The organism is Rhodopila sp., from assembly GCF_965277825.1.
Taxonomy (GTDB): Bacteria; Pseudomonadota; Alphaproteobacteria; order Acetobacterales; family Acetobacteraceae; genus Rhodopila.
Map to the genome: position 1 here is coordinate 4,797,326 of NZ_OZ255846.1, position 55,931 is coordinate 4,853,256.

Sequence of the window (55,931 nt, forward strand, 5' to 3'; positions counted from 1 at the left end):
GCTCCCGCTGGACGAATTTCAGCCTGACCAAGCTTGCTGAAATTGGTCCAGCCATCTGTTGGTTGCGCGATTAGGCGCGCAGGAGACGTTTCACCCAGCGCGATCTAGTCGATACCGCGGGCGGTCAGGACCGACCCGATGGCGTTATCCAGTCGAGCAGTGTCGGGCGCCGATCCCGTCAGCCGGGTGACCACCGTGGCGGCGGTCTCCGTTGCCACCTGTCGCAGCGCGCGCATCGCCGAAGCACGCGCCGCGGCGATCTGGGTCTCCGACTCCTTCAGCCGGTCTTCCAGTCGGGCATTCAACGTCTCGGACTGCACCGCGGCGGCTTTCTGGGCGTCTTCCAGAGCCGCGTTGATTGCTGCCTGAGCTTCGGCGCGTGCTTTCGCGGTTGCCTCATCGGCTTCCGTCATACCTGCGTCTGCGCCGGCCTTGGCGGCGCGCGCCTCGTCCAGATCCTTGGCGATTTTCGTCGCCCGCTCCTCCAACACCGTCGCCACCCAGGGCAGGCCGGTGCGGGACAGCAGGTAATACAGCAACGCGAAGATGATTGCGCCCCAGACCACCTGACTGAGCGTCAGCTTGGTGGAGAAGTCGAGCTGAGGCATGCCCTCTGCCCACGCGCCGGTGGGCAGCATCAACAAGCCGGCTGCGGCAATCAGAACGCTTCCGCGATACCGCTGCACAGCCTTCATCGGCCGCATGCGCATGCGTCCGTCTGCCTCAGACGAAGAGGATGATGAAGGCGATGACCAAGGCGTACAACGCCACGGCCTCGGTCAGTGCGAAGCCCAGGATGGCGAGGCCGAACACCCGATCGCGCGAGGCGGGATTGCGGGCGACACTGGTCACCAGCGAGCCAAAGATCGTGCCGATGCCGATGCCCACCCCCGAGAGTGCGATCACGGCAAGTCCGGCACCAATCATCTTGGCGGAAGCGACATCCATAGTCTGAATTCCTTTCAATTATCCGGTCGCGCGGGCGGAGAGCTCCGTCCGGTTGTTCAGGGTTGCTAGAGGGGTTTCAGTGCAGGTGAACCGCGTCGTGCAGGTAGATGCAGGTCAGGATCGCAAACACATACGCCTGCAACGTCGCCACCAATATCTCGAACCCGATCAGGATGGTGTTGAGCCCGAAGGCCAGAAGCGCCGGCAAGTAGCCCAACCAGCCAAGCCCACCCAACATGACGATGAAAGCACCGAATACTTCCAGCATCACATGGCCGGCCATCATGTTGGCGAACAGGCGAACCGACAACGAGATGATGCGCGAGAAGTAAGAGATCACCTCGATCACCACCAGCAGCGGCGCCAGTGCCACAGGGATTCCCTGCGGCAGGAAATAGCTGAAGAAGTGCAGCCCGTGCTCCCTGAGCGCAACCACTGTGACCAGGATGAACACCAGGAGCGTCAGTCCCAGCGTCACCATGATGTGGCTGGTAAAGGTAAAGAAGTATGGGAAGACGCCGAGCAGGTTGCCGAACAGGATGAAAAAGAACAGGGTGAACACCAGCGGGAAGAACCGACGGCCCTCCGGACCGATGGTCTCGGTGCACATCGACATGATGCTTTCGTAGCCCAGTTCCGCGGCCGCCTGCATCCGGCCCGGCACCATCGCCCTGGGCTTCATGCCAATCCACAACAGCCCCAGGATCAGCACTCCGGCTACCACCATCATCAGGTTCGACTGGGTGAAGTTCACCGAGGCACCGATCGGGCCCAGAGACGGATGAAGCTGGAACTGCCCCAGCGCGTCGATTTTGCTTGAACCCTCGGCCGCCACGCGGTTCTGCTCCTACTTTCGACCCGATCCAGAGTCCTTCGGCACGAAGACGCGCCAAAGGTTGATAATACCCGCCGCACCGCCCAGGGGAACGAACACCACCGTCAGGATCGGCGTGGTGTGGAACAGCCGATCCAGCCCGTACCCGATGGCGACTGCCACCACAAGGGCCGAAACCAGCTCGATCCCCACCCGCATGCCGATCGACCACGGTGAACCGCCGAGCCCGCCCTGGACCGCCGGGTCTGGCTTCGGCGGGGCGTCGAGGCCCTGCTTGCTTCGGGCGGCTTGCAGACGCGTCTCGAAAGAGTTGTCCGGGCCGCCGGTTTCCTGACTCATGCTCGTCCCTGGCAACATTACGTGCCGGAAAGCGGGGGCTTGCTACCCACGGGGGGTGCGGGTGTCAAGAACGCCTGCCGATTTAGCCGTCAGAACAAAACCTCATGTCGCTGATGCGCCGTCGTCGGATGAAGTTGCGATGAACGTGCGACCTGACGTCCGTTTCGCCGTTTGGCTCCGATGTTCGCTGCCGTCGCCCCGTCTTCGCCAACCGCTTTCGCGGTCCTGATCTTCTGCTTCGTGCTGGTGCTGGCCTTCGAATTTTCGAACGGCTTCCACGATACCGCGAATGCCGTCGCCACAGTGATCTACACTCACAGCTTGAAGCCTGTGCCGGCGGTGCTGTTGTCCGGAAGCATGAATTTCCTGGGAGTTCTGCTGGGTGGTGTCGCCGTGGCGTTCACCCTGGTGGAGCTACTGCCGCCAGACGTGCTGACGCCGCCGAACGGCAATCCGGCGATCGCCATGCTGCTGGCGCTGTTCCTCGCCGCGCTGATCTGGAATGTCACCACCTGGTGGCTGGGTATTCCGTGCTCGAGTTCGCACGCCATCATCGGTTCCCTGCTGGGAGTGGCGATCGTCAACTCGGTCACCGCCTCTCGGGGCCTTGGTCACGGCGTGGACTGGTCACAGGTCTGGTCGGTCCTGCGGGCCTTGCTGGTGTCTCCGCTATTGGGCTTCTTCCTGGCCGGGGCGCTGTTTCGGGTGCTGCAGGCGGTGATCCGGGACGACACGCTGTTCGAACCAACCGAGGGCAAGCCGCCGCCGTGGTGGGTGCGTGGATTGCTGATCCTGACCTGCTCGGGCGTCAGCTTCGCGCACGGGTCGAACGATGGGCAGAAGAGCATCGGTCTGATCATGCTGACGATCATTGGCATCATGCCGGCGGCGTTTTCCTTGAATCCCAGGGTCGCTCCCGCCGATCTGCCCGCCATCGTCGGGGCGGCGGATCAGGCCGGTCCGCTGATCCGGAAGTACGGCGACGATGAACGGGCCATGGCGGCCTCCGATGCCGGGCGCATCAGCCAAACCCTGCGGGGGGTAAAGGCGATGTCCGAGGTGCCCGACGCCGACCGTTCCGGATTGCGGGACGCAGTGTATCATGTAAACGCGCAATTAAAGACCGCGTCGGAGAGCAAGGCTGCCAGTGCCGCGGACAAGAAGTTGGCGAAGCAACTGCACGACACGCTGCATGGAGCGGTCGAGTATGCGCCGATCTGGGTGCGGATGCTCAGCGCGGTCTGTCTCGGGGTCGGCACGATGGTCGGCTACAAGCGCATCGTGACCACCATCGGCGAGCGGATCGGCAAACGTCATCTCTCCCCGGCTCAGGGCGCCTCGGCCGAACTGGTCGGCGGCGTGCTGATCGGAACGGCGGGGTTTTCGGGGCTGCCGGTGAGCACGACGCACATCATCTCGTCGGGGGTGGCGGGGACGATGGCGGGGTCCGGCGCGGGCATCCAGAGCCAGGTGGTCTGGCAGATCATCATCGCCTGGGTCGCGACGTTGCCGGCAACGATCGTGCTGTCCGGAGCGCTGTTTTGGTTGTTCTCCGGCGGCTAGCCCAGCCGCACGAAAAGCCCGATTGCGAGCGTTCATCGCGCGGCCAAGCAAGGTAGCTCAAACTCACTCCTCGTTACTGGCCTCCGCGGCGACCACGTGCGGCGCTGACGCCGGGGGGGCGGGGCGATCGGGTAACGCGGGCGGCAATTTGGGTGCCGCGGGCTTTCGCGGCTGCGGAGGCGGCGGGACCCAGGGGCGATCGCCACGCTCCCACCGGTCGGTCAGGATACGGGCACCGTTTGGGTCCAGCCAGATCGCCGCGCTGCCGAAACGCCAGACGGTGAAGCGATCCACTAGCTTGGGCCAAGGTTTTGGACACAGACCTCGTGCCGGTTCAGCCGACACGATAACCGAGGCCTGGTCGCAGGATGCCGGATGCAGCGCACCATGCACCAGCAGTGCGCCGCGGCGGTCGGGATAGGGTCGCAGCAGGCAGGCGTCCGGCTCACAATGATCCGCCGCCGCGAGTGTATCCGTTATCGGCTGAAACGACCCGATCCCCCAATATTGCTCCCAGGCATCGCGGGTGAACTTGGATCCGCCCTGGGTCTGTTGCAGGAAGGCGCCTTGTGGCGTGCGTACCGCGATCAGGCGGGCGTCGCTGGAAACCAGTAGGTCGGGTGGCCGGTCCAGCAGCGGCGAGGCCAATCCCGCCGCCATCACCACGACCCCGGCCAAACGACGGCGGGTTTGCCACAGCCCCAGCCAGGCCAGCCCGATCGAGAACAGGCCCAGTCCCCAGGCCGGGATGTGGGGCACCTGAATGGTTGCCGCCGGCAGTGCCGCGGTCGCCCGAGCGACCCACAGCACGGCTTGGGCACCCCAGCCCATGGGCAGCAGGGCGATGGCTTCCAGATGCAGCGGCATCAGCAGCAGCGCGATCAGCCCGGCCGGCATCACCCACATCGCGGTCAGCGGCACGGCGATCATGTTCGCCAGCACGAAATACACCTGAACGTGGCCGAAATGATACGCGCCATAGGGCGCCGAGGCGGTGCCGGCCAGCGCGCTGGTCAGGGCCAGGGCGACCAGATGGGAACCGAGGCGCCGTCGCCAGCCATGCCCGTGCAGGCGCCGCAGCCAGGGGCGCAGCGCCTCGTAGCCGGCGATCAGCGCCAGGACGGCGGAAAAGCTCATTTGAAACGAAACATCCGGCACTTGCTGCGGTGAAATCAGCATCAGCACCGCCGCCGCCAAGCCCAGCCCGCGCAGCGAGAACGGGCGGCGGTTGGCCATCAGCGCGACGGTGAACAGGCAGGCCATGACGAAGCTGCGGATGATCGGCAGGTGCATGCCGGTCAGCACCATGTAGGCTCCGCCGGCGGCCAAGGCGCACAAGGCTGCCAGTTGCTTGGTCGGCCAGAACAGGCTCGCCCGCTCGCTCAGCGCCAGGCCGAGACGGGACAGCGCCAGGGCGAACCCCATGACGATGCCGATATGCAGTCCCGCGACGGCGAGCAGATGGGCCAGCCCGGAATCGCGGAACGCGGCGTGGTCGGCCTCGGGGATGGCCATCGAGGCGCCGGTCAGCAAGGTGACCGAGACCGCCCCGGGGGCGCCGGGAATGACCGCGACCACGCGCGCGCGGATGATCTCGCGCAGGCGCTGGACGTAGCGCATCGGTCCGGAGGGAACCGCTTGCGCGGTGCGCTCCGCCTTGCCCAGCGCGTAACCCGAGCCGCCCAATCCGGCGTAGAACGCGTCGCGCTGCAGGTCCCAGCCGCCCGGATAGGACGGCGGCGAGGGCGGTCGGACCAGCGCGCGGATGCGCAAGGTGTCCCCGGTGGCGAGGTCGCCGTCGTCTTTCTTTTGCAGCCGCAACCGCACCGATCGCCGCAACGGTTCGGCGGCGCCGTCCAGCCAGGCCGGCTGGATGGTGATCCGGCGCCCCAGCGGCAGCGCCTCCACGGCCTGGATCGTGCCGGTGACGATGGTTGCATGGGTCGGCAGGTCGGCCTCGATCGGCGGCGCGCGGGCGGTGGCGACCTGGCCGGCGGTGAAGCCGATCGCGACCGCGGCGATCGGCCCGAAGGCCCAGCGCAAACCCGGCAGCGAGACCGCGACAGCCAGCGCCGGCGCGGCAAACGCCGCACCCAGCCAAGGCGCCGGCTCGAACCGCAGGGCGTAATAGGCCAGCACGCCGACGCCCATGAACACCGGCAGCCATACCGCCAGGCGCTCCCGCTCGGCGTCGAGCCAGGAGTCCAGCGCGGCTTTGGCGGCGGCGATCGGAGTCATGCGAGGCAGCCTACAAGGGCAACCGTCTACAAAGAGTGAACGGGTGTGCTGTCGTAGTCACAGCGCGGCTTGAACGTTGCGTTCGCCACGCTCATAGATCGTGCCGATGACCGTGCGCACTCGCTTCGCCCCCAGTCCGACCGGCCCGCTGCATATCGGCGGGGTGCGCACCGCGCTGTTCAACTACCTCTATAGCCGCCATCACGGCGGCGAATTCTTGCTGCGGATCGAGGACACCGACCGCGAGCGCAGCACCGAGGCGGCGACCCAGGGCATCATCGAGAGCCTCGACTGGCTGGACCTGGCGCGGGACGGACAGACCGTGTTCCAGTCCACCCGCACCGCCCGCCATGCCGAGGTGGCGCGCCAGCTTCTGGCCGCGGGCAACGCCTATTACTGCTACTGCACGCCGGAAGAACTGAACCGGGAGCGTGAACAGGCGCGCGCCGAGAAGCGGGTGTGGCGCTACGATGGACGTTGGCGCGACCGTGACCCCGCGGAGGCGCCGGCCGGTGTTGCTCCGGTGATCCGGCTGAAAAGCCAGCGCGACGGCGAGACCGTGCTGGACGACCTGGTGCAGGGTCCGGTTCGCGTCGCCAACGTCGAACTGGACGACATGATCATCCTGCGCAGCGACGGATCGCCGATGTACAACCACTCCGTGGTGGTGGACGACCACGACATGGCGATCACCCACGTGATCCGCGGCGACGACCACCTGACGAACACATTCCGCCAGATCCAGGTGTATCGGGCGATGGGCTGGGAGCTGCCCCGGTTCGCCCATATTCCGCTGATCCATGGCGCCGACGGGACCAAACTGTCGAAGCGGCATGGCGCGCAGTTCGCGCTGGAGTTTCGCGACCAGGGGTTCCTGCCGGAGGCACTGTGCAACTATCTGCTACGGCTGGGCTGGTCGCATGGCGACCTGGAGGTGCTGAGCCGCGACGAGGCCATCCGACTGTTCGACATCGTCGATGTCAACCGCGGTCCGTCGCGCATGGACTACGCCAAGCTGACCAACCTGAACGGCATCTACATCCGCCAGGCCGACGACGACCGGTTGACCGAAGATGTGCTGCGGCGGCTGGGCCGGCGTCCCGATGTTGCCCTGGTCAGCGACGCGGCGGCGCGGATCCGGGCGCTGATGCCGGCGCTGAAGGAACGCGCGAAGACGCTGGTGGAGCTTGCGGATGCCGCGGCATTCCTGGCCCGCGCCGTGCCACTGCCGATGCAGCCGAAGGCGGTTGCCGTGCTGAACGCCGAGGCACGGCGGATGCTGGGTGCGCTGGGTGCTGCGCTGGGGCAGACGGATTTCTCGGCTGGCGCGCTGGATGTGGCGTTGCGCGGGTTCGCCGAACGCAGCGGGCTGAAGCTTGGCGAGGTGGCACAGCCGCTGCGCGCGGCGCTGACCGGAAGCACAGTCAGCCCTGGCATCGACGCGACGCTGGCCGCGCTGGGTCGGGCGGAATCGCTGGCCAGGATTGATGCGGTGTCGCGCTAGGGTACTGCCGGGTCGCGCGGCGTTAATGGTTTAGCAGGACATTTGCGATACGGGCAGACTGTTCAGAAGGAGCAGCACATGCCCAGGCACGATCAAAACGCCATCCGCGCGATGCAGCCGGCGCTCGCCGCGACCGGTTGCCTGCTGGCGGTCGCGGTGGCGGTAAACGCGGTGGTGGCGCTTGCGTGCGCGGCGCCGCGGGTCGGTGACATCGTGGCGTTCGTGCCGTCGGCGACGATGGCGTCGGGCGACGGCACCCGCCTCGTTGCACACCGGTCGGGCCGTGCCGACTGTATTCTGGACCTCGGCGTGCTGCGCCGTTCCGGCGGCAGCCTGGTAGTCGACACGCAGCTTTTTGGCGATGCCGGTGATTTTCGGGTGCACTGGGCCGGGCCACGTACAAGCGATGACCCGCGCAACTGCGGCGGTGACGTGGACCTGATCGTCGGCCAGCGGGAGCTGAATATCCTGGCGCTTGCCGCCGGTGGCTGGGGCGTCGGCGAGGCGCAGATGCCGACGATCGCCGGCCCACTGAGCGCGATCGGCAGTTAGTCTGCGTGCTTGATCGCGGCTTGGACCGGCGGCATGGCACGAAATCAAGCACACCTCATGGTCTCGCGGCCCGATTCTTGAACTCCGTGATGATCGAGCACCCGGTCTGAGGGCTTGGCCGACGTCTCGCCGCTATGGCACGCGCGTTGCTTGCATCCCATCGGCCATGCAGACAGCGAGGATGCTCCATGTTCAGACGATCCGTCCTGACCGGCGCCGGCGCCGCGACCCTTTTTGGTCTGGCCGGTTCGCGAGCGGCGCGCGCCGATACGCTGGACGAGGTCAAGCAGCGCGGAACCCTGACCATCGGCACCGAAGCCGCCTACGTCCCCTACGAGTTCTTCAAGGACGGCAAGATCGTCGGCTACGACCCCGCCATCGCTGACCTGATGGCGTCGAAGATCGGCGCCAAGGCGCAGTTCATCGACACCGCCTGGAGCGGCATCATCCCCGCGCTGTATGCAAAGAAATTCGACTGCATCATCTCCGCCATGACGATCACCAAGGAGCGTGCAGAGAAGGTATTGTTCTCGATGCCTTACGCGGACGCCAGCAACATGATCCTGTTGCGCGCCAACGAGGACCGCATCAAGACCGCCGATGACCTGTCCGGCAAGATCATCGGCGTGCAGCTTGGCAGCGCGGCGGCGGGCATCATCAAGGTATTCGAAACCAAGCTGAAGGCGACGGGGAAGCCCGGGTATGCCGATGTGAAGCAATACGAGCACTATCCCGAGGCCTATCAGGATTTATTGAACAAGCGGACCGATGCGGTGGTGAATTCACGCTCCACGATGATGGTGGTGATGCGTGACGCCCCGAACAAGTTCAAGATGATCTCCGGCATTTCCGATATCACCGCGTATTTCGGCATGGCGTTCCGCAAGGACGACACCGCATTGCGTGATTTCGTCAACATTCAACTGGCGGCGATGAAGCAGGACGGGACGCTCGGCAAACTGCAGGAAAAATGGTTCGGCGGCACGATGCAGACGCCGAACACGGTACCCGAAGTCTTGCCCTGAGAGCGCGCCGCCATGGGCGCGTTCGATTGGGGTGCGATCTGGTACGCCGTCCCGTACATGCTGCGGGGCACCGTTGTCACCCTGGAGATTTCGGTCTGTGCGATGGTGCTGGCGTGCCTGGTCGGGCTGATCATGGGGCTGGTCAGCGCGTCGAACATGCGGCTGCCGAAGGCGCTGATCCGAGCGTACGTTTATTTCGTGCGGGGAACGCCTGCGCTGGTGCAGATCTTCCTGGTCTACTTCGCTCTGCCACGCATCGGTTTCGAGCTTTCGTCGTTCTGGAGCGGGGTTGTGGCGTTGGCGTTCAACTCGGCTGGCTTCATCGCCGAAATCATGCGGGCGGGGCTGCAGTCGATCGATTCCGGGCAGACCGAGGCGGCGCTGTCGATCGGCATGACCGACCGGCAATCGATCCTGTTCATCCTGTTGCCGCAGTCACTGCGCCGGGTCACGCCACCGCTGACCAACGAACTGATCACGCTGGTCAAAAGCTCGTCGCTGCTGTCGGTAATCTCGGTCACCGAACTGACCCGTTCGGCGCAGTTGATCATCGCCGAACGGTTCGTGCCGTTCGAGTTATACGCCGCGCTGGCGGTGTACTACCTGGCGATCATTTCGGTGTTGTCGTGGGGCTCCGAATACGTCGAGAGACGACTGGCTTGACCGCGCTGCTGCAGATCCACGGGCTGTCGAAGCTGTTCGGCGATATCCCGGTGGTCGATCGGGTCGATCTGCGGATGGCGCAGGGCGAGATCGTGATGGTGGTCGGCCCGAGCGGGGCGGGAAAATCGACGCTGTTACGGTGCATCAACAGGATCGAAGTCCCGACCGAGGGTCGGGTGCTGCTGGATGGCATCGACATGGCGGCGGAGATGCGCGGCGGCAAAGCGGTGCCAGACCCGCCCGCGATCACCGCGCGCAAGCGTCAGCGCATCGGCATGGTGTTTCAACGGTTCAATCTGTTCGCGCATCTGACCGCGCTCGACAACGTTGCCATCGGACCGCGCCGTGTGCAGGGCATGACGGCGGCCGATGCGCGCGGCCTGGCGGCGCAGCAGCTTGTCCGTGTCCGGCTATCCGATCACATGCTGAAACGACCGGCCCAGTTGTCGGGCGGCCAGCAACAGCGGGTGGCGATCGCCAGGGCGATGGCGATGCGCCCGGTGCTGATGCTGTTCGACGAGCCGACCTCGGCACTGGACCCCGAGTTGGTGGGCGAGGTGCTGGAGGTAATCCGATCGCTGGCAGAGCAGGGCATGACTATGCTGGTTGTAACACATGAAATGCAGTTCGCGCGCGAGGTCGGCACGCGCGTGCTGTTCATGGATGGCGGGCGGGTGCTGGAAGACGCCTCGCCGCATCTGTTCTTCAGCGATCCGCAACACCAGCGGGCGCGCGAGTTCCTGCGCCGGATCCACGTCATGACGGCGGCCTGAGGCAGAAAGGAGAGCGGCTATGCAACGACGGGGTTTCCTTGCCGGAGCGGCGACCGCCGCGGCGATGACTGAGCACGACGCTTGGGGGCAGACCAAAGCGGCGCGCGTGTTGCGATATGTGCCGCAGGCCGATCTGACGGTAATCGACCCGGTGCTGACCACCGCCTACATCACCCGCTACCACGCCACGATGGTGTGGGATCAGTTGTATGGCATCGACAGCAAGCTGCAGCCGCAGCCGCAGATGGTGGACGGCCATAGCCTTTCGGATGACGGCCGGACTTGGACGTTTACCTTGCGGGACGGGCTGCGTTTCCATGATGGCGAGCCGGTGCGCGGACGCGACTGCGTTGCCTCGATCAAGCGTTGGGCGGCGCGCGACCCGATGGGCCAGGCGCTGCTGGCGCGCGTCGCCGAAATGACCGCCCCGGACGATCGGCGGTTCACCATCCGGCTGACGCGACCGTTCAGCCTGGTGCTGGCCTGCCTGTCCAAGATCGGGCCACCGGCGTTGGTGGTGATGCCGGAGCGTTTGGCGGCCACCGACCCGTTCGTGTCGATAAAGGAAGTGATCGGCAGCGGCCCGTTCCGGTTCCTGGCCAATGAGCGCGTCGTCGGCAGCAAGGTGGTTTACGCGCGCAATCAGGATTACCAGCCGCGACAGGGCGGCAAGCCGGATTGGCTGGCTGGACCGAAGATCGTGAATTTCGACCGCGTCGAGTGGGTGGTGATGCCGGATCCGGCCACCGCCGCGGCGGCGCTGGAAAACGCCGAGGTGGACTGGTGGGAAAACCCGCCCAACGACCTGCTGCCGATGCTGGAACGAGACCACACCGTGCGGACCGAGGACAACGGCCCGCTCGGTACCATCGGAACAGCGGTGTTCAACCAGTTGCACCCGCCATTCGACAAGCCCGAGGTGCGGCGTATCGTGCTGGAGGCAATGTCACAAACCGACTTCATGACCGCCGCGGCCGGCACCAATCGCGAACTGTGGCGCGACGGCATCGGTATCTTCACACCCGACACGCCGATGGCGAACAGCGTGGGTCTGCAAGCCATCAACGGCCCCAAGCGGGACCACGAGACCCTGAAGAAGGCCCTGCCGGCTGCGGGATATCGCAATGAACGCATCGTCTTCATGGCGTCCAGCGACCAGGCCGTGCAGAACGCCGAGGATGCCGTGGCGCTGGATGCGCTGCAGAAGCTCGGCATCAATGTCGATTATCAGGTCATGGACTGGGGCACATTGGTGCAGCGGCGCGCCAGCAAGGAACCGCCGGACAAACGCGGCTGGAACATGTTCATTACCGGCTGGTCCGGGCTGGACATGACCACGCCGATCACCAACCAGACGCTGCGATCGAACGGCGCCAAAGCCTGGTTCGGCTGGCCCGATTTGCCGCCGGTGCAGTCCTTGATCGAGGCCTGGCTGGAGGCGCCCGATCTGCCCACGCAACAACACATCGCGGCGCAAATCCAAGACAAGGCGCTGGACCTGGTGCCGTATATTCCGACCGGACAATACTTTTCCCGGACCGCCTGCCGGCACGACATCACCGGCATCATCCCCGGGCAATTCGTGTTCTGGAACGTTCGCCGGACCTGATCACGACGCGCGTCCGAGGGAGGAACGTCCGTGCACCGTCAGACCGGACCGGCAAAGCCCGGCCCGTCGTTGACCCCAAGCCACGGAAGGGTTCGTTATGATTACGATCCGGATCGTGTCAAAGCATTGTTGCGAGACGCCAGGTATGGTCCGACCAAGCCCGCCACGGCAAAGATCATGATCTCGACCCCGGGTTCAGGGCAGATGGTCCCGATTCAGATCAATGAGTTCCTGCAGCAGAATTTTGCCGCCGCCGGCATCGAGGTGGATTTTGACGTAGTAGAATGGGGCATGATGATCCTCGCCCGGCGCAGCGCCCCAAGCCCTGCGACTTCGCACGGTGACGATGGCATCAACAACAGTCTTGGGTATACCGATCCTTCGGTGATGTACCGGCTGTTCGCCTCGGCGAGTTTTCCTCTCGCCAGCACCAACTGGGGTCATTTCAGCAATCCGCGTTTCGATGACCTGGCAACTCGCGCGCAGACCAGTTTCGATAAAGCCGAGCAGACGCGGTTGCTGGGGGAGGCGCACGCGGTGCTGGTGGATGATGCGGCATGGCTATACATTTGTCATGACCTCAACCCGCGCGAAATGAGCAAGCGGGTGCAGAACTTTCGGCCGGCGCAGAGCTGGTCGCAGGATTTCACCCAGATTACGATGCGCCCGTGATGCGGTCGGAAAGCGAGGCCGCCTTGCGCACGAAGTCCAGCGGGCCAGAGAAGTCAAACGCGTTATAGACCGCGGCGAGATGATTAAAATGCGGCGCCTGGGCGAACTGCACGAAGGTCAGGCGATGCCCGGCATAGTCGGAGTTCAGCAGATCGCGGGCGAACGCCAGAAGCTTGCGGCGATCCTCGGCCTGCCATTGGTCGTTCAGGCTGTAGAATTTCGCCAGCCAGTCCTTGGTGCCGTCGGCTTGGAAAGCGGCGGCGCTCGGCGTGACGCAGATCTGCCCGCCGCACAGTTCGCGGGCGATATGCATCATCTGCGGCAGGTTCGAGCAGGCGAAGACACGCCCGGCATACAGCATCGACTGGTGCGGCATCAGCAACCCGGCCGGGCTGCGCTGCGCTAGGGCAATTGCACTGGTCAGATGGGCGTTGATGCCTTCCCGGTAACAGACCAGGTCGGCGAGTTTCTCCCGCACCGCCTGCAGCTTGTCGAGGCCGGTCTGCCTGGCATTCCACATCGCCGCGCCGATCATCATGTCGGCCATGTATTGGATGCGCAGCACATAGGGGAACGCTGAATAGCGATGCAGCGTGGCGCGGACGTGCTGGGCGGCGCGGGTGTGGCGATAGAAGAACACATCCTCCCACGGGATCAGCACATCATCCAGCACCATCAGCACGTCGACTTCGTCGAACCGATGGGCCAACGGATAATCCGCCACGCTGCCCTTGCCCGCGAACCCCGTTCGGCAGATGTGCTTCACGCCGGGCGCACCCATCTTGACGATGCAACCCACCGCGTAGTCGGACAGCTTTTCGTTGCTCCAGGCACCGACCGTGGGTTTCAGGAAGGCCTGATCGGCATAGGCGGCGGCGGTTTCGTATTTGGCGCCGCGGATGATGATACCGGCATCGGTTTCGCGCACGACATGGACCATCATGTCGGGGTCCTGCTCTTGCGGCGGCAGCGACCGGTCGCCCTTCGGATCGGTATTGGCGGAGACGTGGAACACGTCGTGCTCGACCACGGCTTGGATATGACGGTCGATGTTCTCGGCGAAGCGCGGATCGATCTCGGCCAGCACGTCGCGGCCATCGAGCAGCGACCACATCTCGCCCACGGTCTCATCGCCGACCCGGGTGACGACGCCGCCGATGTCGTTGAATACCATATCCAGCGCGGTGGTCTTGTCGGTCCAGTGCGCGGTCTCACGCGGCGGCCGCTGAAACGTCGAGTGCCGGACGCCATCCTCCTGGTAGGTCAGGGCATCCTGATAGGCTGGCTCGCGGGCCATTTCATACATGCGAGCCTTGACGTCGATGATCGGCTTGAACGCCGGGTGGGTGGTGACGTCGGCGACGCGTTCGTTGTCGATCCAGACCTCGCGGCCGTCACGCAAGGCGTCGCGGTAGGCTTCGGCGGTTCTTATCATCGGCGGTGCTCCATGATCGGGACTTGTTAGAATTCCCGAAGCGTGTCGCGCAACATCGTCTTGGTGTAGGCCTTGCGAGCCAGGCCGCGTCGTTGCAAGGCGGGCACGAGGCCTTCGCAGACTTCGCTGACGAAACGCCTGCTGGTGCGCTGGAACGGCGTGCTGATCAGGAAGCCATCACCGCCGATCGCGTCCATCGCTTCGCCCATCCGCTCCGCCACGGTATCGGGCGAGCCGATCATCGGAATGCCGGCGTCGAACCGTTCCTGCGCGAGCTGGCGCAGGGTTTTGCCCGATCCCCATTGCGCGAACTTGTCGAGCGAACCTTGTTCCCCGTTCGTGGTCAGCCGGGGCAGCGGCTGGTCGAGGTCAAAGCCGGAAAAATCAATGTCGGTGACGGTGCCGACGGCGGCCAGCGCGGCCTCGACGAAGCCGGGCGAGTTGACCATTCGCTGGTGACGTGCTTCGGCCTCGGCGTCGGTCTCGCCCAGGATCGGATAGACCAGGAACAGCACCTTCACGTCGTCCGGGTTGCGGCCGGCAGCAACGGCGTGACGGCGGACGTCATCGCGGTAGGCCTTCATCCCTTCCACGCCATTGCCGACCGCGATGATCGAATCGGCGTGGCGCGCGGCGAAGGCGCGTCCGCGCGGAGATCCGCCGGCTTGCACGAAGACCGGCTGGCCCTGTGGCGAGCGCACCGTGTTCAACGGTCCGCGGCATTTGAAGAACTGGCCCTCGAAATGGATTGGCGCGACCTTGGTATGGTCCGCATAGGTCCCGGTGGCGACGTCCTTGACCACAGCGTCGGGTTGCCACGAGCCGAACAGCTTTTGGACCAGATCGACATATTCATCCGCCATCGCATAGCGCGTCTCGCGCGGCGGCAGTTTCTCCAGACCGAAATTCTGCGCCGCGATGTCTTCGCCGCTGGTAACGATGTTCCAGCCGAAACGACCGCCACAGATGTGGTCCAATGTCGAGGCCAGGCGTGCCAGCATGAACGGCGGGTAGGCCAAGGTCGACATGGTGGCGACGACGCCGAGCCGGGAGGTTGCGGCACCGATCATCGAGACCAGCGGCAGCGGATCGTGCTTGGGCACCTGCAGTGCGTATTTCAGCGTCGCGGCGGCCGATCCACCGTAGGCCTCGGACACCATGAGGGTGTCTTCCAGCATGATGTAGTCGAAGCAGGCGCGCTCCATCGCCTGCGCCATCTCGACGAAGAACTTGCCGTCCCAGTTGCCGGTGCCTTGCGATACCGGATTGATCCAGTCGCCCGGCGTGAAGTTGGTGAACCAGCCGAGATGTAGCGGTTTTTGCATCGGTTATTCCTCACGCGACCTACGCTCCGGCGGGCATGCAAATGCCGTACCCTTCGACCAGGTGGACGCGATGTCGCCGACCACGCAGACCCTTGCCCGGCGCGCATCGCCGCGCAGATAGGACAGCGGGATGTGTTCCATTTCAACCACCTTCAGGCTGTCGGTCGCCGCGCCAATCGCCGTCGCGCGGGTTTCCGCCTGCAGTCGAACGGTGGTAATAGCCTGATCGCGGGTGAGGTTGGAAAAGATCTGGGCGACTTCGACGCTGGCTTGGGCGACCGCGGCCCCACCGCGTTGGCGCAGCGTGCTGCTCGACATTACGGCAAGTTATCGGCGGATTGCGGTGACGGCTCCGATCCGGCCGAGCCTTCCACTATCCGTGATCGGTGGCGATCCAGGCTCGGATAATGCTCAGCGTGGTATCCGGGTGGCGGTCCACCAACTGGGTGACCTTGCGTATCGAGGACGCCCGCATCTGGCCGTGGATATTGCTCATTATCACGGTGTCATCCTCCTCGACGGCTTGCGCAGCCTGGGCAGCCAGCACAACCTGCGACCCGGCGTGACCGATGCCCAGCGCGGCCGCCGCGGGCGGCAGGATGATGCCGGCCGGAGCACCGGCCGCAAACTCCCCGGCGGACGGACCGGCAAGCGCCAGGCCGGTGGCCGGTTTGTTCAGCGCGGCGAAGATCGACCGCGCGGTCAGGATGATGATCCCGAAGCCGACGACCCCGAAGGCGATCATCTGCACGAAGGTGATCAGGTCGGCGTTGTTCTTGACAATCTTGGGCGGCGGCGTCGCCTCGGCCACGTCCTGCGTGGCGACGAACGGCATGCTGACAACGTCCAGACGGTCGCCGCGCTTCGCATCGAAGCCGATCGCGCTTTTCACCAGCTTGTCGATCTGATCCAGATCGGCCTGATCGCGCGGCTTACAGGTGTGCTTGCCGTCGGCGCCGACGCTGTCGATGCCATCCACCATCACCGCCAGGCTGATGCGCTCGACCTGAGGCTGATCGTGCACGATCGCCCGCACCGTCTTGCCGATCTCGTAGTTCGTGGTCTCTTCCTGGCGGCCTTCCTGGGTGCCGGTAACCGGGGCGCCGGCGTCCGCGTTCGGCAAATTGTTCTGCACTGACACCGGGCCGGTTTTGTCGGTGGTCTTGTTGTTCGATGTCACGTTCTGCGTGCTGCGGACCACCGATCCGTCGGGATCGTATTTCTCCTGTGTCTCGTTAACCTTGTCGAAGTTCATCTGGATGGTGGCTTCAGCGTGTACGTGGCCCGGCCCCAGAGTGCGCTCCAGCATCAACTCGACCGCCTGGGACACCCTGGCCTCGGTGCGCTGGCGGATCTGCTCCTCGCTGGCGGTCTTTGAGCGCTGATCATTGCCGTCGCCGGCCTGGACCAGCAAATGCAGGTTGGAATCCACCACCGTCACGTCCTGCGGGCGCAATCCAGGCACGCCGGCGGCGACCAGGTCGACCACCGACTGCACCGCTTCGTTCGACAACGACTGGCGTCCGGGAATGGTCAGCATGACGCTGGCCTGGGCATGCTGACGGTCATGCGCGAACGGTTCGCGTCGCGGCAGCACGATGTGCACGCGGGCGTGCAGGATGCCGTGCACCGACACGATGGTGCGCGCCAGTTCGCCTTCCAGCGCGCGGGTTAGCTTCACTTGCTGGTCGAAGTCGGTCACCGCGAGATCGTTGCCGCGATCGAAGATCTCGTATCCGGTGACGCCGGCCGCGGTATCGCCGCTGGCGGCCAGCAGGGTCCGAGCGGCGGCGAGATCACTGTCGGGCACGAAGATCTGGCCGCCGTCGAGCCGGAAGGGGATCTTGCGTGCGGTCAATTCGGCGCTGATCTGCTGCGCGGCTTGCGCATCGAGGTCAGACGCCAGCACCGTCATCCGGCCCCGGGTCGGCCCCTGCAGTTCCAACCAGACGAACGCACCCATGATTCCCAGGGTAACGCCGGCGAGCATGGCGACGCGCACCATGCCAAGCTTCCGGATGCTGTCGATCAGGCCCTTCATACCGGTGCTCGGATTTCCATCGCCAACCAAAGGGTTAGCGGAAAAAACTTACTGCATGGTTAACATCGGGGTTGCGTTCCACCCGGCGGTCGGGCTTGCTTGCGATCGGGGAGGAATGGGGCGTGGATGGACCGCGATTTGAGGCTGCCGACAGCGCGATGATCGCGGTCAGGCACCTGACCAAGCGGTTCGGCACCGCCGAGTCATCGGTTGTCGCGCTGAGCGACATCGGGTTTTCCATCAGCGAGGGCGAACTGGTCGTCGTCGTTGGGCCCTCGGGCTGCGGCAAATCGACCCTGCTCCGCATCCTGGCCGGACTGCTGCCGGGGTCGCAGGGCGAGGTACTGTTGCACGGCACTTCGGTCACCGGGCCGCGCCGCGATATCGGCGTGGTGTTCCAGGCGCCGGTGCTGTTCCCCTGGCGCAGCGTGCTGGGGAACGCGCTGCTGCCGGTGGATGTGCAGCGGCTGGGTCGCGACAGGTTGCGCGGCCGGGCCATGGAACTGCTGAAATTGGTGGGATTGCAGGGGTTCGAGCACCGCTATCCGTGGGAACTGTCCGGCGGGATGCAGCAGCGTGTGGCCCTGGTGCGCGCGCTGATCCACGATCCGGCGCTATTGCTGATGGATGAACCGTTCGGCGCGCTGGACGCAATGACCCGCGAACAGATGAACCAGGAACTGCAGCGGATCTGGATGGAGCGACGCAAGACAGTGCTGTTCATTACCCACTCGATCGGCGAAGCGGTGTACCTGGCCGACCGGGTGCTGGTGATGACGCCGAGGCCCGGGCGGATCGCCGATGAATTGAAGATCGACCTGCCGCGACCACGCGGGCTGGACGTGATGACGACGCCTGGGTTCGGCGCTTACGTGAAGCGCATCCGCAATGGACTGCACGCTTCAGGAGGTATCGAGTGAACACCGCTGGCAATTTCCTGTTGCGGCTGTTGTTCATCGCCGGACTGCTGGCGCTGTGGGAGGCAGCAGTGCGGCTGCTGGCGATTCCGGCTTTCCTGCTGCCGGCGCCCTCGGCCGTCGGCATGGCGCTGTACCGCGGCACTGTCTCCGGGCTGTATCAGGAACATATCGGGGTGACGCTGACCGAGACCGCGCTGGGCTTCATCGTTGGGTCGGTGGGCGGTCTGCTGCTGGGCACCTGCGTGGCGTTGTCGCGCCGATTCGACTACTTCGTCTATCCGATCATCGTGATGTTCCAGGCGATGCCAAAGGTCGCCTTGGCGCCACTGATCATCATCTGGTTCGGGCTCGGCATCACCTCCAAGGTGGTCAACGCGGCCCTGGTCTGCTTCTTCCCGCTGATGATCAACACCATTGTCGGGTTGCGTTCGGCCGACGAGGACCGCATCAGCCTGATGCGTTCGCTGGCCGCCTCGCCGTTGCAGATCTTTGCCATGCTGCGAGTGCCGAACGCGCTGCCCTACATCTTCGCAGGCCTTGAGATCGCCATGATCTTCGCCCTGATCGGTGCCATTGTCGGCGAGTTCGTCGGGGCGCAGGCCGGTCTGGGGATGCTGATCCAGAGCATGAACTTTACCCTGGACGTGGCCGGTCAGTTCTCCATCCTGCTGATCCTGTCGGTGATCGGGCTGCTGCTGAACATGTCGGTGGCACTGGTCCGCAAGCGGGTGCTGTTCTAGGACCCGGCCAGCAGGCAGGCGGGAATCAAGCCCGACAAGGTATAAGAAACGGGGAAGGTGATGTGGAAAACCGCGATTTGCGGAGTGGCACTGGCAACAGCCACGGCGACCGCGTTGGCCGATCCGATTCCGGCCGTGCAGTCGTCGAGCAATATGCAGATCATCGGGCACAGTGACCTGAACGGTGCCGGCCATGGCGGCGAGGGCATGGCGCTGCGGCAATATCCCGACGGGCGGCGGGTGCTTTTCCTGGCGCATGAATCGGCACCGATGTGCGTCAGCGTGATCGACGTGACCAAGCCCCAAAACCCGCAAGTGATCGCGCAAATCCCGGTTCCCGCGCCGCAACTCCGCTGCAACAGCCTGGGCCTGTCGGGCACCACCATGACGGTGGCGCACCAGACCGACAAGCCCGGCCAGCCGGGCGCCGGCATGGAGGTGTGGGATGGCGCCGACCCGGCGCATCCGGCCAAGATCGGGTTCCTGGATACCTCGGGTCCGCATTCGCGCGGCGTGCACTATCTGTGGTTCGCCGACGGCCACTACGCCTATCTTTCCACCGGTGCCAAGGACTTCGTGCCGAAGGATCAGCTTGACGACCAGATGTTCATGATCGTCGACATGAACGACCCCAGCCACCCGAAGGAGGCCGGACGCTGGTGGCTGCCCGGGACAAGGGTGGGCGATACGGCGCCCTCGCCGCCGCGTGTGTCGATCAATTCCGGCATCCGGATGCACACACCCGTCGTTTCACCCGACCGGCCGGATCGCGCCTATGTCGGCTGGATCGACGGCGGCTGGGTGATCCTGGACATCTCGGACAAGGCGCATCCGAAATTGGTGGCGCACCGGTCGTGGCAGTCGCAGGATGTCGGCTTCGCTCACACCGTGCTGCCAATCGTCTCGCGCGGCCTGGCGATCCAGACCGAGGAGGCTGTCGAGACCAACTGCAAGGATTGGCCGAAGCGCGACTGGCTCTGGGACATTTCAAAAGAGCAGGCGCCGTTGGTGCTTTCCGCATTGCCCCCGCCGGCGGATTTTGATGCGTTGTGCAAACAGGGCGGTCGTTTCGGATCACATAATATCGCGCAAAATCGTCCCGACCCGACGGCACGCAAACTGACCAAGACTGTCGTCGGCAGCTTCTTCAACGGCGGCGTCCGAGCATACTCGATCGCCGATGAGCACGCCCCGAAGGAGATCGGCTTCGTGGTCGATGCGCCGCCGCAAGGGAATGCCTCGCATAGCATCCAGATCAATGACGTCTATGTTGACGAGAACGGATTGATCTACGCCGACGACCGTTTCAGCGGCGGTCTGGATATCATCCGCTACACCGGGTCCGTCCCTTTGGAGTGAAGTCATGCGCGTTGTTTTCATCGCGGTGCTGTCGTTGATCCTGGCTTCGGCGGCGCGGGCCGAAACCACCATCCGGGTCGGCTGGTGCGCCAACACCATCAGCGCCGCCGCGTCACCCTATGCTGTCGCGCAGAAGATGGGCTGGTACGGTGAGCGTGGCGCCAAGGTCGTGGTCACCCCGCTGCCGGGATCCACCGACTGCGTAAAAGAGGTCGCGACCGGGGACCTGCCGTTCAGCGTGCCGTCGATCGAGCCGGTGCTGATCATTCATCCGCAAGGCGTCAAGGCGAAGATTTTCTATACCGCCTATCAGAGTTTTGGTTACGGCATCGCCGTGCCGGCGGACAGCCCGATCAAGGATTTCGCCGATCTGAAGGGCAAGACTATCGGCGTCACCTCGATGGCATCGGCCGGTGTGGTGGTTGCGCGGGCGCAGCTCTCGGTCGCCGGCATCAACCCAACGACGCAGGCCCGCATCGTGGTCGCCGGCGAGGGAGCGCAGACAGCGTCCCTGCTGCGCGCCAAGCAGTTGGACGCGTTGTCGCAGTTCGACACCCAGTATGCGCTGGTGGAGATCGCCGGACAGAAACTGCGGCAACTGCCGCTAGGGCCGATGTCGGCCTATCCCGGCAACGGTTTCTTCGCGCTGGAGAAGACGCTGAAGGACCGGCGCGAGGATGCGATCACGGTCGCTCGGGGCTTCGCGATGGGCGAGATCTTCGCCATGGCGAACCCCGAGGCCGCGATCCGCATCTTGTATGAGGTCTATCCACAGACCAAGCCGATCGGCAAGGACGAGGACACCGCCGTTCGTGACGACGTCAAGGTGCTGCGGGCGCGCATTGCGCATTGGAGCCTGGCATCGGGCGGGGTAACGAAGTGGGGCGAGAGCAACATGGCGAACTTCAACAACTACATCGATTTCCTGGTGAAATGGAAGCTCGCCCCGGTCAAGGTTCCGGCCGATGAGGTGGTGACCAACGAACTGATCGATGCGATCAACGCCAGCTTCGATCAGGCGAAAATCGAGGCTCAGGCGAGGGCGTGGAAGCCGTGAACTCGCCCCTCGGCTGAGCGGCTAATCCCAGTCGAGCGATTGGCGGCGAACCTCGACCACACCGTCCGCGCGGAGCCGGACCAGGTTGACCGTCTTGGCCAGATCCGGCGATCCCGAGTAGTACGCCGGCACAGTGGTTCCGGTGCCGACGGCCGCGGCTCGGTTCCAGTGTCCCAGGGCCAGATAGTCGGCGCGCGTCGCCTCGATCTCGGCGTTGCTGATCAGCCAGGACGGCCGCAGTGGGGGAACACCGTCGTCCTCGTAATGTCCGTGCGCCAGGGTCACGTGCCAGCGCGCGCTGCGCGGCAGCGGATCGCGCAGCGGCACCATGTTGCTGTAATCGACGTGCGGATGTCCCCAGATTTCCAGATCGTGGGCGCGAAACCGCACCGTCAGGTCATCCGTCACGCCGATGATATGGACATGGGCAAGCTGGTTCAGGCCGCCACGTCGCCACACCGAGTCCGGTGTCAGCGGATCATGGTTTCCCGGCAACACGATCACCGGCCTGGCGACGTCGTTCAGCAGCGCGACGCATTGCTCGATGATGGCGGCGGACTGGCGGTTGCTGTCGAAGATATCGCCCACCAGGAGGACGTAATCGGCGTGGTGCGCCTTGGCGGCGTTCAGCACCAGGCGCAGACCGGTCGTGCCATCCTGTCCATAGGGACCCTGGTGCGGATCGTCGTCGACATGAAGATCGGAACTGTGCAGCAAAACGATGTCAGTCGAGCAGGACGCCACGGTCAGGACCCAGCCGGTTACCAGCTGCCATCAGACCGGCCCGTGCCACGCCCGTCAACCGTTATTGGCCCAAACCGGCGGCACGCGCTATCGTGGACCCCAAGCATAAGCGAGAGGAACCAACGCCATGATCGACCTGCACTACTGGCCCACGCCGAACGGCAAGAAGGTCACCATCCTGCTGGAAGAGGCAGCGATTCCCTACAACATCGTCCCGGTCAACATCGGCCGCGGCGACCAGTTCACTCCCGACTTCCTGAAGATGAACCCGAATCATCGCATGCCGGTGATGGTGGACACCGCCCCGGCCGGCGGCGGCGAGCCGATCGCGATTTTCGAATCCGGCGCCATCATGCTGTACCTGGCCGAGAAGGTCGGACGCTTCTACCCGCAAGACCTGCGCGGCAAATACAAGGTGACCGAGTGGCTGATCTGGCAGATGGCCAACCAGGGCCCCAAGCTGGGCGAATGCGGACATTTCCGCAGACTTGGCGACAAACAGGGTGACCAGTCCTACGCCGTGCGCCGGTTCACCGATGAAGCCAACCGACTGTATGGGGTGCTGAACAACCGTCTATACGAATGCAAATACCTCGGCGGCGATGAATACAGCATCGCCGACATGATTTCCTACCCGTGGACGGTGAATTGGAAAATCCAAGGCCAGGACATCGAGGAATTCAAATACGTGAAGCGCTGGCGGGAAGAACTCGCGGCCCGTCCGGCGGTCCAGCGCGGCATGGCGGTTGGGGCTGACCTTTCCCAGGACACATCGAAACTGCCGCCCGAGGAACAGCAACGCCGCGCCAAAATCATGTACAACCAGCGCGCTCGGCCTGTCCCTGTTGCGTAACGATTGCACGGCCGCGACCACTCAAACGGGGACTTAACCATGGCGGAACTTGAATGCTTCTTCGACTGCTCCAGCCCCTGGACGTATTTTGCATTCGAATCATTGCTGCGGATGCAGCAGGAAATCGACGTGACGATCCAGTGGCGTCCGTTCCTGGTCGGCGGCGTGTTCAACGCGGTCAACCAGAGTGTCTATAACTCCCGCGACAAGCCGGTGGCGGCGAAAACCGCTTACAGCAAGAAGGACCAGCAGGATTGGGCCCGCTATCTCGGCCTGACGATCCATTATCGGCCGTCGGTGTTTCCGGTGAACAGCGTCAAGGCCATGCGCGCCTGCATCGTGCTGGAAGCTGAAGGCAAACTTGTCGCGTTCGCCCGCGAGGCGTTCAAGTCGTATTGGACCGACGACCAGGACATCTCCCAGACACCGGTCCTTAGCGAGATCTGCGGCCGACTGGCGATCGATCCGGGTAAGCTTCTCACCGCCATCGACCAGCAACCGGTCAAGGATACACTTCGCGCCAACACGCAGGAGGCGATCGATCGCGGCAGCTTCGGCTCGCCCACCATCTTCGTCGGCGGCGACGACATGTATTTTGGCAACGACCGCATGCCGCTGATCAAGGATGCGGTGCTGCGTCGCCGCCGATGATCAAGACCGCGACCGACGGCCGGCTGGTTGCGACGGTCACCGTCGACAACCAGGAGCAGCGCAACGCCCTAGGCAACAGCGGCAAGCGCGAACTGGCCGAGGCGATCGAACGGGTTTCCCGGATCGATGGCCTGCGCGTCGTGATCCTGACCGGCGCCGGCGGCAAATCCTTCATCGGCGGCGCCAACCTGAAGGAAATGTCGACGTTCGTGCGTCATGATGCGTCCGAGGGCCCCGCGCTCACCCATCGCGTCTGCGAGGCGATCCGCCGCACCCCAGTGCCGGTGATCGCTCGGATCAACGGCTGGTGCCTGGGTGCCGGGCTGGAGATCGCCGCCTCTTGCGATATGCGCGCTGCCGCCGACAGCGCGAGGTTTGGCATGCCCGAGGTGCTGTTCGGGCTGCCTTCCGGCATGGAGGCCTGCCTGCTGCCGCAACTGATCGGCTGGGGCAAGACGCGCGAGCTGGTCTTCACCGGCCGCCACATCGACTGCGACGAAGCCAGGGCGTGCCATCTGGTCGAGCGTGTTGCGGCGCCGGACAAGCTTGACGATGCGGTCGAGGACTGGGTCGCCGCCATCCTGAACGCCGGCCCCGATGCCATCCGGGCGCAGAAGGAACTCATCCGCGACTGGGAACGAATGTCGATCGCCGACGCCGTTCAGCAAGGCATCCGCGCGGTTGCCGCCGCCCACGGTTCGGCCGAGGCGAAAAGTTCGATGAATGCGTTTCTAATGCGAAAAAAGCCGGCCTGATCGGGCGGCCCGTGCAGATCACTACCGTTCCAGTGGCGTCGGGATCGTCGGGCGGCGTCCGCCGCCGGGTTGGAAGCGACTGAGAAATCCAGGAACGACCAGTTCCACCGGGGTCGGCGTGATGCCCAGATCGGCAAGTCCGAGCGCTCCGGGCGAGACGATGTTGTCGCTTGAAAGCATCAGCAATTGATCCGGCGTCAGCGGCTTGCCGGGCACGTGTTGCAGGATCGATGCCTGCAGCCGTGCGAGGCCCATCGGAATATCCACCAACCTCCGCTCGCGCCGGGTTGCCTTGAGGATATAGGCCAGGATTTCGCGGAACGTCCAAACCCGCGGGCCGCCGAGTTCGAAAACCTTGCCCTGGGCGGCGGATGAGGCCCGCGCTGCCATCACCGCATCGGCCACGTCGCAGACGTAGACCGGCTGCATTTTAGTGTCGCCCGAAATCACCGGCATGATCGGCGCAAGTCTGGCGATCTCGGCGAAGCGGTTGAAGAACTTGTCCTCGATGCCGAACACCAGCGACGGCCGCATGACCGTGGCTTGCGGGAACGCCGCCAGCACCGCCTGTTCGGCCCGCCCCTTGCTAGAGGCGTAGCGGCTGGCGCTGTTCGGATCCGCACCGATGGCGGAGATCTGGATCAGTTGGCTGACCCCGCTTGCGGCGGCCAGACGGGCGATGCGTTCCGACCCTTCGGTGTGGACCGCCTGGAACGAGGCAGCGCCGCTTTCGGTCAGCGCGCCGACCAGGTTGACCACGACCTCGGCGCCCTCGACCGCGCGATGCACCGTGGCCTCGTTGCCGATCGAGGCGAACAGCGGCACGATCTGCCCGACCGCGCCCATCGGCTTGAGGAACAGCGCGGCTTCCGGCTGCCGCGACGGCACGCGCACGATGAAGCCTTGCTGGGCCAGGCGTTTGACCACATAGCGGCCGATGAACCCCGAACCGCCGAAAATCGTCGCCACGCGCCGCGTCGCCATTGCACAGCCTCCTTTCCGCGCGGTCTGATACGACGCGGGTGGTGTCGGCCTCAATATGGGACCGGTCCGGGCCCGGTGCGGTAAATTCGTCCGCCGCTGGGACCGGATGGACATCTAGCGTACGGAACTGGTTGACGCGGCGCCTTCCCGGGGCTACATCGCGCGCCCTATCGCTGTGCGCGTCCGACGCGGGCAGGCGGTTGCCCTGGTGGCGGAATTGGTAGACGCGCAGGTTTCAGGTACCTGTGGCCGCAAGGTCGTGGAAGTTCGAGTCTTCTCCTGGGCACCAACCTAACTCATGAGCATTACCCAGTTCATGCCGAACGGCACCCTTCATCTGTATCGCGACGATCTGCCGGAAGGCCTGACGCTCGGCCCGGTGGTGGCGGTCGATACCGAGACCATGGGGCTGCACCCGCACCGCGACCGGCTCTGCCTGGTGCAGATGTCGGGCGGTGACGGCCATGCCCATATGGTGCAGCTCATCCCTGCCGAACGCGGCGGGCGCGGCTTTGATTGCCCGAACCTGAAGCGGTTGATGAGCGATCAGGGGGTGATCAAGCTGATGCACTTCGCCCGCTTCGACGTGGCCGCGCTGCAGTACTCCCTGGGCATCTCGGTCAGCCCGGTGAAATGCACCAAGATCGCTTCGAAGCTGATCCGGACCTTCACCGACCGCCATGGGTTGAAGGACCTGTGCAAGGAATTGCTGGGCATCGAACTGTCGAAGCAGCAGCAGTCGTCCGATTGGGGTGCGATGGAGCTGAGCTCTGACCAGCTTGGCTACGCCGCGTCCGACGTGCTGCACCTGCACGCGCTTTGGGCGAAGCTCGAGGCGATCCTGACCCGCGAGGATCGGCTGGCGCTGGCGGAGGCCTGCTTCGGTTTCCTGCCGACCCGAGCGCGGCTCGACCTGCTGGGCTACGAGGATCCCGATCTATTCGCGCACTGACCGCGGCCCCGGCCCGTCGGAGCGATCGGCGCTCGGGTCAGTAGGGAATCCCCTGACCGGTCCGGACCAACCTAAGCCGCGACCGCCACCGTCAGGGGCGATGTCGGATTGTTGCCACGAACCGCTGCTAACCATCCTCCCAGGTAGATCTTTTTGGCCGTGAATAATTTTTGGACGTAACGCTTTGATAACACTGCGCGGTTGACCCGGCGCGCCGCGCCGGCCCATAGAAATGCCACGAAGCACACGGAAGACGACGTATCTTGGACCATTCCATCATCCAGCCAGAACGCCTCAATTCGGACCTAGAGGTCGCGCGCGAGGTGTTGAACACCGAAGCAGCCGGCCTGCTGTCGCTCGCCGCCGGGCTGGGGGATCGGTTCGGCCAGGCGATCGAACGGTTGGCCTCCGCCAGTGGACGGGTGGTCGTTTCCGGCATGGGGAAATCCGGCCATGTCGGCCGCAAGATCGCGGCCACCCTGGCCTCGACCGGCACCCCTGCCTTGTTCGTGCATCCGGCCGAGGCCTCGCACGGTGACTTGGGCATGATCGTCGCGGGCGACGCGCTGCTGGCGCTGTCGAACTCCGGCGAGACCGCCGAACTCGCCGACCTGGTGGCTCACAGCCGCCGTTTCGCCCTGCCTTTGGTCGCGATCACCGCGCGGCCGGATTCGACGTTGGCGAGGTCGGCTGACGTCGCTTTAATCCTGCCGAAAGCCGCCGAGGCCTGTCCAATGGGCCTCGCCCCCACCACCTCAACGACCATGCAAGTAGCGCTGGGGGATGCGATCGCCGTCGCGTTGTTGACGCGGCGTGGATTTACGGCCGCGGATTTCCGCCAGATCCATCCCGGCGGTCGGCTCGGTGCCAGGCTGCGCCGAGTGCGCGATGTGATGCATGCCGGCGAGGCGATGCCGCTTGGTTCCCCGGAGACGACCATGGCGACCGCGTTGGTGCGGATGACGGAAAAACGTTTCGGCTGTCTAGGCATCGTCGGCTCGGACGGTGTGTTGAGCGGCATCATCACCGACGGGGATCTGCGGCGATCCATGGGGCCGGACTTGCTGATGCGTGCCGCCGGCGACGTCATGACGCTGTCGCCGCGGACCATCGGCCCGGATGCCCTGGCGGTCGAGGCGCTGCACGCGATGAACTCTCATGAACGGCCGGTCACCACGCTGTTCGTGGTGGACGCGGGGGGTCGGCCAGCGGGCATCCTGCATGTGCACGACCTGCTGCGAGCGGGGCTGGCATAAGCATGGTGAAACCATCATGAGCGCGCGGCCAGCGCCCTTGACCGGGCCAAGCGGACCCCTCCCGGGACAAAGCGAAGGACATCTCGACGGGCCCACCGCGGGGCGCACCGGAGGCTACCTGCTGGGTGGTTCGGGGCCGCGGGATCGTTTACCGCCGGCGCCGCGCCGGATTGCTCGGCGGCGCCTCCTGATCACACTGACCAAATGGGCGTTGCCGATCGCGGCAATGGGGCTGCTCGGGTCGATCGCGTTGTATCCCGAAATCCGCGACGCGACCACGCGCGCACGGTTGTCGATGAACCACATATCCGGCGAGGTCGATGGCGGCAGGCTGCTCGGTGCCCGCTATAACGGCGTGGATGAGAAAGGCCGGCCTTACACCATCACCGCCGACACCGCCCGCCAGATCGACCCCGATCGGGTAGGCCTGACGATGCCTAAAGGGGACATCACGCTGCAGAACGGAACCTGGTTGATGCTGAATTCGAAACGAGGTATCTATATGCAGCACCTCAATCAGCTCGATCTGGCCCAGGACGTGACGCTGTATCGCGATGACGGCACCATCATGCGCACCGAAAGTGCGTCGATCGACATGAAGGCCGGCGCCGCGGCGGGGTCGCAGCCGGTGCATGCCGAAGGTCCGTTCGGGGTTCTGGACGCACAGGGCTTTACCTTGATGGACAAGGGCGCGGCGATCGATTTTCCAGGTCCCGCGCATCTTGTGCTGAACGGTGCCGACAATTGAAACTGGTTCCGGCCGCCGCCGCGCTGCTCTGCCTGAACGGGCTGGCATCAATGCTGCCCGCCGCGGCGCAGCAGCTTGATCTGACGCATGGCGGTCCGATCGATATAACCGCCACCGACGGGCTGGAATGGCGACAGAACGAACAGGAAGTCATCGCCCGCGGTGATGCCCGCGCGGTGCGCGGCGCGGTGACCGTGACCGCCGATACGCTGACCGCGTGGTATCGAAAAAAAGGTGCAACGCCAGCAGCGCAGACCGCTCCGGCGTCGGGGTTGACCGGCGACCCGTCGACCGAGGGCAACGAGATCTATCGCCTACAGGCAGCGGGCCATGTCCGCATCTTCACCGCCACCGACCGGGGCCAAGGCGACAAGGCGGTCTACGACCTCGATCAGTCGGTCCTGGTGATGACCGGGCAAGACCTCAAGCTGAGCACTCCGAACAACGTCATAACCGCGCGCGATGACCTGGAGTATTGGCCGCAGCGGCACATGGCGGTGGCGAGGGGCGATGCGGTGGTGGTGACCAGTGACGCAAAACGGGTGGCTGCCGACACGCTGGTGGCCTACACCACCGACAATCCGGCTTCGGCCACCGGCACGGCGACGGCCAGGCCCGCAGCGGCTGCCACCGCGACCAGGGTTGCCGCCAATGACCCGCTGGCGGCGTCCGGCAAACTGCAGCGGGTCGAGGCTTTCGGCCACGTATCGATCCGCACGCCAACCGATACCGTGACCGGCGACCGTGGCGTCTACGTGCCCGATACCGGCATGGCTCGGCTCGGTGGCAATGTGCGGATTACCCGCGGGCAGAGCCAATTGAACGGTGCCGAGGCGGACGTCAACATGAAGACCGGAATCGCGACGCTGGTGTCGCAGAAAAGCGGCCGCGTGCACGGTCTGGTGGTGCCGAACGACGACAGCAACAAGTCCTTGAGCAATGATCCAGCGGCTGCGGCCGGCGGCAAGGCGCCGAACCAGCCGCCGCAGCGGCGGACACCATGAACATGATCGACGGCACGCGGCCGCTTCGCGAGGTTTCGACTCGCGGCCTGAAGGTGGTGACCGGCGACGGCGGCCTGACCGCTCGCGCCGTGGGCAAGACCTACAAGGGCCGCCCGGTGGTGCGCAACGTCACGGTGACCTTGCGCCGCGGCGAGGCGGTTGGACTGTTGGGGCCGAACGGCGCCGGCAAGACCACCACCTTCTACATGATCGTCGGCCTGGTCAGGCCCGACACCGGGACGATCAGCCTGGATGGCGCCGATATCACCCGGTTGCCGATGTATCGCCGCGCCCGTCTGGGCATCGGCTATCTGCCGCAGGAGGCCAGCGTGTTCCGCGGCCTGAACGTCGAGCAGAACGTCATGGCGGCGCTGGAGGTGATCGAACCCGACGCTGCCACCCGCGACATGATGCTGGACGAACTGCTGGCCGAATTCGGCATCAGCCATCTGCGCCGCACGCCCGCCCTGGCGCTGTCCGGCGGTGAGCGCCGGCGGGTCGAGATCGCCCGAGCCCTGGCCACGCAGCCGTCCTACATCCTGCTCGATGAACCGCTGGCCGGCATCGATCCGATCGCGGTCGGCGAAATTCGCGACCTGGTCAAGCACCTGAAGGACCGCGGCATCGGCGTGCTGATCACCGACCACAACGTGCGGGAGACCCTGGATATCATCGACCGCGCCTACATCATGCACGACGGACAGGTGCTGATGGAGGGAAAGCCTGGTGAAGTGGTGGCTCACCAAGATGTGAGGCGGGTGTATCTGGGAGAAAAGTTCAGCTTGTAAGATTTTACCGGCTTTGGCACGAATTTGCGCATACGGTTGCACGCTTTTTGCATAGATTTTGCTGAAACCGATTGACCGCGCGCGGAATGACTAGATAATCGCCGACCATGGCGATTGCCCCCCGTCTCGACCTGCGCCAAAGCCAGACCCTGGTCATGACGCCGCAATTGCGTCAGGCAATCAAATTGCTGCAATTCTCCAATATCGAGGTCAATTCCTTCGTCGAGGAGGAACTAGAACGCAACCCGCTGCTGGAGAGGGACGGCGCTGCCGACCCGCCGGTGGGGGAACGGGCAGCGCCGGATCAGATCGCGCTGCGTGCCCCGGCGGAGGTGGATTCCGCCGACGCTGCCCGGTCGGACACCTTGCCGGCGGATGCCGGCTCACCGCTGGATGCCGAACATGCCGAGGTATTTGATCCCGGCGGGGCGGGCGATGGTGCGCCGCTGGTGGGACGCATGGACGGCGGCGGCGGCAGCCATGGCTTCGAGCACGACGATCGCGGCATCGACGATTTCGCCGGTGACGATCGTTCGCTGCGCGATCACCTGGGTGAGCAATTGCGGCTTAACTTCACCGATCCGGTGGAACGGATGGTCGGGGCGCATCTGATCGCCCTGCTCTGCCCCGCCGGCCGTCTGACCGCCGATCCGGTGGCGATCGCGCGGGCGATGGGGCTGCCGCTGGACCGGGTAGAGCAGGTCCGCGCGCGGATGATGCGGTTCGATCCGGTGGGTCTGTTCGCGCGCGACCTGCGGGAGTGCCTGGCGGCGCAGTTGGCCGAGCGCAACCGGCTCGACCCTGCGATGCAGGCGCTGCTGGACAACCTCGATCTGCTGGCCAGGCGGGAGAACCGGCGCCTGATGGCACTCTGCGGCGTCGATGCCGAGGACCTGGCCGACATGGTCTGCGAGATCAAGGCGCTGGATCCGAAACCGGCGGCGACCTGGGACATGACGCCGCCGCAACTGGTGGTGCCCGACCTGCTGATGCGCCACTTGCCTGACGATAGTTGGATCATCGAACTGAACCCGGAAACCATGCCCCGCGTGCTGGTGAACGAGCGATTCTACGCCAAGGTCGCGCCGCGGGCGAAGAAGGACGAGAAGATTTTCCTAACAGAGCGGCTGGCGAATGCCAACTGGCTGGTGCGGTCGCTGCAGCAGCGCGCGCAGACCATCCTGAAGGTGGCGGCGGAGATCATCCGCCAGCAGGATGGCTTCCTGCGCCTGGGCGTGGCGTTCCTGCGGCCGCTGATCCTGCGCGACATCGCCGAGGCGGTCGAACTGCACGAAAGCACCGTCAGCCGGGTGACGGCAAACAAGTACATCGCCACACCGCGCGGCACGTTCGAGCTGAAGTATTTCTTCACCACGGCGATCCACGGCACCAATGGCGGCGATTCGCACAGCGCCGAGGCGGTGCGTCACCGCATCCGCGGCTTGATCGAGGCGGAGCCGCCGGCCGATATCCTGTCCGACGATGCAATCGTCACCATGCTGCGCGACGAAGGCGTCGAAATCGCGCGTCGGACGGTGGCGAAGTACCGCGAGGCGTTGCGAATTCCGAACTCGGTCCAGCGGCGGCGGGAAAAAGTCGTTCCCGCGTAGCCAGCCCCAGACCCGTCAAGCTACCGCGACGCGGCGACGTAGGGCTTGAAGCCGTATCGTTCGAAGATCGCCAGGGCGGCGGGCGAGCGTATGAAAGCAAGCCAGCGCTGCGCCGCTTCGGGGTGCATAGCGCCCTTCACCTCGGCGCCGGCATAGATCGCGGTGGTGTTCTGGGCTGCGGGAATGGTCACCTGTTCGATCGGGTGGCCCGCCTGTTGCTGGAACACCACCTCGGATTGCCAGGTCACTCCGGCGTCGGCGACACCCTGCATAAGGAAAAGCGGCGTCTGGCGATGATGGATGTGGGTAAGGACGGTGCTGCCATCCGCGACCTTGGTCCGATAGACCATATCAGCCAGCGCCTGGCCTCCGGCTTTCGCCAGCGAGGCCTGTATTTGACGGGCAATGCCCTCGAAAGCGGGGTTCGGCATCGACAGCCGGATCGCGGGCTTGCCGAGATCGGCGAGGCCAGTGACGTGCGCCGGGTTGCCCTTCGCCACCATGATGGCGAGCGTGTTGGTCGCATAAGGAATAGCCGGACCGGTGAGCACCCCCTGGCCGATCATTTGGCGCACCTTGACCAGCCCGGCAAAGTAGGCATCCGCTCGTACCGTCCAAGTCATATTGCCCGAGGTGACAGTGCCGCCAGCCTGCATCTGCTTTTCGAGGAAGCCCGGCGGCAGCGTCTCCCAGAACACGTGGCCCTTGTATTCGGCATCCGCCGTCTCGAACGCGGCGACCAGCGGTGCCATAGCGAAGAAATAGTTGCCGCCGACATAAAGCACCAGCTTCGGGTCGGTGAGGTCGCCGTGGAAGTCGGCAAGACTGTCCGCCTCGGGGACCGTGATGTCGAAACCGCGCTTTACGGCGTCGTTGTTGGCACCGTGCTGCCAGGGCGGGAACACCGCGCCCTGGTAGCGCGGCGCCTCGGCGTGGCCCTGCCAGCCGTGATCCGGTGTCTGTGCGCCAGCAGGCGCGGCCAGTGCCGTGGCGACCGCGAGGGCGCCCGCAAACGCGAGCTTCATGCGCCTACGCTGCATAGACGTAGTGGAACCCGGCCTGTTGCAGTTCCGGCAAGGTACCGACCGCCCCCGGGGTCAGCACGACACCTTGGATCAGATGGTTGGTCAGTTCGGCGGCCAAAGCTTCTTGGGACAGTTTGTCGGGGTTGACCCCGGTTGCGATCAGACGGCCGGCCTGTTCCCAGATGGCATTGTGGCAAGACAGGAACATGACGCCTCGGCGCTGCAGCGCGGGGATGTCGTTATCCTCCGCCGAGAACGCGCCGGCGGCGTTCTCGTAGGCCGAGGAATCGGCCGAACCAGCCGCTTCCGGCAGCATCAGGGTGTTGGTCTTGAAACCGCCACCGGCGAGCTTGGCGAGCTGATATTTGTCCCACATCGGCTGATCGTAGAGCGCGACCTGGGCGGTGCCGTGCACCGTGGTCACCGCCAGGAAGTCCGGATGACGGAACGACCAGACCTGCGCGTTCACCGCGTTGCGGATCAGGTTGAGCCAGGGTCCCTTGATGTCGGTGCAGTCCCACGCCTGCTTGGTCTTCGGCTGGTAGGCGATTATCTCGGACAGGGCTTCGTGATCCCACTGGTCCGGGGCGTTGAGGATCATCGGCACCGTCTTGAAGTCGCGTCGCCGCGGCGCCGCGGCGACCTTGTGTATCAGCTCCGTCAAGGCGGTGGACCCGTGTGGCACCAAGGATGCAGCCGGCTCGCCAGCCTTGGCCGGTTCGCCAGCCTTGCCCGATTCGGCAGCCTTGGCCGGTTGGCGTCGCAAGGCCGCTACCCCGGCGGCGATCCCCAGACCCTTCAGTGCGGCGCGGCGGTCGGATACGACTGGCATGGTCTCTTCTCCTCCGTGCTATCGCATGCGCTCGCGGCAGGATGGCGGCCGCTCCGGATAGCATCCATTCATTAGAGCGTGGCGGACGGAACGTCCAAGGCGCTGGCAATGCGCGGCCTCAGGTGACGGGTAGGCGACTTCGCGCTATCGTCGCCACGGAGGTTATCGAATGTGGGGGAGGCATTCCCGCCCTGCCTTGGTTGGGCGACCGGTCGCGCGCCGTTGTTTGCTTGCGGTCATTGGCCTTGTCGCCACGATGGCCGGCGGGGCGCGTGCGGAAGCCGCTGCCGCGCCGGACGCAGGCGCGACGATCGCACAAAAAGGCAACGATCGTCTCGCGCCATGCGCGACCTGCCATGGTGCCCAGGGCGAAGGCAACGCCGCTATCGGCGGCCCTCGGCTGGCTGGTCTCGGAGCATCGTATATCGTCGAGCAGCTCGATGCCTTCGCCGACAAAAGCCGCGGTAACCCGATCATGCTGTCGATCGCACAATCGCTGCCGGTTGCCGAGCGGGCAGCCGTCGCGGCCTATTTCAGCAGCTTGCCCTCGCCTGGAGTGGGGGCGCCGGACGCGGCGGCAGGCAGCCTTGGTGCGCGGCTGGCGCTGCGCGGCCGCTGGTCGGAGCAATTGCCAGGCTGCGAGCAATGCCACGGACCCGGCGGGGCCGGTATCAGCCCGGCGTTTCCCCCGCTCGCCGGGCTGCCGGCGCGCTACATCGAAGCGCAGCTACAGGCCTGGAAAACCGCCACCCGGCCGCCCGGTCCGCTTGGCCTGATGGCGGCCGTGGCGGGGCGATTGTCGAATGAGGATATTGCCGCGGTGGCTGGATATTTTGCGTCCATGAAGGTCACGCCCCAAAGCACCTCCATCAAGAGCGGCGCCATCGGGGGGGCAACACCATGAGGGGTGCCGGGACATGAGGAACGCCGGATCATGAGCCGTTGGCCGTCGCTTCCGGCAATTGCCCTGGCGTTCGTAGCGCTCGGCCTGTTGCTGTCCCGTCCGCCGCCGGTGCTGGGCAGCGAAGCAGGCGAGGCAATGGCGGCCGCGTCGCCGGCGCCCCCGGTTGCCATGGCCGACGCAGCGTCCCTGACTAGAGCGCCCGTGGCCGGTTCAGCGAATGGCGCCCCCGCACCGGGTCAACAGGACGGTTCGGTGCGGTCCTCCGCGTTCCGGCCGCCGCCGGAGGATTCGATTCCGCGGACGCAGCTTGGCCAGATGATCAGCCTTGGCGAAGAGATCTTCCGCCATCCGGCACAGGCGGCGCCACAATTCGTCGGCAACCGTTTGGCTTGCAGCAACTGCCACATCGATGCCGGACGGCTGGCCAACGCGTCACCGCTCTGGGCGGCCTGGGTCGCATTTCCCGCGTATCGTGCGAAGAACGGTCATGTGAATACGTTCGCCGAGCGCATACAGGGGTGTTTTCGGTACAGCATGAACGGCAAGGCGCCGCCGTTGGGCGACAAGGTCCTGGTCGCGCTCGAAAGCTACTCGGCCTGGCTGGCGCGCGGCGCTCCGGTCGGCGAGACCTTGCAAGGACGCGGCTATCCCAAGCTGTCGAAGCCCGCCTCGGCACCTGACTATACCCGCGGCGAACAGGTTTACCAGCAGCGTTGCGTGCTCTGTCACGGCGCTGACGGTGCTGGCCAGTCGGCGGCGGGACAAATGGTTTTTCCGGCGCTGTGGGGCGCGCAATCGTATAATTGGGGCGCCGGCATGGAGTCGGTCACCAACGCCGCCGGGTTCGTCAAGGCCAACATGCCACTGGGTCTCGGCGGTAGCCTCAGCGATCAGGATGCGTGGGACGTGGCCATGTTCATGGACAGTCATGAACGCCCGCAGGATCCGAGGTTCATCGGGTCGGTGCAGGAGACCCGCGAACGGTTTCACAATTCCGCTTCGTCGATGTATGGGCGGACCGTGGGTGGACGCCTCGTCGGCGTGGGAACCGGTCCATGATGTGCGACGACGAGCGGATGGTCTGCCGCCAGCCGCGCTCATGCTTCGGACGTGACGCTGCCTTGCGTTCGCCGCAGGGTTCCAAGTCCTGCCTACTCATCGCCGGCGATCGGATGAGAATAGAGGGGCGCCCCGACGGTGGGGGGCCGGACGCTCGTTAAATCAGCGGTTTATTCGTCGTCTGGCGACGATTATGTCTGGAATTTCCGGGCCGAGCGTCAGGCCTGCCGGTTGCCACGGGAGCGCCCCCCGTCATCAGTTTCGGCGAGAAGATTATCCCTGGTGGACACCACCGCCCGCAGCGTGCCCAAATACCGCTGGCCGCCGGGACCCCGGTCAATCGTCCTGGTCGGCCTGAACCGGTCGGGAGAAAATGATGCAGATCACGGTCTCCGGCAAACAAGTCGATTTGTCGGATGCGTTGCGGATCAGGGTGTCCACCCAGATGGACACCATTGCCAGCAAATATTTCGACCATGCGCTGGAAGCGAGCGTTACCTTCAGCCGAGCGCGAAGTTTCTTCACCTGCGATATAAACGTTCATGCCGGCCGAGGGCTGCAGTTGCGCGGCGAGGGCGAGGCGGCGGACGCCAACACCGCGTTCGACGACGCGGCGGAGCATATCGCCAAGCGCCTGCGGCGCTATCGCAGGCGGGTCAACGACCATCACCGCGACCTTGCCCAGCGCGACCGTCCCGAGGCGGCGCGACAATACATCCTTCAGGAGGCGCCGAATGGCGCCGACCACGGCGCGACGGATGGCCGCACGCTGGATGAAGCCTATGCCACGGTGGTGGCCGAGACCCAGACCGAGATCGCCAGCCTTTCGGTGGGCGAGGCGGTGATGCGGATGGACCTAGCGGATCAGATGGTGATGATGTTTCGCAACAGCGCGTCCGGCGTGCTGAACGTGGTCTATCGGCGTGACGATGGACACATCGGCTGGATCGACCCCGGATCCTGAAGCGGATCGGGGAGGCACGAGGCGTTCGTTGCGCCCACGCCGGCCGCGGTCGGGCTTTACCCATCCTCAACTGGCAAGGATTACTCGATGCGTCCACAGGCAGAAGCCATGAAGGCAATGTTGCAGCGGCCGGGGTTGCAGGTCGTGCCGGGCTGCGGCGATGGCCTGGGAGCTCGATTGATCGAACAGGCCGGGTTCAACATCGCCTTTGCCTCCGGTTCATCGATCCACGCCACGCGGCTGGCGATGCCGGACATGGATCTGCTGACCTTCCCCGAGATGCGCGACGCGGTCGAGGCGATGATCACCGCCGCGCCGAAGCTGCTATGGCTGGCGGACGGCGACACCGGCTACGGCAACGCGATCGCGGTTCGCAAGACGGTCCTGGGTTACGCCAAGGTCGGCGCAGCGGCGGTGCTGATCGAGGACAAGCAATGGCCGCGGCAACTGGGCAACAACGGTGCCAAGTTGGTGGTCGACCGAGCCGAAGCCCGGTTGCGCTGCCGCACCGCGGTGGCGGCGGCGCGGGAGGCCGGCTTGCTGCTGCTGGCAAGGACCGATGCCAGGACGTCGCGCGGGTTCGACGAGGCGCTGCTTCGGCTGCAGGACTTCGTGGCCGAGGGGGCGGACATGTTCCTGGACTCGCCCGGTTCGGAGGCCGAGATGCGGGCCTCGGTCGAGGCTTGCCAGGGGCGGCCGGCGATCGCGGTGACCAACCCGGGCGGCAAGCATTTCAAGCCGGCGGACGATGTGCTGGCTGCAATCGGCATCAAGATGGTGATCTATCCGCAGGAGATCCTGGCCGCGACGGTTGCGGCGGTGCGGGCCGCGTTGGCCGGGCTGCAGGACGGTTCACGGGCGGCGATGGCGAGCGTGCCGGAGTTGGCGGCAGCGATCCGTTCGGCGGAGTATCTGGCGATGGATGAGCGGCTCGCGCGCGGTCAGTGATGCGGCGATGGAGACGAATGTGCGAGCGATCACCGGCGGGAATCGCGCCGGCTTGGAACGTCTTGTCGCACCGAGCGTGCCACCCAAGCCACGCTCATGCGCTATGCGTCAGGCTGCTGACGTTCGACCTCGACGCCGGCGGATTCCGCATCGGCGAAGATATCGAGCTTTTCGACCCGGATCCGGGCGATCCTGACGCGGGTGTCGACGAGACAAGCCTCGGCGATGCGTTCGGCCATAGTCTCGACCAGGCGGATATGGCCGGACCCGGCGATCGCCCGCACCGAGGCGACGATCTTCTCGTAGTTCACCACCCGGGCGAGTTCGTCAGCACCGACCATCTGCCCGGCCAGGGCGTTGTCGTCGATGACCGCGAGATCGACGTTGATACGAACCCGCTGGCGGTCCCGGTGCTCGTGCGGGTAGATGCCGACGCTGGCGGAAACCACCATGTCGCGCACGAAGACATGGCGCAGACCCGGACCTAAAAGGCTGGTGCCGGGCGGTTTCACTCCTGCGGTCCGGTTGCGTTGGGCACCGCTGCCCATTGCAGATGCTGGCCGCCGTCGAGGGCGATCATCTGACCGGTCATTGCCGGCAGACCGAGGATGGCGATGACCGCGCGGGCTACCTCGGCTGGGCTGGTGCCATGGCCGAGCGGCACCGATCCGGCTTGATCGGCAAACTGGGCGGCGGTTTGCCTGGGGCTGGGCAGTGCCGGGCCGGGCCCGATCGCGTTGACCCGGATGCGCGGAGCCAGTGCCAGTGCCATGGTCTGGGTCAGCGCCCACAGGCCGGCCTTGGAGACCGTGTAGGAAACGAAATGCGGCGTAAGCGACCAGACGCGCTGATCGATCATGTTGACGACGACGCCCTCGAACCCAGGCGGCAGGGCGTGAGCGAACGCCTGGGTCAGCACGAAGGGGGTGCGGAGGTTGGTTTCCATATGGGCGTCCCAGGAGGTTCGGGACACATCTTGCCATTCGTCCCGGTCGAAGCGGCTGGCGTTGTTGACCAGCACGCCGATCGGCCCGAGCGTCTGGGCGGCGCGGGAGATCAGTTGTTGGGATTGCGGCTCTTGGGCCAGGTCGGCCTGCAGGATGACGGCGTGCCGTCCGATGGCGCGGACTTCGTTTTGGGTTTCGTCCGCCTGTTGGCGGCTGCTGTTGTAGTGGATAGCGACGTCAAAGCCCCGTCGCGCGAGTTCGAGCACGATGGCGCGTCCGAGACGTTGGGCGCCACCGGTGACGAGGGCGGTTTTCGGGATCTTGGCGGATATCTTGGGCATGCCGGGGGGGGCGCAGTCTATCCGAACACGCGGTCGAAAATCCGATCGACAGAGGCAAGATGCAGTGCGGGGTCCATCGCGGCGTCGAGGTCGGCTGGCCTGACCATGCGCGCCACGTCGGGGTCGGCGGCAAGGTTGGCGCGGAACGAAAGACCTTCCGGCGTGCCCAGCCGGGTCCACGTCGCCATGGCGCAGCTTTGCACGATCCGGTAAGCGTCCTCACGCAATATGCCGGCCCGGGTCAGCGCCAGCAGGATCTCGCCCGAATGCACCACGCCGCCGAGGCTTTCGAGGTTGGCGAGCATGCGTTGCGGATAGACCAGCAGCTTTTCCATCATCCCGGCCAGCCGGATCAGGGCGAAGTCGAGTGTCACCGTGGTATCCGGCCCGATCGCGCGTTCCACTGAGGAGTGGCTGATGTCGCGCTCGTGCCACAGCGTCACGTTCTCCAGCGCCGGCACCACGGCGGAGCGCACGATCCGCGCCAGGCCGCAGAGGTTCTCGCTGAGCACCGGGTTGCGCTTGTGCGGCATCGCCGAGGAGCCTTTTTGGCCGGGATGGAAGTATTCCTCGGCTTCTCGCACCTCGGAGCGTTGCAGGTGGCGCACTTCGGTGGCGAGCCGCTCTATGGCGCTGGCGATGATGCCAAGGGTGCAGAACAAGGCGGCGTGGCGATCGCGCGGGATAATTTGGGTGGAGACCGGCTCCGGGGTCAGGCCCAGTCGTTCGGCGACGTATTGCTCGACGCTGGGGTCGAGGTGGGCGAAGGTGCCGACGGCGCCGCTGATGGCAGCGACGGCGACTTCCTTGCGCGCCGCGACCAGGCGGTCGCGGTTGCGGGCGAACTCGGCGTAGTGCCCGGCCAGTTTCAGGCCGAAGGTGGTCGGTTCGGCGTGGATGCCGTGGCTGCGGCCGATGGTTGGGGTGTATTTGTGCTCCAGCGCGCGGGCTTTCAGTGCGGCCAACACGGCGTCGATGTCGGCCAGCAGGATGTCGGCCGCCTGGGTCAATTGCACCGACAATGTGGTGTCGAGCACGTCGGAGCTGGTCATGCCCTGGTGGACGAAGCGCGATTCGGGGCCGATCGCCTCGGCCAGCCAGGTCAGGAAGGCGATGACGTCATGGCGGGTTTCGCGTTCGATCGCGTCGATCCGCTCGATATCGGCGGCGTTGATGGCGGCGAGCTTGGGGGCGCCCTTGTCGCGGATGGCGCGGGCAGCGTCCTGGGGAATGGCGCCGATGCGGGCCATGGCTTCGGCGGCGAGCGCCTCGATCTCGAACCAGATGCGGTAGCGATTCTCCGGCGCCCAGATCGCCGCCATTTCGGGTCTTGAATATCGCGGAATCATCGCTGCCCTGTCGATCCGGCGGAATGGACGAGCTAAACCCCGGCTCAGCGGAAGGCAAGCATGGATTGGACGCAGGATCTGGCGGCTCAGGCGATCGACCAGGCGATCGCGCTGGGTCAGGTGGTGATGATCGACGTGGCGCTGGCCGGGGACAATGCGGTCGTCGTCGGCGTGGCGGCGGCGGGGTTGCCGGAGCGGCAGCGGCGGCCGGCGATCCTGCTGGGGATCGGCGCCGCGACGGTGATCCGGATCGCGCTGGGGGCGGTGGCGATGCGGCTGCTGGCATTGATCGGATTGTTGCTCGCCGGCGGCGTGCTGCTGCTTTGGGTGTGCTGGAAGATGTTTCGCGAGCTGCGTCGGCCGCCCCGTGTCGCCGGCGAGGGCAATGACAGCAAGACGTTGCGTCAGGCAATGGCGCAAATCGTTCTCGCCGACATTTCCATGAGCCTGGACAACGTACTTGGCGTGGCGGGCGCGGCGCATGGTCGGCTGTGGGTGCTGGTTGTCGGGCTGTTGATCTCGGTCGGGATGATGGGCTTGGCGGCCGGGCTGATCGCCCGCCTGTTGCAGCGACAGCGTTGGATCGCCTGGATCGGGCTGCTGATCGTGCTGTACGTCGCGCTGTCGATGATCTGGCACGGCGGTCATGAGGTGGCCGGGGCGATCTGATGAAACGGCGTGATCGGATCGGGGCATCCGGGACAAGCGGGGGTGGTGGTCGGCATCGGGACCCACACGCAGACTGATTCAGTAGGCAAGACGTTACGGGATATCGGAAGGTCAGGCGGCGCGCTCGATGATGGTGGGATCGTCGTCGGCATTGGTGACGCCGTGGGCGTCGGCTCGGGTGCTGTTCAGCCGCTTTGAGACCGGCCATTGTTGCAAGGCCGCTTCGGCGGCGGGTTGCAGGGCCTCGGGTCCGAGGCTGCCGTTCAGCCAGGCGTCGAAATCCAGCTCCCGGAGCAGGATAGGCATGCGGTCGTGATACGGCTCCATCCATTCGCTCGCGCCGGAGACGATGATGGTGCAGGAGAGGATGTCCTCGGCGGTGTCCGGCTGGCGCCAGCGCTCCCACAGACCGGCGAAGGCAAGCAGGGGCGAGCCATCGGCCGGGCTGAACAGGTGTGGCTGCCTGTCGGCTTTGCCGCCGGTCCATTCGTAGAAGCCGCTGGCGGGAATGATGCAGCGGCGCTGCTTGAAGGCGTAGCGGAACATCGGTCGCTGGTGCACGCTTTCGGCCCGCGCGTTGAAGGTGGCGGGGAGGTCTTTCAACGGCTTGGTCCAGAAGAACGGTATCAGGCCCCAGCGCATCGAGACCAACTCGCGCTTTCCGTCCCGATCCAGGCGCACCACATCGACCGGCGTGGTCGGCGCGATGTTGTAGCGGGGACGCAGGTTCCGCGCTGATCCGAGCAGGCTGAGGAAGGCGTGGACCTGCTGCCAGGTGTAGTGCTGAGTGAACCTGCCGCACATGATTGCCTCCCGAGCCTAGCGAAGCTGCGGGGCGAACTGCAGGCCGCCTTTGGTCCATAGCGCGTTGCGGCCGCGGTCCAGACCGAGCGGGGTGATGTCGTGTTGCCACAGCTCGCCGTAGTTGCCGACCTGGCGGATGATCCTGGCGGCCCAGGCGTCATCCAGGCCGAGTGACCGGCCGAGGTTGCTCTCCAGCCCCAGCAGGCGACGGATGTCGGGGTTCTTGGTATCCTTGAAGCTATCGATATTGGTGCTGGAAACGCCCAGCGATTCGGCAACCACGGTGGCGAAATGGGTCCAGCGTACGATGTCGAACCATTTGTCGTCGCCCTTGCGTACCATGGCGCCGCTGGGGCCGATGCCGATCGCCTCCGGCAAGATGGTCAGCTCGCCCGCCTTGGCACCCTGCATGTAGCGGAAGCCGGCCAACTGCGAACTGTCGGAGGTGTAGGCATCGCAGCGGCCGGATAGGAACGCCTGGCGGATCTCGCTCAGGCTGCCGATCAGCACGGGGGTGTAAGCGATGTTTTCGGACCGCGCCCAATCCGCCAGGTCTAGCTCTGTCGAGGTGCCGGGCAGCACGCAGATCGAGGCGCCCCCCAACTGCTTGACCGACTTCACGCCCGACGCGGTTTTCACGATGATGCTGGTGCCGTCCCAGAAATTCACTCCGGCGAATTCAAGCCCGAGACTGGATTCCCGGGTGAGTGACCAGCCGGTGTTGCGCACCAGCAGGTCGACCTCTCCGGATTGCAGCGCGGTGAAGCGGTTCTGCGCCGTCAGCGACACCCACTTTACTTTGTTGGCGTCGCCCAGGGTGGCCGCCGCGACCGCTCGGCAGTAATCGGCATCGATTCCGCGCATGATGCCGCCGCTGTCGATCATCGAGAAGCCGGGGATTTCGCCGCCGGTGCCGCACAGCAACGCGCCGCGGGCACGGACCGCTTGCAGCGTCGGCGAACTGCTGGCTGGCGGGCCGCCACCCTGGGCAAACACGGTGGTTGCGGCTGCCAGGACGAAGCCGCAGAGCCAAACGCAGGCCCAAGCGCCACGCAAGGGTCGGGCGCGAGGCAAGTTTCGCGTGGGGCGCAACCTTCGGGGGCACAAGCCCCGGACGCGGCGAAAAGCTGACCGAAGCATGGGTCTTTCCCCTCTTCCAGGTTCGCCTGCATAGTATTGCCCATTGGCGCGGCCGCAACCGCTTGGCAGGCTTGGCGATGGCAGGCTTGGCGATGGCAGGCCCGGCTTGGATGTCAGGGCTTGGGACGGAGAAACCTAGCATGGTGCCGGAACTCATCGACGTAGAAACCGATGCCAAGCTCCCGCCGCGCGCCGACGTGGTGATTATCGGCGGCGGCATCGCCGGAGTCAGCACCCTGCTGGCGCTGGCGGAAAAAGGCGTGTCGGCGGTGCTGCTGGAAAAGGGTCGGTTGGCCGGCGAGCAATCCTCCCGCAACTGGGGGTTCTGCCGGACCCAGGGGCGCGCCCAGGCCGAGGTGCCGCTGGCGCTGGAAAGCCTGCGGCTGTGGGACCGCATGGACCGGCTGGTCGGCGACGAGGTCGGCTTCCAGCGCGCCGGGGCGTGCTATCTTTGCGATACTCCAGCCGAGGTTGCCGGGTACGAGGCCTGGCTGGACCAGGCGCGGCAGTGGCAGGTGCAAAGCCGCATCCTTTCGGCCGACGAGGTCGATGCCATGCTGCCCGGGTCGAGCCGGCGCTGGGCCGGCGCGCTGCATACTCCGAACGATGGCCGAGCGGAGCCGCAACGGGCGGTGCCGCTGATGGCGCAGGCGGCCAGGCGGCTGGGGGCAACGATCGTCACCCAGTGCGCGGCGCGAGGCATCGAGACCAAGGCCGGACGGATCAGCGGCATCGTCACCGAACGCGGCGCCATCGGCTGCGATGCGGCGGTGCTGGCCGGCGGGGCATGGTCGCGGCTGTTCTGCGGCAACATGGGGATCGATTTTCCGCAGTTGAAAGTGCTCGGGTCAGTGATGCGGACGCAGCCGTTGAATGGGCCTCCAGAGATGGCCGTGGCCGGCCCGGACTTCGCGTTTCGCAAGCGCCGGGACGGCGGCTACACGGTGGCTCGGCGCAATGCCAACGAGGCTCACCTGGTGCCCGACAGCTTCCGGCTGCTGCCGCGGTTCCTGCCGACCATGCTCCAATCCAGGCGTGAATACCGTATCCGCCTGTTTGGCCGCTTCCAGGAGGAACGGCGCATTCCGCGGCGCTGGGCGCTGGACCAGGCCAGTCCGTTCGAGGCGATGCGGGTGCTGGATCCGGCCCCCAACCCGGCAATCGTGGAGGAGAGCAAAGTCAACCTGATCCGCGCATTTCCGGCCTTCGCGGACGCGCGGATCGCGGCAAGCTGGGGCGGGCTGATCGATACCACTCCGGATGCCGTGCCGGTCATCGGGCCGGTGCGGGCGGTGCCGGGGTTCTTTCTGATGAGCGGGTTTTCCGGGCACGGCTTCGGCATCGGGCCGGGTGCCGGGCGGTTGATGTCGGAGTTGGTGATGGGAGCGCAGCCGGTGGTGGACCCGGCTGCTTTCCGCTTTGAACGCTTCGCGGCCAAGGCGCGGGCGGCGGCATAGTCCGGCGGGAGGCAGCATGGCGCGGCGGGGTGAGGCCCGGAAGAAACCGCACGCCTGTCGCAGCGGCCGGACTCCGCCCACCCCTGAACAGCGAACGCGGCAATCCCCATGTTTCGGGCAACCAAGGGAAAGGAGGAACCGACCATGTTGAACTCAGTCTCGCCGCTGCCGCTGAAGGACCCGACGCTGTTCCGTCAGGCGAACTACCTGAACGGTAAATGGGTGGAGGCCGACAGTGGCCAGACCATGGTGGTGAAAAACCCCGCCACCGGCGAAGCGGTGGGCGAGGTGCCCAACATGGGCGCTGCCGAAACCCGTCGCGCGATCGAGGCGGCTAACAAGGCCTACCCCGCTTGGCGCGCCGCGCTGGCGAAAGAGCGCGGCGCGATCCTGCGCAAGCTGTCCGATCTGATGCTGGCGAATACCGACGACCTGGCGATGATCATGACCGCTGAACAGGGTAAGCCGCTGGCCGAAAGCAAGGGCGAGATCGTCTACGCCGCCAGCTTTATCGACTGGTTCGCCGACGAAGCCAAGCGGATCTATGGCGACACCATCCCGCAAAACGCCAAAGGCCGCCGCATACTGGTGATGAAGGAGCCGATTGGTGTGTTCGCCGCGATCACACCGTGGAACTTCCCGGCGGCGATGATAACCCGCAAGGCCGGTCCGGGCTGGGCGGCGGGCTGCACCGGAGTGATCCGGCCGGCTTCACAGACGCCGTTCTCAGCGCTGGCAATCGCGGTGCTGGCCGAGCGTGCGGGCATGCCGGCGGGGGTGTGCAACGTGCTGACCGGCGGATCGTCGGCGATGGGCGGCGAGCTGACGTCGAACCCGCTGGTGCGCAAGCTATCGTTTACCGGTTCGACCGAAGTTGGCGCCAAGCTGCTGGCGCAGTGCGCGCCAACGATCAAGAAGACCAGCATGGAACTGGGCGGCAACGCGCCGTTCATCGTGTTCGACGACGCCGATCTGGATGCCGCGGTGGTGGGTGCCATGGGCAGCAAGTTCCGCAACACCGGGCAGACCTGCGTCTGTGCCAACCGCATCTTGGTGCAGGACGGGGTGTATGACGCGTTTTCCGCCAAGCTGAAGACCGCGGTGGAGGCGATGAAGGTCGGCAACGGCATGGAGGACGGGGTCAGCCAGGGGCCGCTGATCAACTCCGATGCGGTGAAGAAGGTTGAGGAGCATGTCGCCAACGCACTGTCGCTGGGAGCTTCGGTGGTGACCGGCGGCAAGAAGCACCGACTCGGCGGCAATTTCTACGAACCGACGGTGCTGGCGAACGTGCCGCATGAGGCGATGATCTTCCGTGAGGAGACATTCGGGCCGGTGGCACCGCTGTTCCGCTTTAAGACCGAAGCGGAAGCGATCCGATTGGCCAACGATACCGAGTTCGGCCTGGCGGCTTACTTCTATGCCCGCGACGTGGGGCGCGTCTTCCGCGTCAGCGAGGCGCTGGAATACGGTATTATCGGCGCCAATGAGGGGATCATTTCGACTGCGGAGGCTCCGTTCGGCGGGATGAAGTCATCCGGGCTGGGGCGTGAAGGGTCGAAGTACGGGATCGAGGATTATCTAGAGATCAAATACCTGGCAATCGGCGGGATCGGGAGCTGAATCCCGGCACAACCCTACGCAGTCAAACGGGGCGGCTTTAAGGCCGACCCGTTTGACACCAAGCCTGCCGGGCTTAGGGCAATCAACACCTTATCCGAGCGAATGAGGTAGATACGATGGTGAACCCAGTCTTTGATGCTATATGATGCGCGGCCATTGACCCATCATCACCTGAATACCTTGGCGCTGGGTAGGATATCTTCTCAGATTACCGGGTAATTTGTACCCGTCGGAGGCCGGATGACAACGATGATTCTGAAGTCCACGCGGCTTTCAGAGAGGCCAATGTCAGTGACTCGAGTGCCCGCAAGGCATCGGAGGCGATCGCGGCTCATGAGGCGCGGTTCGCCAACATTGACCTGAAAATTGAGAAGATCGACGGGCACCTGACCCTGCTGATGTGGCAACTCACCCTCCTGATTGGCGGTGTTGCAGCGCTGATCCTCAAAGCGTTCGCCTGAGACCGTCCACGAATGGGCTTCCGCCGAAGCACTACTCCGCCGCGATGCCTTGGCGCATCGCCAGTCGCCTCAGTGACCGATCGATCCACTGCACGGTCAGTTTCTCATGCGTGCCGTTCTGCCCCAGCCGGTCGTGCAGCGCCGGGAAATCCACCCGGTCCAGCGCCTGGTCTTGGTTGAAGCACGAAAACACCACCGTCCGCTCCCCGGTCTGGGGATCGACCTGCGGCTGCAGGCACTGGGCGCAGACCTCTTTCATCATGCATTGCATGGGTGAGTTGATCGAGCCGATGGCGCTGTGGTTGGGCTTCAAGTACGGCGCCAGGGTGCCATGCCGGGCCGCGCCGACCGCCTGCATCATACGGTCGGAGCCGATGACGATCATGTGCTCGGCCTCGACCAGCGGCACCGCCTGAGGGCCCAGCGCACCCGATCCGTAGGCCGCCATCGCCTGCACGATGTTGCCGATGAAACTGCGATCCTGCGGCCGGTCGGGGGTTGGCGCGAAGCCCGGGGCCTCGTCGCAGCACCACACGATGACATCGGCGGCACGTTCGATCTCGGCCACCTTGTAGCGATCCCGCATCGCCTTGTAGCCGGCGAAATAGATCACCTTCGAACCCGCCGCCCGGGTCGCCGCGCCGATCGAGAACAGCACCGCGTTGCCCAGGCCGCCGCCGACCAGAGCGACGGTTGTATTGGTGTGGATCTCGGTCGCGGTGCCGGTCGGGCCCATCAGCACCACCGGCTCACCGGGCCGCAGCATGGCGCAGAGGTCGGAACTGCCGCCCATTTCCAGCGCGATGACACTGACCAGCCCGGCGTCTGGATCGGTCCAGGCGCCGGTCATCGCCAGGCCTTCCATGTTCAGCACGGTGCGGCCGATGCCGGGTTCGTCGTCGTGCGCGGCCAGCACCTCGAAGTTCTGCAGCCGGTAGAACTGGCCGGGCTGGAACGCCCGCGCGGCAGCGGGGGCACGGATTACCACCTCGATGATCGTCGGCGTCAGGCGGTGCACCGCATGCACGCTGGCGGTCAGGCTGTCGCGCGCGGCGGCGATCAGGTCGGGACCGGCGACGGCGCTGGCCGGTTGCGCCGCCAGCGCGCGGGACACCACCGGGTAGCCGCGTTTCGCGCCGCCCATCGCTTTCACCACATTGCCGAAGAAGCTGGGGTGCAGGTCGCCGAAGAAGCTGACGAAGCGGCTGTTCTCGGCGCGGTGCATCAGCACTCGGGCATCGTCGGGCTTGGCCAGGCCGCGGATCGGCTCGACCTTGGCGCCGGTCTCGTCGATCGCCTGGAAGTAGCGACCGTCCAACTGGATGCGGTGGTCCTCGCGGGCCAGCACGGTGTTCGGCTGGGTGCCGGCGGCAACCAGGATGGCGCGCGCCGGCAGGGTTGCCTCGGTGCCGTTGGCGCGCGCGAGGCGCAGTGCGGCGGCGTGGCCGTGAGCGTCGGTTTCGACCGCGACGGGGCTCAGGCCCTCGGCGAAGCGGACGGCTTCCTCCATCGCCTTGGCGACTTCCTCGTGGTTCAGCGTGTAAGACGGGCTGTCCACCAGGCGGCGGCGATAGGCGATGGTGGCGCCGCCCCAACTGTCCAGCAATGCCGCCAGCGCCGGTGGCCGCCCCTGCCCCGCCGCGGCGGCACGTTCCGCCTCGATCGCCGCGGCATGGGCGAGAAATTCATTGGCGATCTCGGCCTGTTCCGGGGTCCACGGCAGGCGGACCTTCATCTCGCCGTTCTCGGCCACCAGGGTTTGGTAGCGCAGCGCGAACTTTTCCACCTGCCGCACGTAGTAGGCGAGGCTCTCGGTCGCGGTGTCGATCGCGGTGAGGCCGCCGCCGATCACCACCACCGGCATGCGAAGCTGCAGATTGGCGACCGAGGATTGCTTCGCCGCCCCGGTCAGTTGCAGCGCCATCAGGAAGTCGGAGGCCTGCCGCACGCCCCTGGCGAGGCCGTTCGGAATGTCCAGCACGGTTGGCTTGCCGGCGCCCATGCACAGCGCGATATGGTCGAAGCCCATCGCCCAGGCATCATCCATCGACAGGGTAGCGCCGCCGCCGAAGCGCACCCCGCCGAAATGCGCGAATCTTTCCGCGCGCCGTTCCAACAGCAGGCGGACGATTTTCAGATAGTTCTTATTCCAGCGAACGGTGATGCCGTACTCGGCGACACCGCCGAACCCGGCCATGACCCGGTCGTCGAGGTTCTCGAACAACGTCTCCACGTCGCGCACCGGGGCGGATGCGTCGATCCCCAGCGGCTCGATCTTCAGGCCGTCAATGGCGACGATGGTATGCCCGTCATTCATCAGGTGATGCGCCAGGGTGAAACCGGCCGGACCGAGGCCGACGATCAGGGCCTTGCGCCCGCTATCGGGCCGGGGCAGCGGGCGGCGGATATCGAGCGGGTTCCAGCGGGTCAGCAGCGCGTAGATCTCGAACCCCCAGGGCAGCTTGAGAACGTCCTTCAGGATCGAGGTCTCGGCTTGCGGAATATCGACCGCCTCCTGCTTCTGGTAGATGCAGGCCTTCATGCAATCGTTGCAGATACGGTGGCCGGTGGCCGCCATCATCGGATTGTCGATGGCGATGGTGGCGAACGCGCCCAGCACATGGCCGGCGGCACGAAGGGTGTGCATCTCGCTGATTTTTTCGTCCAGCGGGCAGCCTGCCAGGGTGACGCCGAACACCGATTTCTGGAATCCCCCGGCCTTGCGGTCCTTCAACCCGTGGCGGCAAGAATCCTTGCCCTGGGTGTGGCACCAGATGCAGTAGTTCACCTGGTCCAGTGCCTGCTGGGTGTTCATGCCGTGATCGGTCAACGCGAAGCCTTCGCGATGCCGCCAGTCATGTTCCGGCAGCCGCAGCATGGCGACGCCATTGCGCTCGATCGTTTCGACCGGCACCAGATGCTGCGGATCGACCCTGGCAGGCACCCGAAACAGTGTGCCGCCGCGGTGAAACGCCTGCCCGTCTGGGGTCAGCGTTGCCCATGCCGCATAGCGCAGCGCCACGTCCAAAGCCTCGGCGTCGGCTTCCCAGGCCTGGACCTGGGTGGCAAAGCCACGTTCGGTCAACGCGGTGCCGATCCGCGCCTGCAGCGCGGCGCGCAACGCCGGCCCGTCAAAGCCGGACGGGTCGGGGTATTTCTTCACCGCCTGCCGCTGCACGAACAGCCGCTTGCAGGCGTGGATCGGGTCCAGCGCCAGGGTCTGTTGCGCCAAGGCCCCGGTTTGCGCCTCGATACCGAACAGCGCCGCGACGAACCCATCCAGATGCGGCCCCAGGGCGACCACCAGATCGGACTCATCGCGGTTGCTCATCGCCTGCGGGGTGGCCCGCGCCGCCAGCAAACGCTGATGCAAGGCCCCATCTTGCGCCGCCAGACTATCCAGGAACCGCCGGTCGAGCCGGATCAGTCCATCGCGGTCCGCTAAATCGGGGAAGGTGAAGCCAAAGCCGAGGCGCGGAACGTCAGAAACAGTCACGGGAACAGACCACCTTCCAGCAAGCGCTGCGGATGCCACAGGCGTCCAGGTCAGGCAACCTTGATGTCCGCAACGCTGGGGTAAGTTAATATCGGGCGCGGCTGGCGCGGGGCCATGCGGATAAGCAGGCATGACGGACGGCTGACCCGGCGACCGAGGCAAAGGCGGCAAGGGGGGACACCTCGTTCTGCCCGGCCCGGCTATGTCGGGACGCCTTTGCTGGTGGAATATTCGAAGTGCAGTGCCCGATCCGGGTGGACGATCGGGAAGATCGCGTGCGCCGCGACGGCGGCCTCGCTGAAGCCCTGCAGGATCAATTTCAGCTTGCCGCGATAACTTGCCACGTCGCCAATGGCGAATATGCCGGGTTGGCTGGTCTGGCACGTGGCGGGATCTACGGTCACGTGATGCTGCTCGCTTTGCAGCCCCCACGCGGCAATCGGACCGAGATCCATCGACAGTCCGAAGAACGGCAGCAGCACGTCGGCCGGCAGCGACCGGACCGCGCCGTCCAGCGTCGCCACCTCGACCGCCGACAGTATGCCATCGGTCCCGGCCAGGGCGTGCAACTGGTACGGGATCACCAATTCGATCTCATTGTTTCGCGCCGCTGCGTCCAATCGCGCGGCGCTTTCCGGCGCGGCGCGGAATTTCGGCCGGCGGTGCACCACGGCGACCCGGGCGATATCCTTCAGTGCCAATGCCCAGTCGACAGCGGAATCGCCGCCCCCGGCGATGACCACGCGCTTGCCCCGCAGATCCTCGCGGCGGCGGACATAGTACTGCACCGATCGCGAAAGCTCGTAGGCGGCCAGGCCGTCCAGCGGCGGCCGATTGGGGCCGAACGCGCCGGCACCGGCAGCGACGATCACCGCCTTTGCGCGCACGCTGTCGCCCCGGTCGGTGGTCAAGCTGAAGCCGCCGCTTTCGCCGCGCAGGCCGTTGACCTGGCGTCCAAGCAGACGCGGCGCGGCGAACGGCGCGATCTGCTGCTCGAGCCGAGTGATCAGGGCGCCCGCCTCGATCGAAGGCTGCGCCGGGATGTCGTAGATCGGCTTTTCCGGATACAGCGCGGTGCATTGGCCGCCGACCTCGGCCAGTACGTCGATCAATACGCTGGTCAGCTTCAGCATGCCCAGCTCGAAAACCGCGAACAGCCCAACCGGGCCAGCCCCGACGATCGCCACGTCGGTCTCGATATTCTGTGTCATGCGCGGCCTATACGTTGCTTATGCGTCAGCACAAGCGGCATAACACCTCGGTGACCTTGGGTCGTATCCGCACCGCGACGGTCCACCTCTCCAACAAGCACACATTTGTCGGTAGGAAACCATACCATGGCGCGGTTCGCTCGTGGCTAACAAAACTGTTGTCGCAATTCCCGCGCGCGACGAGGCAGCGCGCATCGAACCCTGCCTGATCGCACTAAACGAGCAAATCCTGCTTCCCGACCTGGTTGTGCTGTTGCTGAACAATTGCTCCGACGCCACCGCCGCGATTGCCCAGACGTTGGCGCCCGATCTTGGCTTCCGGCTACAGATCGTCAGCCGCGACCTGCCGCTGGCGGAAGCGAACGCCGGCCACGCGCGCCGCCTGGTGATGGCGGTGGCGGCGGCCGAGGCTGGCTCCGATGGCGTGCTGCTGACCACCGACGCCGACGCAACGGTGCCGCCGGATTGGGTGTCGCGCGCTGTTACCGGCCTGGCCGCCGGTGCGGACGTAGTATGTGGTCGCGCGGTGATCGATCCGCTGGAGGCGACCCTGATCCCGGCTCATTTGCACCAGGATGACGCTTTGGAGTGCCGGTTGATCGCGCTGCTGGATGATCTGGCCTGGATGCTGGATCCCGAACCGCACGACCCGCCGCCGCGCCATACCGAGGCCTCCGGCGCCAGCCTGGCGGTTGGCGTCGCGGCATTTCGCCGGGTCGGCGGCATTCCGCCGATCGCTTCGGGCGAAGACCGCGCGTTCGTTCGGGCGTTGTGGACGATGGATGCGCGGTTGCGGCACGATCCCGCGATCCGGGTAACCGTTTCCGGCCGCGTGGTCGGCCGCGCCGAGGGCGGCATGGCGGATGCGATCCGGCGTCGGATGGTGCGGCAGGACGAATTTACCGATGATCAGGTCGAGCCGGCCGGGGATGCGTTCCGTCGCTATCGCCTGCGCCGGCGGGTGCGGCGCGCCTGCACCGGCTTGATGGACACCGGCTTGGCCGGCGCTCTGGCGCTGTTGCCCCGAAGCCTCGCCGAGGCTCTGGCCCTGCGCCGCTTCGGCGCGGCGTGGGCACACCTGGAGACCGTCAGTCCGATGCTGCGGCGCCGGCGGGTCCGCTTCAGTGACCTGGCGATTGAGATCACCGCGGCCGAGGCCCTGCTCAAGCCGCTGTCGCGGTCCGAATTGCTGGCGGCGGATTAGCCATGTCGACTTTGTTGACCGCGGTTGGCGACCTGGTTGCCTGGATGCGGAGCCGCGCCGATGCGCTGGATCGGGACGCGGTGTTTCCGGCACAGGAAATCGAAAAGTTGCGCGCCGCGGGCGCGTTATCGCCGAAACTGCCCTTGCTCGATCACGATGGGCTCGATCACGCCGGGCTCGATCACGCCGGGCTCGATCACGACGGGCTCAATCACGAACGGCTCGAGCGTGACGAGCTTGATCGCGACACGCTTGATCCCGGCATGCTCCGTCCCAGCCGAACGGATGAACTCGCCTGCCTGCTCGGACTGGTCGGACGCGGCAATCTTTCGGTCGGGCGGATCCTGGAGGCGCATGTCAACGCCTTGCACCTGATGGCCCGCCAAGGCGCGCGCCCGGAGCCAGACCGCCTGTATGCGTTGTGGGTGACCGATCCGCCGACTGATGGATTGCGCATGCGCAGGGCCGGCGCGCGCGTCCTGCTCACCGGGGGCAAACAATTCTGCTCGGCAGCCGGCCATGCCACGGCTGCCTTGGTCACCGCCCGCGACGCCGACGGCGACACACGGATGCTGACCCTTCCTCTGGGCCTTGGCGAGACCGTGACGCCGCTGCCGTCTCCGCTGCAAGGCATGCGCGCGGCGGTAACCGGGACGGTGGATTTTACCGGCTGCGAGGTGTCGGCGGATCGCCTGTTGGGACGCGCCGGCGACTATATGCGAGAGCCGGATTTTTCCGCCGGCGCCTGGCGCGGATCGGCGGTGGCACTGGGCGGGCTGATCGCCCTGATCGACCATGCGGCGGAGCAGTTGCGACAATTCGGCCGGCTCAACAATCCACACGTGCAGGCCAGGCTTGGCCAGGCCATCATCGCACGTGAGACCAGTCGTCTATGGGTCAAGTCGGCGGCTCGGGTCGCCGAGGACGAAAGCGCCGAAACCGGCTATCGCGTGGCAACCGTGGGCCTGGCGCGGATCGCCGTGGAGACCGCCTGTCTGGACGCGATGCGGCTGGTGCAGCGCTCGGTGGGGTTGTCGGCGTTTCGCCAAGGCAACCCGATCGAACTGATCTGCCGCGACCTGTCCACCTACCTGCGCCAGCCGGCGCCCGATGAGGTGCTGACCGAGGCGGCAACCTGGTTCGCCGATCATGCGGAACATCGGCTATGAGCACGGCCGGGGAGTGTCAGATCGCCTGGCGGGCACTGAAGGTGGGCAGTCTCGACGACGTGATCGGATGCGGCACCTGCCTGATCCTGGCGCCACATCCCGACGACGAGAGCCTCGGCTGCGGCGGCTTGATCGCGATGTGCGCCGCCGCCGACCGGATGCCGCTGGTCGTTATCCTGACCGACGGCGCCGGCTCGCACCCGAATTCGCGTGACTTCCCCCCGGACCGTCTCCGCGCGCTGCGGGCGCTGGAGGTTCGCGAGGCAGCGGCTTGCCTTGGGCTGCCGCCGGACCGGTTGGTTCTGCTGCGACAGCCGGACACCGCCGCGCCGCACGGCGGTCCGGCGTTTGCCGCGGTGGTGGCCCAACTGGCCGAATTGATCCGCGACCAGTCAGCCTGCACGGCGATTCTGGCGCCCTGGAGGCACGATCCGCATTGTGATCACACGGCGGCCTCGTTGATCGCCGCCGCGGTGGCGGAAAGCACTGGGATCGAACACCTCGCCTTCCCGGTCTGGGGATGGACCCTGGCGGCCGAAACCCCGATCCCGGCTGGACCGGCGGTCGGCTGCCGGCTGGATATCAGTCCGTTCCTGGGCGCCAAACGGGCGGCCCTTAAGGCTCATCGCTCCCAATACGGCGGGCTGATCACCGATGATCCGGCTGGATTCCGGCTGCCGCCCGCGCTGCTGTCGGTGTTCGACGCCGCGTTCGAGACGTTCATCCGGCCATGACGGACTCGCGTCCCGCCAGCCACTTCCGACGCTTGTACCAGGCGAACCCTGACCCATGGCGGTTCAACACCAGCCGCTACGAACAGGCGAAATATCGGCACACGCTGGACGCCCTGGGCGATCGTCGCTTCTGCTCGGCATTGGAAGTCGGCTGTTCGATCGGGATACTGACCCGGATGCTGGCACCGCGATGCGATAGCCTGCTGGGGATCGATATCGTGGAGGACCCGTTGCCGGCTGCCCGGGCGCGCTGTGCCGACCAGCCACAAGTGCGCTTCGAACGCAAGCAGGTGCCGGCGCGATGGCCGGCCGGCCGGTTCGACCTGATCGTGTTCTCCGAGGTGTTGTACTTCCTGTCGGCCGCCGACATCGCGGCCTGCGCGGGGCACGTATTGCATTGCCTGATGCCCGGCGGCGCGGTCGTGCTGGTCAACTGGCTCGGCCAAACCGACGATCCGAGCCCGAGCGACGCCGCGCCCGATCGTTTTGTCGAGGCGACGAAAGCGGCGCTGCGGGTCACCCGCCGGGAGCGACATCGGCGCTACCGGTTGGACCTCTTGACTTCCTCCGAGGCGGATCCGGGTTGAACATGGCTTGGGTGGGGATGAGCGCCCTGCCCTGTCATCACCCCGACCCGGGGACCGTTGACAGGTCGGCTAGCTGATTATCCGGACGGGGCGCCGATGCATTGATCCCAGGACGCCATGGTTCGCTGCGACCTCAGGCGTCCTCGCCTCGCCGTTCCGCGTCAACCCGCGCGGCCAGTCCGAGCAGCGCGCGTCGGGCGATTCTGGCATCGTGCGCCAGCGCAAGCAGAGGGGCGATCTGGCGCGGATCGCCAAAAACTGAACGCAAGACGCGCCACAGGTTGATCGCGCCATCCGGACCGAGTGCGAGCAGCGCTGCCGGAGGCAAATCTCGTTCGGCCGGGTCGCAGATCGCCCGGACCACGACGAAAGACAGTCCATGTGCGGCCGCCGCGGCCGCGACCGCACCGCTTTCAAGGTCGATGGCGTGCGCCTGCGTCAACAAGTAGACACATCGTTTCTCCGTCGCGGTTGCGGCAACTTCGCGGCCACCCAGGATGGTATGAGCGGTCAATCCGCCGAACCGTTCAGCCAGCGATCGGTCGGCGTGCCACGTCCCGCCGTTCGACAGCACGGCCCACGGCACGATCACCTCGCCCGGACGCAGCGCCGGATCGAGGCCTCCGGCCAGGCCGAAGCTGACCAATGCGGTGGCGCCAGCATCGATCAGCCGGCGAGCGGCGGCCTCCGCTCCGGCGGGAGTGCCGCCGCCGGCCTCGACCGGGTAGCCAAATCGGGCGGCGATGCGCACCTCTGCGGCCAGACCGACGACGATGCCAGGCCGGGTTGCTTCACTCAGATGCCGAACTCGGTTCGGCTCGCATTGCCGTGGCGCAGATTGCGGTAGCGGGCGAGTGCGAGCAGCGGGAAATACAGCTTGTAGCCGTGGTAGCGCAGATAGAACACGCGCGGAAAGCCGACCGCGGTGTAGGCCGCCTCGGTCCATTCGCCATCGGCCTTCTGCACGCCGGCCAGAAAGGCAATGCCGCGCGCGGTGGCCGGATGGTCGGTCGCCCCCGCCGCCATCAGGCCCAGCACCGCCCAGGCGGTCTGGCTTGGTGTGC

The 55,931-nt window shown here is 65.6% G+C and carries 54 protein-coding genes and 1 tRNA gene (1 of these 55 cut by a window edge); 33 read left to right on the forward strand and 22 right to left on the reverse strand.

Going from position 1 to position 55,931, the window contains the following annotated elements; all coding sequences use genetic code 11:
* Window positions 1-104: 104 nt before the first annotated feature.
* The 4 genes from ACQY4T_RS23080 to ACQY4T_RS23095 all read right to left on the reverse strand — a co-directional run bounded on the left by ACQY4T_RS23080 (window position 105) and on the right by ACQY4T_RS23095 (window position 2,122).
* Window positions 105-704, reverse strand: coding sequence for a F0F1 ATP synthase subunit B' (locus ACQY4T_RS23080; RefSeq protein ID WP_428535451.1), 600 nt, complete (start codon window positions 702-704; stop codon window positions 105-107).
* 19 nt (window positions 705-723) lie between these two features.
* On the reverse strand, window positions 724-948 hold the full coding sequence (locus ACQY4T_RS23085) for an ATP synthase subunit C family protein (RefSeq protein WP_428488892.1): 225 nt from the start codon (window positions 946-948) through the stop codon (window positions 724-726).
* Between the two features lie 76 nt (window positions 949-1,024).
* Entirely contained in the window at window positions 1,025-1,783 is a 759-nt protein-coding gene (locus ACQY4T_RS23090; protein WP_428535453.1) for a F0F1 ATP synthase subunit A, read from the reverse strand.
* A gap of 12 nt (window positions 1,784-1,795) precedes the next feature.
* Complete coding sequence (locus ACQY4T_RS23095; protein ID WP_428535455.1) at window positions 1,796-2,122, reverse strand: AtpZ/AtpI family protein; 327 nt, start codon at window positions 2,120-2,122, stop codon at window positions 1,796-1,798.
* Window positions 2,123-2,302: 180 nt separating this feature from the next.
* Here ACQY4T_RS23095 and ACQY4T_RS23100 point away from each other — a divergent pair, with 180 nt between their 5' ends.
* Window positions 2,303-3,685 carry an inorganic phosphate transporter gene (locus ACQY4T_RS23100; RefSeq protein ID WP_428535457.1) on the forward strand — a complete coding sequence of 461 codons (1,383 nt, stop codon included), beginning with the start codon at window positions 2,303-2,305 and terminating at the stop codon, window positions 3,683-3,685.
* A gap of 63 nt (window positions 3,686-3,748) precedes the next feature.
* On the opposite strand, the gene ACQY4T_RS23105 is transcribed toward ACQY4T_RS23100, so the two are convergent.
* Entirely contained in the window at window positions 3,749-5,923 is a 2,175-nt protein-coding gene (locus ACQY4T_RS23105) for a ComEC/Rec2 family competence protein (RefSeq protein ID WP_428535459.1), read from the reverse strand.
* A 106-nt stretch (window positions 5,924-6,029) separates the two neighbouring features.
* Here ACQY4T_RS23105 and gltX point away from each other — a divergent pair, with 106 nt between their 5' ends.
* From gltX to ACQY4T_RS23140, 7 genes are all read left to right on the forward strand, one after another.
* A complete protein-coding gene (gene gltX, locus ACQY4T_RS23110; protein WP_428535461.1) occupies window positions 6,030-7,427 on the forward strand; it encodes a glutamate--tRNA ligase in 1,398 nt (465 codons plus the stop codon).
* Window positions 7,428-7,505: 78 nt separating this feature from the next.
* Window positions 7,506-7,979, forward strand: a complete 474-nt coding sequence (locus ACQY4T_RS23115) for a hypothetical protein (protein ID WP_428535463.1) — start codon at window positions 7,506-7,508, stop codon at window positions 7,977-7,979.
* Between the two features lie 188 nt (window positions 7,980-8,167).
* Window positions 8,168-9,004, forward strand: a complete 837-nt coding sequence (locus ACQY4T_RS23120; RefSeq protein WP_428535465.1) for a transporter substrate-binding domain-containing protein — start codon at window positions 8,168-8,170, stop codon at window positions 9,002-9,004.
* A gap of 12 nt (window positions 9,005-9,016) precedes the next feature.
* Complete coding sequence (locus ACQY4T_RS23125; RefSeq protein WP_428535467.1) at window positions 9,017-9,667, forward strand: amino acid ABC transporter permease; 651 nt, start codon at window positions 9,017-9,019, stop codon at window positions 9,665-9,667.
* Window positions 9,664-10,440 (forward strand): amino acid ABC transporter ATP-binding protein, encoded by a 777-nt coding sequence (locus tag ACQY4T_RS23130; RefSeq protein ID WP_428535469.1) that lies wholly within the window; start codon window positions 9,664-9,666, stop codon window positions 10,438-10,440. The genes ACQY4T_RS23125 and ACQY4T_RS23130 overlap by 4 nt, the downstream gene beginning before the upstream one ends.
* A 19-nt stretch (window positions 10,441-10,459) precedes the next feature.
* The gene (locus ACQY4T_RS23135; protein ID WP_428535471.1) at window positions 10,460-12,049 is read left to right on the forward strand and encodes an ABC transporter substrate-binding protein; all 1,590 of its coding nucleotides are present in this window, start codon (window positions 10,460-10,462) and stop codon (window positions 12,047-12,049) included.
* A 204-nt stretch (window positions 12,050-12,253) separates the two neighbouring features.
* On the forward strand, window positions 12,254-12,721 hold the full coding sequence (locus ACQY4T_RS23140; RefSeq protein ID WP_428535473.1) for a hypothetical protein: 468 nt from the start codon (window positions 12,254-12,256) through the stop codon (window positions 12,719-12,721).
* Here the strand turns inward: ACQY4T_RS23140 and ACQY4T_RS23145 are convergent.
* Genes ACQY4T_RS23145 through fliF form a run of 4 tightly spaced genes read right to left on the reverse strand, consistent with a single transcriptional unit; the run spans window position 12,705 to window position 17,522 of the window.
* The gene (locus ACQY4T_RS23145; protein WP_428535475.1) at window positions 12,705-14,156 is read right to left on the reverse strand and encodes a 4-hydroxyphenylacetate 3-hydroxylase family protein; all 1,452 of its coding nucleotides are present in this window, start codon (window positions 14,154-14,156) and stop codon (window positions 12,705-12,707) included. The genes ACQY4T_RS23140 and ACQY4T_RS23145 overlap by 17 nt on opposite strands.
* 26 nt (window positions 14,157-14,182) lie before the next feature.
* The gene (locus ACQY4T_RS23150; RefSeq protein WP_428535477.1) at window positions 14,183-15,481 is read right to left on the reverse strand and encodes an NtaA/DmoA family FMN-dependent monooxygenase; all 1,299 of its coding nucleotides are present in this window, start codon (window positions 15,479-15,481) and stop codon (window positions 14,183-14,185) included.
* Window positions 15,482-15,484: 3 nt separating this feature from the next.
* Window positions 15,485-15,799: a hypothetical protein gene (locus tag ACQY4T_RS23155; RefSeq protein ID WP_428535479.1), complete on the reverse strand. Its 315-nt coding sequence runs from the start codon at window positions 15,797-15,799 to the stop codon at window positions 15,485-15,487.
* Window positions 15,800-15,854: 55 nt separating this feature from the next.
* Entirely contained in the window at window positions 15,855-17,522 is a 1,668-nt protein-coding gene (gene fliF, locus ACQY4T_RS23160) for a flagellar basal-body MS-ring/collar protein FliF (RefSeq protein ID WP_428535481.1), read from the reverse strand.
* A gap of 122 nt (window positions 17,523-17,644) precedes the next feature.
* Between fliF and ACQY4T_RS23165 the strand changes: the two genes are divergently transcribed.
* From ACQY4T_RS23165 to ACQY4T_RS23180, 4 genes are read left to right on the forward strand one after another with little or no spacing between them, the layout of a single operon-like run.
* On the forward strand, window positions 17,645-18,442 hold the full coding sequence (locus ACQY4T_RS23165; RefSeq protein WP_428535483.1) for an ABC transporter ATP-binding protein: 798 nt from the start codon (window positions 17,645-17,647) through the stop codon (window positions 18,440-18,442).
* The gene (locus ACQY4T_RS23170; RefSeq protein WP_428535485.1) at window positions 18,439-19,182 is read left to right on the forward strand and encodes an ABC transporter permease; all 744 of its coding nucleotides are present in this window, start codon (window positions 18,439-18,441) and stop codon (window positions 19,180-19,182) included. Before ACQY4T_RS23165 ends, ACQY4T_RS23170 begins: the two co-directional genes overlap by 4 nt.
* Window positions 19,183-19,242: 60 nt before the next feature.
* Window positions 19,243-20,541 carry an LVIVD repeat-containing protein gene (locus ACQY4T_RS23175; RefSeq protein ID WP_428535487.1) on the forward strand — a complete coding sequence of 433 codons (1,299 nt, stop codon included), beginning with the start codon at window positions 19,243-19,245 and terminating at the stop codon, window positions 20,539-20,541.
* A 4-nt stretch (window positions 20,542-20,545) separates the two neighbouring features.
* Window positions 20,546-21,598, forward strand: a complete 1,053-nt coding sequence (locus tag ACQY4T_RS23180; protein ID WP_428535489.1) for an ABC transporter substrate-binding protein — start codon at window positions 20,546-20,548, stop codon at window positions 21,596-21,598.
* 21 nt (window positions 21,599-21,619) lie between these two features.
* Here the strand turns inward: ACQY4T_RS23180 and ACQY4T_RS23185 are convergent, their stop codons facing one another.
* A complete protein-coding gene (locus tag ACQY4T_RS23185; protein WP_428535491.1) occupies window positions 21,620-22,342 on the reverse strand; it encodes a metallophosphoesterase family protein in 723 nt (240 codons plus the stop codon).
* Window positions 22,343-22,469: 127 nt separating this feature from the next.
* Here ACQY4T_RS23185 and ACQY4T_RS23190 point away from each other — a divergent pair, with 127 nt between their 5' ends.
* Genes ACQY4T_RS23190 through ACQY4T_RS23200 form a run of 3 tightly spaced genes read left to right on the forward strand, consistent with a single transcriptional unit; the run spans window position 22,470 to window position 24,601 of the window.
* Window positions 22,470-23,195 carry a glutathione S-transferase N-terminal domain-containing protein gene (locus ACQY4T_RS23190; protein ID WP_428535493.1) on the forward strand — a complete coding sequence of 242 codons (726 nt, stop codon included), beginning with the start codon at window positions 22,470-22,472 and terminating at the stop codon, window positions 23,193-23,195.
* A 39-nt stretch (window positions 23,196-23,234) separates the two neighbouring features.
* Window positions 23,235-23,846 (forward strand): 2-hydroxychromene-2-carboxylate isomerase, encoded by a 612-nt coding sequence (locus tag ACQY4T_RS23195; protein ID WP_428535495.1) that lies wholly within the window; start codon window positions 23,235-23,237, stop codon window positions 23,844-23,846.
* On the forward strand, window positions 23,843-24,601 hold the full coding sequence (locus tag ACQY4T_RS23200; protein ID WP_428535497.1) for an enoyl-CoA hydratase-related protein: 759 nt from the start codon (window positions 23,843-23,845) through the stop codon (window positions 24,599-24,601). Before ACQY4T_RS23195 ends, ACQY4T_RS23200 begins: the two co-directional genes overlap by 4 nt.
* A gap of 21 nt (window positions 24,602-24,622) precedes the next feature.
* On the opposite strand, the gene ACQY4T_RS23205 is transcribed toward ACQY4T_RS23200, so the two are convergent.
* Entirely contained in the window at window positions 24,623-25,585 is a 963-nt protein-coding gene (locus ACQY4T_RS23205) for a complex I NDUFA9 subunit family protein (protein ID WP_428535499.1), read from the reverse strand.
* Between the two features lie 202 nt (window positions 25,586-25,787).
* Between ACQY4T_RS23205 and ACQY4T_RS23210 the strand changes: the two genes are divergently transcribed.
* The 7 genes from ACQY4T_RS23210 to rpoN all read left to right on the forward strand — a co-directional run bounded on the left by ACQY4T_RS23210 (window position 25,788) and on the right by rpoN (window position 31,943).
* Window positions 25,788-25,874, forward strand: a tRNA-Leu gene (locus ACQY4T_RS23210).
* Window positions 25,875-25,883: 9 nt separating this feature from the next.
* The gene (locus tag ACQY4T_RS23215) at window positions 25,884-26,537 is read left to right on the forward strand and encodes a ribonuclease D (protein WP_428535501.1); all 654 of its coding nucleotides are present in this window, start codon (window positions 25,884-25,886) and stop codon (window positions 26,535-26,537) included.
* A 263-nt stretch (window positions 26,538-26,800) separates the two neighbouring features.
* Window positions 26,801-27,793 (forward strand): KpsF/GutQ family sugar-phosphate isomerase, encoded by a 993-nt coding sequence (locus ACQY4T_RS23220; protein WP_428535503.1) that lies wholly within the window; start codon window positions 26,801-26,803, stop codon window positions 27,791-27,793.
* Between the two features lie 16 nt (window positions 27,794-27,809).
* Window positions 27,810-28,541 (forward strand): LPS export ABC transporter periplasmic protein LptC, encoded by a 732-nt coding sequence (lptC, locus tag ACQY4T_RS23225; protein WP_428535505.1) that lies wholly within the window; start codon window positions 27,810-27,812, stop codon window positions 28,539-28,541.
* Entirely contained in the window at window positions 28,538-29,545 is a 1,008-nt protein-coding gene (locus ACQY4T_RS23230) for an LptA/OstA family protein (RefSeq protein WP_428535507.1), read from the forward strand. Before lptC ends, ACQY4T_RS23230 begins: the two co-directional genes overlap by 4 nt.
* 2 nt (window positions 29,546-29,547) lie before the next feature.
* Window positions 29,548-30,333 (forward strand): LPS export ABC transporter ATP-binding protein, encoded by a 786-nt coding sequence (lptB, locus tag ACQY4T_RS23235; protein ID WP_428543043.1) that lies wholly within the window; start codon window positions 29,548-29,550, stop codon window positions 30,331-30,333.
* 107 nt (window positions 30,334-30,440) lie between these two features.
* Complete coding sequence (gene rpoN, locus ACQY4T_RS23240) at window positions 30,441-31,943, forward strand: RNA polymerase factor sigma-54 (RefSeq protein ID WP_428535509.1); 1,503 nt, start codon at window positions 30,441-30,443, stop codon at window positions 31,941-31,943.
* Window positions 31,944-31,963: 20 nt separating this feature from the next.
* Here rpoN and ACQY4T_RS23245 read toward each other — a convergent pair whose 3' ends face one another.
* Both ACQY4T_RS23245 and ACQY4T_RS23250 read right to left on the reverse strand, forming a co-directional pair.
* A complete protein-coding gene (locus ACQY4T_RS23245) occupies window positions 31,964-32,968 on the reverse strand; it encodes a substrate-binding domain-containing protein (RefSeq protein ID WP_428535511.1) in 1,005 nt (334 codons plus the stop codon).
* 4 nt (window positions 32,969-32,972) lie between these two features.
* A complete protein-coding gene (locus tag ACQY4T_RS23250) occupies window positions 32,973-33,800 on the reverse strand; it encodes a transcriptional initiation protein Tat (RefSeq protein ID WP_428535513.1) in 828 nt (275 codons plus the stop codon).
* A gap of 226 nt (window positions 33,801-34,026) precedes the next feature.
* Here ACQY4T_RS23250 and ACQY4T_RS23255 point away from each other — a divergent pair, with 226 nt between their 5' ends.
* From ACQY4T_RS23255 to ACQY4T_RS23270, 4 genes are all read left to right on the forward strand, one after another.
* Window positions 34,027-34,704 carry a c-type cytochrome gene (locus tag ACQY4T_RS23255; RefSeq protein ID WP_428535515.1) on the forward strand — a complete coding sequence of 226 codons (678 nt, stop codon included), beginning with the start codon at window positions 34,027-34,029 and terminating at the stop codon, window positions 34,702-34,704.
* 30 nt (window positions 34,705-34,734) lie between these two features.
* Window positions 34,735-35,763 (forward strand): c-type cytochrome, encoded by a 1,029-nt coding sequence (locus tag ACQY4T_RS23260; protein ID WP_428535517.1) that lies wholly within the window; start codon window positions 34,735-34,737, stop codon window positions 35,761-35,763.
* A 376-nt stretch (window positions 35,764-36,139) separates the two neighbouring features.
* Entirely contained in the window at window positions 36,140-36,727 is a 588-nt protein-coding gene (gene hpf, locus ACQY4T_RS23265) for a ribosome hibernation-promoting factor, HPF/YfiA family (RefSeq protein WP_428535519.1), read from the forward strand.
* Between the two features lie 87 nt (window positions 36,728-36,814).
* The gene (locus tag ACQY4T_RS23270) at window positions 36,815-37,675 is read left to right on the forward strand and encodes an isocitrate lyase/PEP mutase family protein (RefSeq protein ID WP_428535521.1); all 861 of its coding nucleotides are present in this window, start codon (window positions 36,815-36,817) and stop codon (window positions 37,673-37,675) included.
* A gap of 101 nt (window positions 37,676-37,776) precedes the next feature.
* Here the strand turns inward: ACQY4T_RS23270 and ACQY4T_RS23275 are convergent, their stop codons facing one another.
* Genes ACQY4T_RS23275 through purB form a run of 3 tightly spaced genes read right to left on the reverse strand, consistent with a single transcriptional unit; the run spans window position 37,777 to window position 40,312 of the window.
* Window positions 37,777-38,187: a dihydroneopterin aldolase gene (locus tag ACQY4T_RS23275; protein ID WP_428535523.1), complete on the reverse strand. Its 411-nt coding sequence runs from the start codon at window positions 38,185-38,187 to the stop codon at window positions 37,777-37,779.
* Entirely contained in the window at window positions 38,184-38,963 is a 780-nt protein-coding gene (locus tag ACQY4T_RS23280; RefSeq protein ID WP_428535525.1) for an SDR family oxidoreductase, read from the reverse strand. The genes ACQY4T_RS23275 and ACQY4T_RS23280 overlap by 4 nt, the downstream gene beginning before the upstream one ends.
* Window positions 38,964-38,980: 17 nt before the next feature.
* Window positions 38,981-40,312, reverse strand: coding sequence for an adenylosuccinate lyase (gene purB / locus ACQY4T_RS23285; protein ID WP_428535527.1), 1,332 nt, complete (start codon window positions 40,310-40,312; stop codon window positions 38,981-38,983).
* 60 nt (window positions 40,313-40,372) lie between these two features.
* Between purB and ACQY4T_RS23290 the strand changes: the two genes are divergently transcribed.
* Complete coding sequence (locus ACQY4T_RS23290) at window positions 40,373-40,981, forward strand: YjbE family putative metal transport protein (RefSeq protein WP_428535529.1); 609 nt, start codon at window positions 40,373-40,375, stop codon at window positions 40,979-40,981.
* A gap of 111 nt (window positions 40,982-41,092) precedes the next feature.
* On the opposite strand, the gene ACQY4T_RS23295 is transcribed toward ACQY4T_RS23290, so the two are convergent.
* On the reverse strand, window positions 41,093-41,785 hold the full coding sequence (locus ACQY4T_RS23295; protein ID WP_428535531.1) for an SOS response-associated peptidase: 693 nt from the start codon (window positions 41,783-41,785) through the stop codon (window positions 41,093-41,095).
* Window positions 41,786-41,800: 15 nt separating this feature from the next.
* Entirely contained in the window at window positions 41,801-42,841 is a 1,041-nt protein-coding gene (locus ACQY4T_RS23300; protein WP_428535533.1) for an amino acid ABC transporter substrate-binding protein, read from the reverse strand.
* 224 nt (window positions 42,842-43,065) lie between these two features.
* Between ACQY4T_RS23300 and ACQY4T_RS23305 the strand changes: the two genes are divergently transcribed.
* Both ACQY4T_RS23305 and ACQY4T_RS23310 read left to right on the forward strand, forming a co-directional pair.
* Entirely contained in the window at window positions 43,066-44,382 is a 1,317-nt protein-coding gene (locus ACQY4T_RS23305) for an NAD(P)/FAD-dependent oxidoreductase (RefSeq protein ID WP_428535535.1), read from the forward strand.
* Window positions 44,383-44,526: 144 nt separating this feature from the next.
* Window positions 44,527-46,005, forward strand: a complete 1,479-nt coding sequence (locus ACQY4T_RS23310; protein ID WP_428535537.1) for an NAD-dependent succinate-semialdehyde dehydrogenase — start codon at window positions 44,527-44,529, stop codon at window positions 46,003-46,005.
* A 492-nt stretch (window positions 46,006-46,497) separates the two neighbouring features.
* Here the strand turns inward: ACQY4T_RS23310 and ACQY4T_RS23315 are convergent, their stop codons facing one another.
* Complete coding sequence (locus ACQY4T_RS23315) at window positions 46,498-49,962, reverse strand: FAD-dependent oxidoreductase (protein WP_428535539.1); 3,465 nt, start codon at window positions 49,960-49,962, stop codon at window positions 46,498-46,500.
* Window positions 49,963-50,162: 200 nt separating this feature from the next.
* Window positions 50,163-51,173 (reverse strand): NAD(P)/FAD-dependent oxidoreductase, encoded by a 1,011-nt coding sequence (locus ACQY4T_RS23320; protein WP_428535541.1) that lies wholly within the window; start codon window positions 51,171-51,173, stop codon window positions 50,163-50,165.
* 142 nt (window positions 51,174-51,315) lie between these two features.
* On the opposite strand from ACQY4T_RS23320, the gene ACQY4T_RS23325 reads away from it, so the two are divergent.
* From ACQY4T_RS23325 to ACQY4T_RS23340, 4 genes are read left to right on the forward strand one after another with little or no spacing between them, the layout of a single operon-like run.
* Window positions 51,316-52,377, forward strand: a complete 1,062-nt coding sequence (locus ACQY4T_RS23325) for a glycosyltransferase (RefSeq protein ID WP_428535543.1) — start codon at window positions 51,316-51,318, stop codon at window positions 52,375-52,377.
* 2 nt (window positions 52,378-52,379) lie between these two features.
* Complete coding sequence (locus ACQY4T_RS23330) at window positions 52,380-53,546, forward strand: acyl-CoA dehydrogenase (RefSeq protein ID WP_428535545.1); 1,167 nt, start codon at window positions 52,380-52,382, stop codon at window positions 53,544-53,546.
* Window positions 53,543-54,280 (forward strand): PIG-L deacetylase family protein, encoded by a 738-nt coding sequence (locus ACQY4T_RS23335; RefSeq protein ID WP_428535547.1) that lies wholly within the window; start codon window positions 53,543-53,545, stop codon window positions 54,278-54,280. The genes ACQY4T_RS23330 and ACQY4T_RS23335 overlap by 4 nt, the downstream gene beginning before the upstream one ends.
* Complete coding sequence (locus tag ACQY4T_RS23340; protein WP_428535549.1) at window positions 54,277-54,867, forward strand: SAM-dependent methyltransferase; 591 nt, start codon at window positions 54,277-54,279, stop codon at window positions 54,865-54,867. The genes ACQY4T_RS23335 and ACQY4T_RS23340 overlap by 4 nt, the downstream gene beginning before the upstream one ends.
* A 133-nt stretch (window positions 54,868-55,000) precedes the next feature.
* On the opposite strand, the gene ACQY4T_RS23345 is transcribed toward ACQY4T_RS23340, so the two are convergent.
* Both ACQY4T_RS23345 and shc read right to left on the reverse strand, forming a co-directional pair.
* A complete protein-coding gene (locus ACQY4T_RS23345; RefSeq protein WP_428535551.1) occupies window positions 55,001-55,618 on the reverse strand; it encodes a hypothetical protein in 618 nt (205 codons plus the stop codon).
* 44 nt (window positions 55,619-55,662) lie between these two features.
* A protein-coding gene (shc, locus tag ACQY4T_RS23350) for a squalene--hopene cyclase (RefSeq protein ID WP_428535553.1) crosses the window boundary here: on the reverse strand, window positions 55,663-55,931 show its final stretch. It continues 1,642 nt past the right edge of the window; 269 of the gene's 1,911 nt are visible here — the last part of the coding sequence; its start codon lies beyond the right edge, outside the window; its stop codon occupies window positions 55,663-55,665.

Excerpts from the sequence above, each read along its gene's own strand:
- ACQY4T_RS23305 (WP_428535535.1), top strand. The coding sequence starts at position 43,066 with ATGGTGCCGGAACTCATCGACGTAGAAACCGATGCCAAGCTCCCGCCG.
- ACQY4T_RS23135 (WP_428535471.1), top strand. The coding sequence starts at position 10,460 with ATGCAACGACGGGGTTTCCTTGCCGGAGCGGCGACCGCCGCGGCGATG.
- ACQY4T_RS23270 (WP_428535521.1), top strand. The coding sequence starts at position 36,815 with ATGCGTCCACAGGCAGAAGCCATGAAGGCAATGTTGCAGCGGCCGGGG.
- purB (WP_428535527.1), bottom strand. The coding sequence starts at position 40,312 with ATGATTCCGCGATATTCAAGACCCGAAATGGCGGCGATCTGGGCGCCG.
- ACQY4T_RS23125 (WP_428535467.1), top strand. The coding sequence starts at position 9,017 with ATGGGCGCGTTCGATTGGGGTGCGATCTGGTACGCCGTCCCGTACATG.
- ACQY4T_RS23095 (WP_428535455.1), bottom strand. The coding sequence starts at position 2,122 with ATGAGTCAGGAAACCGGCGGCCCGGACAACTCTTTCGAGACGCGTCTG.
- ACQY4T_RS23190 (WP_428535493.1), top strand. The coding sequence starts at position 22,470 with ATGATCGACCTGCACTACTGGCCCACGCCGAACGGCAAGAAGGTCACC.
- ACQY4T_RS23310 (WP_428535537.1), top strand. The coding sequence starts at position 44,527 with ATGTTGAACTCAGTCTCGCCGCTGCCGCTGAAGGACCCGACGCTGTTC.
- ACQY4T_RS23320 (WP_428535541.1), bottom strand. The coding sequence starts at position 51,173 with ATGACACAGAATATCGAGACCGACGTGGCGATCGTCGGGGCTGGCCCG.
- ACQY4T_RS23250 (WP_428535513.1), bottom strand. The coding sequence starts at position 33,800 with ATGCCAGTCGTATCCGACCGCCGCGCCGCACTGAAGGGTCTGGGGATC.
- ACQY4T_RS23340 (WP_428535549.1), top strand. The coding sequence starts at position 54,277 with ATGACGGACTCGCGTCCCGCCAGCCACTTCCGACGCTTGTACCAGGCG.
- ACQY4T_RS23245 (WP_428535511.1), bottom strand. The coding sequence starts at position 32,968 with ATGAAGCTCGCGTTTGCGGGCGCCCTCGCGGTCGCCACGGCACTGGCC.
- ACQY4T_RS23145 (WP_428535475.1), bottom strand. The coding sequence starts at position 14,156 with ATGATAAGAACCGCCGAAGCCTACCGCGACGCCTTGCGTGACGGCCGC.
- ACQY4T_RS23200 (WP_428535497.1), top strand. The coding sequence starts at position 23,843 with ATGATCAAGACCGCGACCGACGGCCGGCTGGTTGCGACGGTCACCGTC.
- ACQY4T_RS23195 (WP_428535495.1), top strand. The coding sequence starts at position 23,235 with ATGGCGGAACTTGAATGCTTCTTCGACTGCTCCAGCCCCTGGACGTAT.
- ACQY4T_RS23140 (WP_428535473.1), top strand. The coding sequence starts at position 12,254 with ATGGTCCCGATTCAGATCAATGAGTTCCTGCAGCAGAATTTTGCCGCC.
- ACQY4T_RS23080 (WP_428535451.1), bottom strand. The coding sequence starts at position 704 with ATGCGGCCGATGAAGGCTGTGCAGCGGTATCGCGGAAGCGTTCTGATT.
- lptB (WP_428543043.1), top strand. The coding sequence starts at position 29,548 with ATGATCGACGGCACGCGGCCGCTTCGCGAGGTTTCGACTCGCGGCCTG.
- gltX (WP_428535461.1), top strand. The coding sequence starts at position 6,030 with ATGACCGTGCGCACTCGCTTCGCCCCCAGTCCGACCGGCCCGCTGCAT.
- ACQY4T_RS23150 (WP_428535477.1), bottom strand. The coding sequence starts at position 15,481 with ATGCAAAAACCGCTACATCTCGGCTGGTTCACCAACTTCACGCCGGGC.
- rpoN (WP_428535509.1), top strand. The coding sequence starts at position 30,441 with ATGGCGATTGCCCCCCGTCTCGACCTGCGCCAAAGCCAGACCCTGGTC.
- ACQY4T_RS23175 (WP_428535487.1), top strand. The coding sequence starts at position 19,243 with ATGTGGAAAACCGCGATTTGCGGAGTGGCACTGGCAACAGCCACGGCG.
- ACQY4T_RS23205 (WP_428535499.1), bottom strand. The coding sequence starts at position 25,585 with ATGGCGACGCGGCGCGTGGCGACGATTTTCGGCGGTTCGGGGTTCATC.
- ACQY4T_RS23155 (WP_428535479.1), bottom strand. The coding sequence starts at position 15,799 with ATGTCGAGCAGCACGCTGCGCCAACGCGGTGGGGCCGCGGTCGCCCAA.
- ACQY4T_RS23290 (WP_428535529.1), top strand. The coding sequence starts at position 40,373 with ATGGATTGGACGCAGGATCTGGCGGCTCAGGCGATCGACCAGGCGATC.
- ACQY4T_RS23120 (WP_428535465.1), top strand. The coding sequence starts at position 8,168 with ATGTTCAGACGATCCGTCCTGACCGGCGCCGGCGCCGCGACCCTTTTT.
- ACQY4T_RS23180 (WP_428535489.1), top strand. The coding sequence starts at position 20,546 with ATGCGCGTTGTTTTCATCGCGGTGCTGTCGTTGATCCTGGCTTCGGCG.
- ACQY4T_RS23280 (WP_428535525.1), bottom strand. The coding sequence starts at position 38,963 with ATGCCCAAGATATCCGCCAAGATCCCGAAAACCGCCCTCGTCACCGGT.
- ACQY4T_RS23115 (WP_428535463.1), top strand. The coding sequence starts at position 7,506 with ATGCCCAGGCACGATCAAAACGCCATCCGCGCGATGCAGCCGGCGCTC.
- ACQY4T_RS23330 (WP_428535545.1), top strand. The coding sequence starts at position 52,380 with ATGTCGACTTTGTTGACCGCGGTTGGCGACCTGGTTGCCTGGATGCGG.
- ACQY4T_RS23215 (WP_428535501.1), top strand. The coding sequence starts at position 25,884 with ATGAGCATTACCCAGTTCATGCCGAACGGCACCCTTCATCTGTATCGC.
- hpf (WP_428535519.1), top strand. The coding sequence starts at position 36,140 with ATGCAGATCACGGTCTCCGGCAAACAAGTCGATTTGTCGGATGCGTTG.
- lptC (WP_428535505.1), top strand. The coding sequence starts at position 27,810 with ATGAGCGCGCGGCCAGCGCCCTTGACCGGGCCAAGCGGACCCCTCCCG.
- ACQY4T_RS23085 (WP_428488892.1), bottom strand. The coding sequence starts at position 948 with ATGGATGTCGCTTCCGCCAAGATGATTGGTGCCGGACTTGCCGTGATC.
- ACQY4T_RS23335 (WP_428535547.1), top strand. The coding sequence starts at position 53,543 with ATGAGCACGGCCGGGGAGTGTCAGATCGCCTGGCGGGCACTGAAGGTG.
- ACQY4T_RS23295 (WP_428535531.1), bottom strand. The coding sequence starts at position 41,785 with ATGTGCGGCAGGTTCACTCAGCACTACACCTGGCAGCAGGTCCACGCC.
- ACQY4T_RS23105 (WP_428535459.1), bottom strand. The coding sequence starts at position 5,923 with ATGACTCCGATCGCCGCCGCCAAAGCCGCGCTGGACTCCTGGCTCGAC.
- fliF (WP_428535481.1), bottom strand. The coding sequence starts at position 17,522 with ATGAAGGGCCTGATCGACAGCATCCGGAAGCTTGGCATGGTGCGCGTC.
- ACQY4T_RS23100 (WP_428535457.1), top strand. The coding sequence starts at position 2,303 with ATGTTCGCTGCCGTCGCCCCGTCTTCGCCAACCGCTTTCGCGGTCCTG.
- ACQY4T_RS23260 (WP_428535517.1), top strand. The coding sequence starts at position 34,735 with ATGAGCCGTTGGCCGTCGCTTCCGGCAATTGCCCTGGCGTTCGTAGCG.